The organism is Vibrio sp. ABH4_348, from assembly GCF_056159765.1.
On sequence record NZ_JBSWVW010000003.1, the window covers coordinates 1 to 57,671 of the forward strand.

Annotated in this window: 53 protein-coding genes, 1 tRNA gene, 2 rRNA genes and 1 riboswitch; of the genes, 18 read left to right on the top strand and 38 right to left on the bottom strand. The window is 45.2% G+C overall.

Annotated features, from left to right (window positions below; genetic code table 11):
• Window positions 1–421: 421 nt before the first annotated feature.
• Complete coding sequence (locus ACXAFJ_RS19540) at window positions 422–871, top strand: RNA recognition motif domain-containing protein (protein ID WP_475325809.1); 450 nt, start codon at window positions 422–424, stop codon at window positions 869–871.
• On the opposite strand, the gene murI is transcribed toward ACXAFJ_RS19540, so the two are convergent.
• Complete coding sequence (gene murI, locus ACXAFJ_RS19545) at window positions 852–1,658, bottom strand: glutamate racemase (protein WP_475325995.1); 807 nt, start codon at window positions 1,656–1,658, stop codon at window positions 852–854. The genes ACXAFJ_RS19540 and murI overlap by 20 nt on opposite strands.
• A 253-nt stretch (window positions 1,659–1,911) precedes the next feature.
• Here murI and trmA point away from each other — a divergent pair, with 253 nt between their 5' ends.
• Window positions 1,912–3,018 carry a tRNA (uridine(54)-C5)-methyltransferase TrmA gene (trmA, locus tag ACXAFJ_RS19550; RefSeq protein ID WP_475325811.1) on the top strand — a complete coding sequence of 369 codons (1,107 nt, stop codon included), beginning with the start codon at window positions 1,912–1,914 and terminating at the stop codon, window positions 3,016–3,018.
• Window positions 3,019–3,049: 31 nt separating this feature from the next.
• Here the strand turns inward: trmA and ACXAFJ_RS19555 are convergent, their stop codons facing one another.
• The gene (locus ACXAFJ_RS19555; protein ID WP_475325812.1) at window positions 3,050–3,439 is read right to left on the bottom strand and encodes a YijD family membrane protein; all 390 of its coding nucleotides are present in this window, start codon (window positions 3,437–3,439) and stop codon (window positions 3,050–3,052) included.
• A 53-nt stretch (window positions 3,440–3,492) separates the two neighbouring features.
• Window positions 3,493–4,110, bottom strand: a complete 618-nt coding sequence (fabR, locus tag ACXAFJ_RS19560) for an HTH-type transcriptional repressor FabR (RefSeq protein WP_475325813.1) — start codon at window positions 4,108–4,110, stop codon at window positions 3,493–3,495.
• A 236-nt stretch (window positions 4,111–4,346) separates the two neighbouring features.
• Here fabR and sthA point away from each other — a divergent pair, with 236 nt between their 5' ends.
• Window positions 4,347–5,747, top strand: coding sequence for a Si-specific NAD(P)(+) transhydrogenase (gene sthA / locus ACXAFJ_RS19565; RefSeq protein WP_475325815.1), 1,401 nt, complete (start codon window positions 4,347–4,349; stop codon window positions 5,745–5,747).
• 62 nt (window positions 5,748–5,809) lie between these two features.
• On the opposite strand, the gene ACXAFJ_RS19570 is transcribed toward sthA, so the two are convergent.
• Window positions 5,810–6,694 (bottom strand): DMT family transporter, encoded by an 885-nt coding sequence (locus ACXAFJ_RS19570; RefSeq protein ID WP_475325817.1) that lies wholly within the window; start codon window positions 6,692–6,694, stop codon window positions 5,810–5,812.
• 90 nt (window positions 6,695–6,784) lie between these two features.
• On the opposite strand from ACXAFJ_RS19570, the gene ACXAFJ_RS19575 reads away from it, so the two are divergent.
• Window positions 6,785–8,230 carry an aminotransferase-like domain-containing protein gene (locus tag ACXAFJ_RS19575; RefSeq protein WP_475325818.1) on the top strand — a complete coding sequence of 482 codons (1,446 nt, stop codon included), beginning with the start codon at window positions 6,785–6,787 and terminating at the stop codon, window positions 8,228–8,230.
• Here ACXAFJ_RS19575 and ACXAFJ_RS19580 read toward each other — a convergent pair.
• Together ACXAFJ_RS19580 and lexA are read right to left on the bottom strand one after the other, a co-directional pair.
• Window positions 8,219–9,031 carry a class I SAM-dependent methyltransferase gene (locus ACXAFJ_RS19580; protein WP_475325819.1) on the bottom strand — a complete coding sequence of 271 codons (813 nt, stop codon included), beginning with the start codon at window positions 9,029–9,031 and terminating at the stop codon, window positions 8,219–8,221. The two genes, ACXAFJ_RS19575 and ACXAFJ_RS19580, sit on opposite strands and share 12 nt — an antisense overlap.
• Before the next feature lie 97 nt (window positions 9,032–9,128).
• Window positions 9,129–9,749, bottom strand: a complete 621-nt coding sequence (gene lexA / locus ACXAFJ_RS19585) for a transcriptional repressor LexA (RefSeq protein ID WP_475325821.1) — start codon at window positions 9,747–9,749, stop codon at window positions 9,129–9,131.
• Between the two features lie 226 nt (window positions 9,750–9,975).
• On the opposite strand from lexA, the gene plsB reads away from it, so the two are divergent.
• Entirely contained in the window at window positions 9,976–12,426 is a 2,451-nt protein-coding gene (gene plsB / locus ACXAFJ_RS19590; RefSeq protein WP_475325996.1) for a glycerol-3-phosphate 1-O-acyltransferase PlsB, read from the top strand.
• A 62-nt stretch (window positions 12,427–12,488) separates the two neighbouring features.
• On the opposite strand, the gene ubiA is transcribed toward plsB, so the two are convergent.
• Both ubiA and ACXAFJ_RS19600 read right to left on the bottom strand, forming a co-directional pair.
• Entirely contained in the window at window positions 12,489–13,343 is an 855-nt protein-coding gene (gene ubiA / locus ACXAFJ_RS19595) for a 4-hydroxybenzoate octaprenyltransferase (protein WP_475325822.1), read from the bottom strand.
• Entirely contained in the window at window positions 13,343–13,888 is a 546-nt protein-coding gene (locus tag ACXAFJ_RS19600; RefSeq protein WP_475325824.1) for a chorismate lyase, read from the bottom strand. The genes ubiA and ACXAFJ_RS19600 overlap by 1 nt, the downstream gene beginning before the upstream one ends.
• A 258-nt stretch (window positions 13,889–14,146) precedes the next feature.
• On the opposite strand from ACXAFJ_RS19600, the gene ACXAFJ_RS19605 reads away from it, so the two are divergent.
• Complete coding sequence (locus ACXAFJ_RS19605; RefSeq protein WP_475325825.1) at window positions 14,147–14,560, top strand: flagellar basal body-associated protein FliL; 414 nt, start codon at window positions 14,147–14,149, stop codon at window positions 14,558–14,560.
• Window positions 14,561–14,599: 39 nt separating this feature from the next.
• On the opposite strand, the gene glpG is transcribed toward ACXAFJ_RS19605, so the two are convergent.
• The 6 genes from glpG to ftsY all read right to left on the bottom strand — a co-directional run bounded on the left by glpG (window position 14,600) and on the right by ftsY (window position 19,999).
• Window positions 14,600–15,424: a rhomboid family intramembrane serine protease GlpG gene (glpG, locus tag ACXAFJ_RS19610; protein WP_475325826.1), complete on the bottom strand. Its 825-nt coding sequence runs from the start codon at window positions 15,422–15,424 to the stop codon at window positions 14,600–14,602.
• A gap of 5 nt (window positions 15,425–15,429) precedes the next feature.
• Window positions 15,430–15,750 carry a thiosulfate sulfurtransferase GlpE gene (gene glpE, locus ACXAFJ_RS19615; protein WP_475325827.1) on the bottom strand — a complete coding sequence of 107 codons (321 nt, stop codon included), beginning with the start codon at window positions 15,748–15,750 and terminating at the stop codon, window positions 15,430–15,432.
• 387 nt (window positions 15,751–16,137) lie between these two features.
• A complete protein-coding gene (gene rpoH / locus ACXAFJ_RS19620) occupies window positions 16,138–16,998 on the bottom strand; it encodes an RNA polymerase sigma factor RpoH (RefSeq protein WP_475325829.1) in 861 nt (286 codons plus the stop codon).
• 159 nt (window positions 16,999–17,157) lie between these two features.
• On the bottom strand, window positions 17,158–18,144 hold the full coding sequence (gene ftsX / locus ACXAFJ_RS19625; RefSeq protein ID WP_475325831.1) for a permease-like cell division protein FtsX: 987 nt from the start codon (window positions 18,142–18,144) through the stop codon (window positions 17,158–17,160).
• Window positions 18,128–18,808: a cell division ATP-binding protein FtsE gene (gene ftsE / locus ACXAFJ_RS19630; RefSeq protein ID WP_475325832.1), complete on the bottom strand. Its 681-nt coding sequence runs from the start codon at window positions 18,806–18,808 to the stop codon at window positions 18,128–18,130. The genes ftsX and ftsE overlap by 17 nt, the downstream gene beginning before the upstream one ends.
• Before the next feature lie 18 nt (window positions 18,809–18,826).
• Entirely contained in the window at window positions 18,827–19,999 is a 1,173-nt protein-coding gene (gene ftsY, locus ACXAFJ_RS19635; protein ID WP_475325834.1) for a signal recognition particle-docking protein FtsY, read from the bottom strand.
• A gap of 182 nt (window positions 20,000–20,181) precedes the next feature.
• On the opposite strand from ftsY, the gene rsmD reads away from it, so the two are divergent.
• Both rsmD and ACXAFJ_RS19645 read left to right on the top strand, forming a co-directional pair.
• The gene (rsmD, locus tag ACXAFJ_RS19640) at window positions 20,182–20,778 is read left to right on the top strand and encodes a 16S rRNA (guanine(966)-N(2))-methyltransferase RsmD (RefSeq protein WP_475325835.1); all 597 of its coding nucleotides are present in this window, start codon (window positions 20,182–20,184) and stop codon (window positions 20,776–20,778) included.
• Window positions 20,779–20,780: 2 nt separating this feature from the next.
• Window positions 20,781–21,056 (top strand): DUF1145 domain-containing protein, encoded by a 276-nt coding sequence (locus ACXAFJ_RS19645; protein ID WP_475325837.1) that lies wholly within the window; start codon window positions 20,781–20,783, stop codon window positions 21,054–21,056.
• 82 nt (window positions 21,057–21,138) lie between these two features.
• Here the strand turns inward: ACXAFJ_RS19645 and ACXAFJ_RS19650 are convergent, their stop codons facing one another.
• From ACXAFJ_RS19650 to ACXAFJ_RS19665, 4 genes are all read right to left on the bottom strand, one after another.
• Complete coding sequence (locus tag ACXAFJ_RS19650; RefSeq protein WP_475325838.1) at window positions 21,139–21,723, bottom strand: YhgN family NAAT transporter; 585 nt, start codon at window positions 21,721–21,723, stop codon at window positions 21,139–21,141.
• Window positions 21,724–21,822: 99 nt separating this feature from the next.
• Window positions 21,823–22,059: a YecH family metal-binding protein gene (locus ACXAFJ_RS19655; RefSeq protein ID WP_475325839.1), complete on the bottom strand. Its 237-nt coding sequence runs from the start codon at window positions 22,057–22,059 to the stop codon at window positions 21,823–21,825.
• Between the two features lie 71 nt (window positions 22,060–22,130).
• Window positions 22,131–22,754, bottom strand: a complete 624-nt coding sequence (locus ACXAFJ_RS19660) for a lysoplasmalogenase (RefSeq protein ID WP_475325841.1) — start codon at window positions 22,752–22,754, stop codon at window positions 22,131–22,133.
• A 738-nt stretch (window positions 22,755–23,492) separates the two neighbouring features.
• Window positions 23,493–23,861, bottom strand: a complete 369-nt coding sequence (locus ACXAFJ_RS19665; protein WP_475325842.1) for a DUF4145 domain-containing protein — start codon at window positions 23,859–23,861, stop codon at window positions 23,493–23,495.
• Window positions 23,862–24,084: 223 nt separating this feature from the next.
• Here ACXAFJ_RS19665 and ACXAFJ_RS19670 point away from each other — a divergent pair, with 223 nt between their 5' ends.
• Window positions 24,085–24,414, top strand: coding sequence for a DUF2500 domain-containing protein (locus ACXAFJ_RS19670; protein WP_475325844.1), 330 nt, complete (start codon window positions 24,085–24,087; stop codon window positions 24,412–24,414).
• A gap of 320 nt (window positions 24,415–24,734) precedes the next feature.
• Here ACXAFJ_RS19670 and arsJ read toward each other — a convergent pair whose 3' ends face one another.
• From arsJ to rhtB, 6 genes are all read right to left on the bottom strand, one after another.
• Complete coding sequence (gene arsJ / locus ACXAFJ_RS19675) at window positions 24,735–25,961, bottom strand: organoarsenical effux MFS transporter ArsJ (protein WP_475325845.1); 1,227 nt, start codon at window positions 25,959–25,961, stop codon at window positions 24,735–24,737.
• A gap of 18 nt (window positions 25,962–25,979) precedes the next feature.
• Entirely contained in the window at window positions 25,980–26,486 is a 507-nt protein-coding gene (locus ACXAFJ_RS19680) for a phosphatase domain-containing putative toxin (RefSeq protein WP_475325846.1), read from the bottom strand.
• Window positions 26,487–26,488: 2 nt separating this feature from the next.
• On the bottom strand, window positions 26,489–27,490 hold the full coding sequence (locus tag ACXAFJ_RS19685; protein WP_475325848.1) for an ArsJ-associated glyceraldehyde-3-phosphate dehydrogenase: 1,002 nt from the start codon (window positions 27,488–27,490) through the stop codon (window positions 26,489–26,491).
• An 11-nt stretch (window positions 27,491–27,501) separates the two neighbouring features.
• A complete protein-coding gene (locus ACXAFJ_RS19690; RefSeq protein WP_475325849.1) occupies window positions 27,502–27,843 on the bottom strand; it encodes a metalloregulator ArsR/SmtB family transcription factor in 342 nt (113 codons plus the stop codon).
• Window positions 27,844–27,973: 130 nt separating this feature from the next.
• Window positions 27,974–29,200 (bottom strand): EAL and HDOD domain-containing protein, encoded by a 1,227-nt coding sequence (locus ACXAFJ_RS19695; protein ID WP_475325850.1) that lies wholly within the window; start codon window positions 29,198–29,200, stop codon window positions 27,974–27,976.
• 25 nt (window positions 29,201–29,225) lie between these two features.
• Entirely contained in the window at window positions 29,226–29,849 is a 624-nt protein-coding gene (rhtB, locus tag ACXAFJ_RS19700; protein ID WP_475325852.1) for a homoserine/homoserine lactone efflux protein, read from the bottom strand.
• 156 nt (window positions 29,850–30,005) lie between these two features.
• On the opposite strand from rhtB, the gene ACXAFJ_RS19705 reads away from it, so the two are divergent.
• Window positions 30,006–31,016, top strand: a complete 1,011-nt coding sequence (locus ACXAFJ_RS19705; RefSeq protein WP_475325853.1) for an alpha/beta fold hydrolase — start codon at window positions 30,006–30,008, stop codon at window positions 31,014–31,016.
• 134 nt (window positions 31,017–31,150) lie between these two features.
• Window positions 31,151–32,002 (top strand): Cof-type HAD-IIB family hydrolase, encoded by an 852-nt coding sequence (locus ACXAFJ_RS19710; RefSeq protein WP_475325854.1) that lies wholly within the window; start codon window positions 31,151–31,153, stop codon window positions 32,000–32,002.
• 27 nt (window positions 32,003–32,029) lie between these two features.
• Here ACXAFJ_RS19710 and ACXAFJ_RS19715 read toward each other — a convergent pair whose 3' ends face one another.
• The gene (locus ACXAFJ_RS19715; protein ID WP_475325856.1) at window positions 32,030–32,482 is read right to left on the bottom strand and encodes an EVE domain-containing protein; all 453 of its coding nucleotides are present in this window, start codon (window positions 32,480–32,482) and stop codon (window positions 32,030–32,032) included.
• Between the two features lie 43 nt (window positions 32,483–32,525).
• Here ACXAFJ_RS19715 and ACXAFJ_RS19720 point away from each other — a divergent pair, with 43 nt between their 5' ends.
• Together ACXAFJ_RS19720 and ACXAFJ_RS19725 are read left to right on the top strand one after the other, a co-directional pair.
• Complete coding sequence (locus ACXAFJ_RS19720) at window positions 32,526–34,070, top strand: COG3650 family protein (RefSeq protein WP_475325857.1); 1,545 nt, start codon at window positions 32,526–32,528, stop codon at window positions 34,068–34,070.
• Window positions 34,071–34,652 (top strand): tRNA-uridine aminocarboxypropyltransferase, encoded by a 582-nt coding sequence (locus tag ACXAFJ_RS19725; RefSeq protein ID WP_475325858.1) that lies wholly within the window; start codon window positions 34,071–34,073, stop codon window positions 34,650–34,652.
• Between the two features lie 31 nt (window positions 34,653–34,683).
• Here ACXAFJ_RS19725 and yigB read toward each other — a convergent pair whose 3' ends face one another.
• Genes yigB through lptM form a run of 6 tightly spaced genes read right to left on the bottom strand, consistent with a single transcriptional unit; the run spans window position 34,684 to window position 39,266 of the window.
• Window positions 34,684–35,400: a 5-amino-6-(5-phospho-D-ribitylamino)uracil phosphatase YigB gene (gene yigB, locus ACXAFJ_RS19730; RefSeq protein WP_475325860.1), complete on the bottom strand. Its 717-nt coding sequence runs from the start codon at window positions 35,398–35,400 to the stop codon at window positions 34,684–34,686.
• Complete coding sequence (xerC, locus tag ACXAFJ_RS19735; protein ID WP_475325861.1) at window positions 35,397–36,356, bottom strand: tyrosine recombinase XerC; 960 nt, start codon at window positions 36,354–36,356, stop codon at window positions 35,397–35,399. Before xerC ends, yigB begins: the two co-directional genes overlap by 4 nt.
• Window positions 36,328–37,029 carry a DUF484 family protein gene (locus ACXAFJ_RS19740; RefSeq protein WP_475325862.1) on the bottom strand — a complete coding sequence of 234 codons (702 nt, stop codon included), beginning with the start codon at window positions 37,027–37,029 and terminating at the stop codon, window positions 36,328–36,330. The genes xerC and ACXAFJ_RS19740 overlap by 29 nt, the downstream gene beginning before the upstream one ends.
• Before the next feature lie 10 nt (window positions 37,030–37,039).
• A complete protein-coding gene (dapF, locus tag ACXAFJ_RS19745; protein ID WP_475325864.1) occupies window positions 37,040–37,870 on the bottom strand; it encodes a diaminopimelate epimerase in 831 nt (276 codons plus the stop codon).
• A 10-nt stretch (window positions 37,871–37,880) separates the two neighbouring features.
• Complete coding sequence (gene lysA, locus ACXAFJ_RS19750) at window positions 37,881–39,134, bottom strand: diaminopimelate decarboxylase (RefSeq protein WP_475325865.1); 1,254 nt, start codon at window positions 39,132–39,134, stop codon at window positions 37,881–37,883.
• A gap of 12 nt (window positions 39,135–39,146) precedes the next feature.
• The gene (gene lptM, locus ACXAFJ_RS19755; protein WP_475325998.1) at window positions 39,147–39,266 is read right to left on the bottom strand and encodes an LPS translocon maturation chaperone LptM; all 120 of its coding nucleotides are present in this window, start codon (window positions 39,264–39,266) and stop codon (window positions 39,147–39,149) included.
• 74 nt (window positions 39,267–39,340) lie between these two features.
• Between lptM and cyaY the strand changes: the two genes are divergently transcribed.
• Window positions 39,341–39,658, top strand: a complete 318-nt coding sequence (gene cyaY / locus ACXAFJ_RS19760; RefSeq protein WP_475325866.1) for an iron donor protein CyaY — start codon at window positions 39,341–39,343, stop codon at window positions 39,656–39,658.
• 67 nt (window positions 39,659–39,725) lie between these two features.
• Here cyaY and ACXAFJ_RS19765 read toward each other — a convergent pair whose 3' ends face one another.
• Window positions 39,726–42,245 carry a class I adenylate cyclase gene (locus tag ACXAFJ_RS19765; protein WP_475325868.1) on the bottom strand — a complete coding sequence of 840 codons (2,520 nt, stop codon included), beginning with the start codon at window positions 42,243–42,245 and terminating at the stop codon, window positions 39,726–39,728.
• A 359-nt stretch (window positions 42,246–42,604) separates the two neighbouring features.
• Here ACXAFJ_RS19765 and hemC point away from each other — a divergent pair, with 359 nt between their 5' ends.
• From hemC to ACXAFJ_RS19785, 4 genes are read left to right on the top strand one after another with little or no spacing between them, the layout of a single operon-like run.
• Window positions 42,605–43,543 carry a hydroxymethylbilane synthase gene (gene hemC, locus ACXAFJ_RS19770; protein WP_475325869.1) on the top strand — a complete coding sequence of 313 codons (939 nt, stop codon included), beginning with the start codon at window positions 42,605–42,607 and terminating at the stop codon, window positions 43,541–43,543.
• A 3-nt stretch (window positions 43,544–43,546) separates the two neighbouring features.
• Entirely contained in the window at window positions 43,547–44,266 is a 720-nt protein-coding gene (locus tag ACXAFJ_RS19775; protein ID WP_475325871.1) for a uroporphyrinogen-III synthase, read from the top strand.
• Window positions 44,267–44,281: 15 nt separating this feature from the next.
• Window positions 44,282–45,544, top strand: a complete 1,263-nt coding sequence (locus tag ACXAFJ_RS19780; protein WP_475325872.1) for a uroporphyrinogen-III C-methyltransferase — start codon at window positions 44,282–44,284, stop codon at window positions 45,542–45,544.
• Window positions 45,541–46,704, top strand: coding sequence for a heme biosynthesis HemY N-terminal domain-containing protein (locus ACXAFJ_RS19785; RefSeq protein ID WP_475325873.1), 1,164 nt, complete (start codon window positions 45,541–45,543; stop codon window positions 46,702–46,704). The genes ACXAFJ_RS19780 and ACXAFJ_RS19785 overlap by 4 nt, the downstream gene beginning before the upstream one ends.
• Window positions 46,705–46,779: 75 nt before the next feature.
• Here the strand turns inward: ACXAFJ_RS19785 and cobN are convergent, their stop codons facing one another.
• From cobN to ACXAFJ_RS19815, 6 genes are all read right to left on the bottom strand, one after another.
• Complete coding sequence (gene cobN, locus ACXAFJ_RS19790; protein WP_475325875.1) at window positions 46,780–50,634, bottom strand: cobaltochelatase subunit CobN; 3,855 nt, start codon at window positions 50,632–50,634, stop codon at window positions 46,780–46,782.
• A gap of 28 nt (window positions 50,635–50,662) precedes the next feature.
• On the bottom strand, window positions 50,663–51,751 hold the full coding sequence (gene cobW, locus ACXAFJ_RS19795) for a cobalamin biosynthesis protein CobW (protein WP_475325876.1): 1,089 nt from the start codon (window positions 51,749–51,751) through the stop codon (window positions 50,663–50,665).
• Window positions 51,752–51,802: 51 nt separating this feature from the next.
• On the bottom strand, window positions 51,803–53,500 hold the full coding sequence (locus ACXAFJ_RS19800; protein ID WP_475325878.1) for an ATP-binding protein: 1,698 nt from the start codon (window positions 53,498–53,500) through the stop codon (window positions 51,803–51,805).
• A 193-nt stretch (window positions 53,501–53,693) separates the two neighbouring features.
• A riboswitch (cobalamin riboswitch) is annotated at window positions 53,694–53,883 on the bottom strand.
• A 399-nt stretch (window positions 53,884–54,282) separates the two neighbouring features.
• Window positions 54,283–54,359: transfer RNA gene (locus ACXAFJ_RS19805), tRNA-Asp, on the bottom strand.
• A gap of 69 nt (window positions 54,360–54,428) precedes the next feature.
• Window positions 54,429–54,544 (bottom strand): 5S ribosomal RNA (gene rrf / locus ACXAFJ_RS19810).
• A 126-nt stretch (window positions 54,545–54,670) separates the two neighbouring features.
• Window positions 54,671–57,556 (bottom strand): 23S ribosomal RNA (locus ACXAFJ_RS19815).
• Between the last annotated feature and the right edge of the window lie 115 nt (window positions 57,557–57,671).

A 57,671-nucleotide genomic window follows, 5' to 3' on the forward strand; every position in this document is an offset into this window, starting at 1 on the left:
GTGCCCACACAGATTGATAGGTTTATATTGTTAAAGAGCGTTCCTCTATAAAAGAGAGGCTTCTCAGCCTGTTTGCTTGTCCGGTTACCCTTCGAAGCGGAGGTGCATTCTAGCGAGTTAATCTTCAGTGTCAAACACTTTTTGAAACTCTTTTTTGAACCTCTTTCCGACTCGTTTGATTCGTTGCTCTCCCGTGTCGGTGGATGCGCATTATAGGGAGCAAAGATTCACGCGCAAGTGTTTTTTTCAATTTTATTTCTGATTGGTTACAATTAAAACGATCAGTGTTATTGGACTTACTCGTCAACATTTGAGTCCAGTCACATCAATTGGTTGGAAAAACATCAACCATAAACGTACTATCTGTCTACTTATAATGATAAGACTTTGAATTAATTCCAATTGAGCGATTGAATATTTTATGGCTATTAATAGAGCACCGCTTGTAACCGTATTATTTGGGTTAGTTGGCGCCTTTGCGTTAACTCAATTTCGAATTGAACCTTCAGTAGCATTTTTGTCTGGTGTCATTGGCTGCTACTTCCTACTCACTTATATTACCAAACCAAAAAACACATCTTCTCGCCAAAGCAAAGCTTCTGCTGAAAAACCAACAACGACTTTATATGTGGGTAATCTACCTTACCGTGCACATGAAAATGATGTACGCGATCATTTCGGTCAGCACGGCGAAGTCGTTGCGGTTCGTCTAATGAAAGACAAGAGAACGGGCAAAAGACGTGGGTTTGGGTTTGTCGTGATGGCACAAGCTGACGCAAATAAAACGATTTCTGCTTTAAACGATACTGATTTTATGTCACGTACACTTAAAGTAAGAGAAGCAAACGAAGCTAGGAAACCGGAACAGTAATAACATTCGCATCACTCAAGTCAAGCTTTCTGAGTGATGCGTTTAGTCCCTGCCCATTAATACTCTTAGTACAAAAGACTAGATTGCCATCGAAAGCATCGTCTTCCTGTTTTAAACTCCCTACATCTAATAGTGCTGTTACTCTTCTCGCTATAGCTTTTCCTGAATCCACCAGCACAATACTGTCACCTAACACTTTGCTGATCTCTTCTCTAATTAGAGGGAAGTGCGTGCAAGCCAATACCAACACATCTATCTGAGCGGCCATTGGCATAAGAATCTCGGCGAGTTGCTCTCGGTCAACGTCATGGCCACGAAGTTTTGATTCCGCAATTTGAACTAATTCAGTGCTACCTAACTTGTATACCGGAATAGAAGGAGCAAACTCTTTGACCAAAGCCTCAGTGTATTCGCGGTTGACAGTAGCCTGTGTCGCTATGATTCCAATACCTTTGCGGGCTATTTTAGCCGCGGGCTTTATCGCTGGCACAACGCCAACTACCGGTATCGAGAGTTTATCTCGTAAAGCAGGCAAAGCTATTGTACTCGCCGTGTTACAAGCAACGACTATGATATCAATCTGATGGGATTTGCAAACTTGGTCAATTAACGCCGTTGTACGAACAATCAATGTATCGTCGTCTAACTCGCCATATGGGTACGCGTCGTTGTCAAATAAATAGACAAATCGAGCATTTGGTAACAAAGCACGGATGTCTTGGTAAACGGAAAGGCCGCCGACGCCTGAATCAAATACCAAAATTGAGGGCTGCTTTTCCAAAACAATTTCCTTCAATACTATTCTCGTCGACGATTCTAGCTGTTTGTTTGTAAGTTACAATCATGCACCCTCAATCTCTGAGAGGTTGTACACCGAAACGACATCCTAACAAGGACGGTAATTTCATTGTCAATCACTCGTCAATAAACCTTGAACTCACACAGTCCCATCAACTTGAGTTCTTTCGCTATTGCTGGACATCAGTCTAAGATTGAATAGAATCTGCGCTCCAACTGACTTACACACAAATAGGTGATACATGGCTTCGCTTGACCTGAACCCTCTTCGCTATCAAGAACAGCTTGATGAAAAAACCGTTCGTATGAAAGAAGCTTTTCAGCCTTACGGTGTACCAGAGTTGGAGGTATTCCCTTCTCCTGAAACACACTACAGAATGAGAGCGGAATTTCGTGTTTGGCACGAAGGTGATGACCTTTACTACATCATGTTTAATCAAGAAACTCGAGAGAAGTATCGTGTAGATCAGTTTCCAGCGGCGAGCATCCTGATTAATGACATGATGGAAAAGCTTGTTGCATCCATTCGCAATGTAGATGTGCTGCGTCGCAAACTTTTTCAAGTGGATTTCTTATCAACATTAAGCGGCGAGATTTTGGTTTCTTTACTTTATCACCGTCCGCTGGATGACGATTGGAAACAAGCCGCTCAAGCGCTGAAGGCTGAATTTGTCGAACAAGGTTATAAGATAAATTTAATAGGGCGAGCTCGTAAAATGAAGATCGTTCTAGACCAAGATTATGTGATTGAAAAACTCAACGTTCACGGACAAGAATTGATTTATCAGCAGGTCGAGAATAGCTTTACTCAACCTAATGGAAAAGTCGCTGAGAAGATGTTGGAGTGGGCTGTAGATTGCACACGCGACAGTCAAGGTGATTTATTAGAACTCTATTGTGGTAATGGCAACTTCTCACTGGCCCTAGCTCAAAACTTCAATCGTGTTCTAGCAACTGAACTTGCAAAGCCTTCTGTGGAATCTGCACAATTCAATATAGCCGCGAACAAAATCGATAACGTCACCATTATCAGAATGTCTGCTGAAGAGTTTACCGAGGCGATGGAAGGCAAAAGAGAGTTCCGCCGTTTAAAACAAGCTAACGTTGACCTTCAATCCTACCAGTGCAATACCATTTTTGTTGACCCACCACGTGCGGGAATGGATATCGACACCTGTAAAATGGTGCAAAAATACGATCGTATCCTTTATATCTCATGCAACCCTGAGACTTTAAAAGAGAACTTAGACCTACTTGGCGAAACACACAATGTGACTCGTTTTGCGCTGTTTGATCAGTTCCCATACACCCACCACATTGAAGCTGGTGTGTTACTGGAAAGAAAATAAATCAAAAAAACCGCCAATTGGCGGTTTTTTACTATTCAGAAGTCTGTGTCGACGCAGGCCGTCCTAAGTACCCTAACTTTTTGCCAATCCACAGCAAAAGAATTAGCAACATTATTATAGAGAAGAAGCTAGAACCTGAGTCTGGATACTGCGCTTTTATAGTCGCTGAATGCCCGAATGCCCCAACGAAGAAACACGCGAGTCCGACTAAAGGAATATCCTCAGAGACTGGGCTGCGCAAGTACTCCTGATAAAGCGCTTGTACTGACAACACCAAGGCTATAAAAGGAAAAATAGAAAAACTTACTGCATCCATTGTCATCCAAGAAAGCAGCGCATCTGCCGACATGCCAGCTATCAAGGCCAAAACGAGAGTTTTGCGTTCAGAGGTCACATCAGTGGTTGTGTTGTCTTCGCTCATAGCTCAATCCTGATTTTTGATTAAACACTGCACCCATACAACAGATGCATTTTTTACAATTCTTTTGGTGCTCTATTTTGATGATACCAGTGCGCGCCTTTCGATAACATACGAAGCTGCTTTATCAACCGCTCTGACAGCATCTCTCTTTCGTCTTTGTCTAAGTCCAAAGCTTCTGCCCCAGAGGTAAATACTAAGGTCACCGATGCCTCTGCTTGAATCTGGGCATCTTCTCGATTCACACCTGTTATGACCAAATATTCCGTCAACTCCGCGGAGAAGTGCTGAATCTCTCGAGCCACCGCCGTTCTAAATTCGGCAGATGCACCTGAACGTTCTCGAAGTAATAAACGAAACACGTTCGGGCTGTTATCAATAAACTCCATGAAGGTTTCAACTGACGTTCGAATAACACTGCCTTCTTTTACGATTCGTTGTCTCGCCTGGCGCATTAGTTGGCGAAGCAACAAGCCACCTTCATCAACCATAGTTAAACCTAGTTGATTCATATCGTCAAAGTGGTGGTAAAAAGAAGTGGGCGCAATACCAGCCTCTCTAGAAACTTCACGCAAACTTAAATTAGAAAAGCTTCTCTCGGCACTCAACTGGCGAAAAGCTGCGTCGATAAGTGAACGGCGTGTTTTTTCTTTTTGTTGTGCTCTTACACCCATGATTATTCGGTTCAACAGCTAAATTTAGTCCAACTATACATGGTTTCAAGGATGTCGATAAGACAACAAACTTCCATCTTTTAGTATTGTTCGCAAACTATTATGGAATTGATTCTTCCGAATAAACTGCGTGATCTCATCGACTCTCTAGTGCTGCCATCATGGAACTGGTCCGATATTGGGTTAAAATATCGATAAAGCAATGTTAAAGCATAATAACAAAAGGAAATTTCTGTATGCCCAAGAGTAACCACTTTGATGTCATCGTTATCGGTAGTGGCCCCGGAGGAGAAGGCGCTGCAATGGGGTTGGCCAAAGCAGGGCTCAATGTTGCCATTGTTGAAAAAGAAACCAGTGTTGGTGGAGGATGTACCCACTGGGGAACCATACCTTCTAAAGCCTTGAGACATGCGGTCAGTCGCATCATAGAATTCAACAGCAACCCTCTTTTTTGCCACAACAACTCAAGCTTACATTCCACTTTCTTTGATATTCTTGGCCACGCAAAATCTGTTATCGACAAACAAACTCGATTAAGACAAGGTTTTTACGACCGCAATGCGTGTGAGCTAATCTTTGGTACTGCCGAGTTTAAAGACGCGAATACGATTCAAATTACTCGTCCAGATGGCACACAGGATATCTATTCTGCTGACAAATTTATCATTGCGACTGGATCTCGCCCATACCACCCAACTAACGTCGACTTTGAACACGACCGTATTTACGACAGTGACTCAATCCTCAACCTTAAACACGATCCAAAACACATCATCATCTACGGTGCGGGTGTTATTGGCTGTGAGTATGCTTCTATTTTCCGTGGTTTAGGTGTCAAAACAGATTTGATCAACACTCGTGATCGCCTGCTAGCATTTCTCGACAATGAAGTGTCTGATGCACTTAGTTACCACTTCTGGAATAACGGCGTTGTGATTCGCAATGACGAAACCTACGAAAAAATCGAAGGTACGGAAGATGGCGTAATTGTTCATTTGGAATCGGGCAAGAAAATGCGTGCAGATTGCATTCTCTATGCCAATGGCCGTACGGGTAATACAGACAAACTGAACCTTGAGTCAGCGGGTCTAGAGGCTGACTCGCGTGGACAGTTGAAGGTAAACAGTAACTACCAAACCGATGTTGAACACATATATGCGGTTGGCGATGTAATCGGCTATCCAAGCTTGGCAAGCGCCGCTTATGACCAAGGTCGCTTTGTGGCGCAAGCCATTACTAAAGGTCAGGCGACGAACCAACTCATCGTTGATATCCCAACTGGTATCTACACCATTCCGGAAATCAGTTCCGTTGGCAAAACTGAACAGGAGCTAACGGCTGCAAAAGTACCGTATGAGGTTGGTCGTTCATCATTCAAACACCTAGCTCGAGCACAAATTGCGGGAAAAGATGTGGGCAGTTTGAAGATTCTGTTTCATCGCGAAACCAAAGAAATTCTCGGTATCCATTGTTTTGGTGAGCGCGCCGCCGAAATCATCCACATTGGGCAAGCCATTATGGAACAGAAAGGTGAAGCCAATACTATTGAGTACTTTGTCAAAACCACATTCAACTACCCAACCATGGCTGAAGCCTATCGTGTTGCTGCACTGAATGGACTCAATCGATTGTTCTAACCTGAAACTATCATCGCAAAGGGAGCCATCTGGCTCCCTTTTTATTGTGTTTCAGAGGCTACCTAATTTTGAGAGAGCTTGCCTTGTCTCGGCTCCTTAACCACCAAATAAACAGCAAACGCGGCGGTAACAAACCCCATGATGCCAGCCCACCCCAATCGCTCGTCAAATGCAATCCACGATTGCACGGCAGCTACGGGTGGTACCAAATAGAAAACACTAGCGACTTTTGATGCCGCGCCTTTCTCTACCATGTAAAGCAACAATAAAATAGCGACACAAGATAAAACCAACACCATCCATGCCATAACAGCGGCAAGTTGCCAGTTCCAATTAACCGTTCGCTCCTCAAAAGCCAATGCAACTAGTGAGTAAAACACCCCAGCAGCAATGTACTGAACAGTCGCGGCACCCAGAAGTTCTTGCCCTGCGCAGTAGCGCTTCTGATACAAAGTACCTAAGGTAATACCCAGTAAAGCAACAATACACAAGGCAATGGCACCAAATTTATTCGCGTCGGGCTGCCATTCAATATCACCTAGTAGCACCAAGCTGATTCCAACCCAGCCTAAAAATATACCGAGCCACTGACTTAATCGGAATTTCTCGTTCGCCACACTGACCATTATAAAGGCAGTCAAAATCGGCTGAGTGCCGACTAGCAGCGACGAAAGACCTGCTGGCATCCCCCACTCTATTGCTTGCCAAACTCCACACAAATACAGACCGTGAATCAACAGACCAGATACGGCATGATGAGTAAAAGCCTTTCCTCTGGGTAATTGTCTCTTGAACACGCTAAGCAGTCCTAAAAATAGCAAGACTGTAAACATCATACGAATGGCTAACAAAGTGGCGGGTTCCGCGTATGCCAGTCCAAATTTTGCTCCTACAAATCCTGTCGCCCATAAAATGACAAACAAAAAAGGCGCGACTTTTATAAACATACGTATTTCCCAGTTACCCATTGAGGTTTTAATCTATTAGGTTACAGTTGCTTGTAGTAGACACAGATTTACTTAGTTTTTTGGTTACAGATGAAATCCACTCGCTATCGATTTGTTGAAGAACACATAAAAAAACACATTCAGGACTTGCGGTTGAGTCCCGGGCAGTCGCTACCTTCGATTCGAGCGCTAAGTATTCAGTTAAACGTAGCCAAAAATTCGGTGATCAGAGCCTATCAAGAACTCGAAGCTCAAGGCATGGTTGAATCGGTACCTCGTTCTGGATTTGTAATCGCCAACAACCTAGACCTAGAAGCCCAGAAGGTGCCCCTAGCTGCTTCGCCTCAGGTTGTTAATGCTGACAGCATTACCAAAGACATCTTGCATCATCCCACTCTCAACATGCCAATGGCAGCAGGTTCGGCACATCCTTACGTTGATACACCAGAAATCCGGTCTTTATACGCTGAAATCGGTAGACAAAGTCGTCTTCAAGCCAACTCTCCAAGCCATTACCAGCTTCCGCCTGGCTCAAAAGAGTTAAGACAGCAATTAAGTTTAATTGCCAAGCAAAGGAAGGTAGATATTGGAGCTGATGACATCATTGTCACTATGGGCGCTCAACCTGCCATCACTATGGCGTTACGGGCAATTACTTCTCCCGGTGATATTATTGCCGTGGAGTCGCCTTGTTACTTTGGTGTCTTATTAATGGCAGAGTCCCTTGAGCTCAAAGTCGTAGAAATACCTAGTGATCCCATAACCGGTATTCAAATAGAGCTGGTAAGACAAGCATTGGCTAAATGGGATTTAAAAGCTCTAATCGTAACGCCAAACTTCAATAACCCATCCGGCTCTCAAATGCCTTTGTCGAATAGAATTCAGCTACTAGATACTACCCAAAACCTACCCATTATTGAGGATGATATTTTTTCAGAACTGTCTTACTCGACACCGCTAGACAGCTTAAAAAATCTCGATACATCAGATCGAGTCATCTACGTTTCGTCACTATCAAAATCATTGGACTCGCGGCTGCGTATCGGTTGGCTAGCAGCTGGCAAAATTCACAGCCAAATTGAGCGTCAGCTACTTCTGGAAAATATGGGCAGTCCAAACCTAATCCAGCAATCTTTGATCGAATTTTTAAAGACGGGGAAATACCAGCTGCATATGAAAAAAATGCGTAGGCGCTATAGCAAGAATATGCAGTACTTTATCCAAAGTTTGAAAACAACACTCGACGCGAACCCGACACTGGCTGGAAAGTACCAACTATTTAAACCCAATGGCAGTTTTTTGTGCTGGCTTCAAATCAACGGAGAGATCGACACCTATCCAATTTACAAATCAGCTCTGCAAAACGGAATAAGTTTATTACCAGGAACGTTATTTGGCACACGGCATCAGTTTAAAAACTGTATACGTTTCAATGTTGCTTTGATTGAAAAGGAAACGATTTGGAGCGAAAAAATAAAGCTGCTTGTTGATATCATTGAGGACCAATATCGAAAACAAGCATGCTTACCAGCGTAACTGAACTAAAACAGGGGAAATACGATACTTAACTCGACCCATTTTTCGAACCCAACGCTGCCACAATTTCCAACGGTCGCAATTGCGGTCTAATGGAGAGAATACCTTGCTCCAGCTAGCCCAGGGTAAATAGTGCAAGACGGATTGGATTGGGTCTCGAAAACCGTGCGCATAGTTGCTATTACCCATTTTTCGGCCAAATGAACTGGACGCTAGATCTCCCGCAACGACTAAACACGTGCTTGCGTTTACAAAATGTCTTCCCAAACCCTGAATCACTGATGCAACCTGCGCTTCCGTGCAAGATAGCAAAGCTTGCTCACAAACGACCATCACAGGTGCCCCATCGGGAATTTCAAGTTGCTCAAGCCAAGTTAAATCGATAACTGAACCTTGCAACAATTTGTATCGCTCACTTTTGTGAAATAGCTTTTCTCGCCATAGCAGGTTTTCATTGGTATCAAGTTCAACCCAGTGACAGCGGCCATTATCAACTCGATAGAATCGCGTATCCAATCCTGCGCCCAAGTTAACAATCCAACCATCGGGATAACGTTGAAGAAATTTGCTGACTTGTTCATCACAGAGTTTGGTCATAGTTACATGTAGTAACTGCTTTTGATGAACATCGCCGGATAAGCACTCGGGAGCAAGTTGACATCGAGAACACGCGCTTGCGGCAATGGGATCGTACACAAGATGATCGTCGTTGAGACTCTCACGACTTCTCAACCATAAGGGCTGCAATAAATCAGCTGGAATGTCATAACGCGTTTTATTGCGTTGGCGGGTTTGAGACATGATCATCTTCCTCAACAATAGAAGAAGATGATAATCAATCTCAATTTATGATTCAATATTAATGAGAATTAATATCAACAAATAACTGTCGTTGCTATTACATCCAGTCGGTGTTTCGAATAATACCGACTGCAAGTCCTTCAATAGTGAGGTGCTGACAAGTTAGATCAACTTGGATTGGTGAAAATTCTTCATTTTCCGCGTGCAACAATACGGTCGAGCCTTTTCTTTCTAAGCGCTTAACTGTCACGTCATCATCGACGCGCGCCACCACAACTTGGCCATCCCGAACATCTTGAGTTTTGTGCACTGCCAACAAGTCACCGTCTAAAATACCAATGTCTTTCATACTTTCGCCGTTAACTCTAAGTAGAAAGTCTGCACTCGGTTTGAACATAGTAGGGTCGACTTGGTAGTGAGACTCAACATGCTCTTGAGCCAAAATGGGTTCACCAGCAGCTACCTGGCCAATTAACGGTAAACTTTGTTCATCGTTTGCAGCATCTTCAAGCAAAATACGAATACCGCGAGATGCACCCGGAATGATTTCAATTGCTTGCTTACGAGCTAGAGCTTTCAGGTGCTCTTCCGCCGCGTTGGCCGATCTAAACCCTAACTCACGCGCAATTTCCGCTCGAGTTGGTGGCATACCGGTTTCATCGATTTTACTTTTAATTAGATCGAACACTTGTTGTTGGCGAGGCGTCAACGGCTTCATTAGATTCACCTGTCTTTTTATACAGTTAACTGTGAGTATATCCAGTATGAGAATAAAAGCAACATATCAATGCTAAAGTGAACAAGGACTTGAGAAATCACAGTCTTTGCGGTGTGTTAATTATTTCAATAAAAGGTATGACCAGTTTCTGGTATTCTATGGCTCGCACTGTTCCCAATAGATCTCAGTGCGGTTTGAAATTGAATTGCGTGAGGCCAATCTGTTTATGAACGCGGGCAAAACTAACCAAGTATCTTTGCTTTCACTCCCCCTATCCATACTGGTTAAAGGAAAAACCATTCCTTCCAACCCAATAACGGATCACAAAATTGATACTAATAAGCCTATTTTTTATGCGCTACCTTATCGCTCAACCGTTGATCTCATCGCACTTCAGCAGCAAACCAAACGTATAGGTTTACCCGACCCCCTAACTAACGTGAATATTAACGGCGAATTATTCGACCGATTTATCTTCACCTCAAGTCGAGAGACGGTAATCAGTAGCGATGTTAACGCGCCCAAGGAATCGGTTGAGCAATTTTCCAAGCTACTCACGTTACATGAAGAAGATCGCGAACTCGATATCCTTATAGTCCCTATTACCGTCATGTGGGGCAGAAAGCCGGGCAAAGAAGGGAAAGATACGGCGTATTTACAAACACTCAACGGCCCGCAAAAATTCAAAGCCGTTATGCTAGCAGGACGAGATTGCCTCGTTAGAGTCAGTCCCGTTGTTTCTTTGCGACATATGGCTGACAAACACGGCACCGATTCTTCTATTGCCAAAAAGATAGCCCGAGTATCTCGTATCCACTTCTCAAGACAGAAATTGGCAGCGTCAGGTCCTAACCTCCCAGAGCGCCAAGCTTTGTTTAATCGATTGATTGAATCTCCTGTACTCAAAAAAACGTTGCAGGAAGAAGCTCAGTCGAAAAACGTCTCCATTGATGTTGTGAAAAAAGAAGCACTAGACATCATGGATGAAATTGCAGCTGATTTTTCTTACTCCCTAGTAAAGAAAGGCGATCGTGTTTTAGGTTGGTTATGGAATCGTATCTACCAAGGCATTCATGTAAACAACGCACAGTCAGTAAGGCAGCTTGCTCAAGATGGACATGAGATTGTGTATGTGCCGTGCCACCGCAGCCATATGGATTATTTGTTACTGTCGTACGTTCTCTATCACGAGGGCATGGTGCCTCCTCATATCGCCGCTGGTATTAACTTAAACTTTTTTCCAGCTGGACCAATATTCCGCAAAGGTGGTGCCTTCTTTTTGCGTCGCAGTTTTAAAGGTAATCGACTTTATTCCACCATTTTTAGAGAGTATCTGGCCGAACTTTTCACCAAAGGGTATTCAGTTGAATACTTTAGCGAAGGTGGACGCTCTCGCACTGGTCGCTTACTGCCGGCCAAAACCGGTATGTTAGCCATGACCATCCAGGCGATGTTACGAGGGCTAGATCGCCCCGTAACACTGGTACCGGTTTACATCGGCTATGAGCATGTGATGGAAGTGGCAACCTACGCGAAAGAATTAAAAGGCAAACGAAAAGAGAAAGAAAACGCGGGACTAGTTCTTCGAACGATTCGCAAGCTGCGCAACTTCGGCCAAGGCTACGTCAATTTTGGCGAGCCAATCACACTCAATCACTATTTAAATGACCGCGTTCCCAACTGGACCAATGACATTGATAGTATGGGAATGACGCGTCCGAACTGGTTAAACCCTGTGGTAAATCAGCTTGCTGATGACATGATGACAAAAATCAATGACGCAGCTGCCGCCAATGCCCTGACGCTATGTGCCACCGCATTGCTCGCATCTCGCCAACGCGCCCTCAGCCGCGACAGCTTAGAAAAGCAGCTGAACTGTTACTTGTCGCTATTGAAATCGGTGAACTATTCAGGCACCTACACAGTACCTGAGCTCTCAATTAATGAGCTAATTGATCATGCTATTGCTCTAGATAAATTTGTTGTTGAAACCGATTCTATGGGTGAAATCATTTCACTCGATCGCGGGCAGTCTATTTTGATGACCTACTATCGAAATAACATCATCCACTTGCTAGCGATACCGTCTTTGATCGCGCAATTCATGATTCGTAAGCAAACCGCGTCTTTGGAGAGTATTCAGCAGTTTGTCCGTCTCGTGTTCCCATTGCTTAAACAAGAACTTTTTATTGGCGTAACACTCGAAGAACTAGATGCCAAAGTTGAAGAATATGTCCACGCGTTGATTGCTCAAGAACTTCTCACCCAAAAGGCGCAAACTGTGAGTATTAATCAGAGTAACACCTACACATTGATGTTGCTCGGTCGAACCATACTGGAAACACTGCAGCGTTATGCCATTACCCTTGGGTTAATGGTCAACGAACAAAATATCGACAAAGGCCAACTCGAATCAGCCAGCCAAGCTATTGCACAACGCCTTGGGCAACTTCATGGAATTAATGCACCAGAGTTCTTCGACAAAGGTGTCTTTTCTACCCTTTACAACTCATTAAAATCACTTGGCTACTTCGATGAAGATGGCGTTGTGGTGATGGACAAAAGCCAAAAATTTTCACAACAACTCAACGCGCTATTACAGCCAGAAGTGAAAATGACCATTCAAGAAAGTATTTATCAAACTCAGTTTGAAAGCAGCCCAGACCAGACTATTTAGGTTACTACTACCCAGACAAAAACAACGCCTAAAATAGGCGCTGTTTTTCATTCAACTGAGGGTTAGCTGAGGAGATATGACAGAAGTAATCCAACAGTCACTATCATTCCCGCGTAATTATTGTTTAAAAATGCTTGTAAACAAAGGCTGCGTTCTCGATGTCTGATTAAGTGCTGTTGGTAGGCGAAAAGTGCCGCCATTCCAAGTACAGACCAAAAGAAGTAGCTCGACAATGCCAACCAATACCCCAACCCAATAAACAAAGTCAAGGTTACCAATTGCAATGCTCCAATAATCAGTTTATCGAACCTGCCAAATAATATTGCAGTAGATTTGATGCCAACCTTTAGGTCATCGTCTCTATCAACCATGGCATATTGAGTGTCATACGCAATGGTCCAAAGAATGTTAATGACAAAGAGCCACCAAGCAATCCAAGGAACTTGCCCCGATTGCGCCGCAAAGGCCATCGGAATCGCCCAACTAAACGCAAGTCCCAATACCAATTGAGGTAGGTTGGTAAAACGTTTCATAAATGGATAAATAAAAGCCAGCGCCACACCAGCAAAAGACAGTTGAATAGTTAGCGTGTTCATCGTTAAAACCAATGCAAATGCACTGAGCGCAAGAACAACAAATAAAGTGATGGCTTCTTTGCTGGTTACTTTTCCTGCGGGTAACGGTCTTAGTTTCGTGCGCTCGACATGGCCATCAACGTGTCTGTCAGCAAAATCATTAATCACACAACCTGCTGAGCGCATTAAAAATACTCCCAACACAAACACCAGCAGAACTTGCCAATCGGGAATCCCCTCAGCGGCAACAACTAGAGCCCAAAGGGTCGGCCATAGAAGCAACAGCGTCCCAATCGGTCGCTCTAAACGCATCAGCTGTGAATAGGCAATAAGTTTGTCCATCACAATACCTCTGACTGATTGAGGTAACACGGCGCATTAGGTAAGAATAACTCGGAAACTAAAATTGGCTTTTGATTAATCCATAACCTTGAGCGACGAGCCATAAGTACTCGGCCATTCATTTCTATTTGCCCGATTTGCAATTCATCTCGGGTGACCTGGTGCTCGCCAAATACGGTTACCCCGATAGGCACCTCACCCTGTTCGACCAAATCCAAGGTATGATGGTGTCGAGATTGCTCAGGGATAATGGTGTGCCCAACCACCCAATCTTCACCATCACCTTTTAACACCACCTGCCGCGACCAGCCTGTATTCTGGTCCAACAACGCGATCTCTTCATCGGTCATTTGCTCTTGGGTAATAGGCGTATTTTGCAAAAGTTCCACTGTGAGTTCATCACAATTGTTTTTAAGTACCTGAGACAAAGAACCAGTTTCAAGCAACCAATTATTCATGGTTGGGTTCACTAATTCGATATCATTAGGACTTTGCCAGCGCACTTCACGAAGCGCAGACAAATACAGCAAATGTACTTGATTCATACTAGTATTCTTAAGGGGCACGTTGATAGGGCGAATCAGTCTTAATATGGCTTAGTTGCACACAGTTCAAAGAAAAATTGGTGCGAACAAAAATTAGACGCTGATTCCTGATTCACATCAGTACTACCCTACTGCGACCGTTTTCGGTTAAACTTGATTTTTCAATCGTTTAACACAAATTAATGCTTTTGTTGTGCACATTGTAACAAGACAGAAGCGATTCGAATATCGTCGTACATAGAAAGAAAAGAAATAACTATGTTAAAAACTTATGTCAAGTCGGTTTGGATGGCATTGATATTGTTATCAACGTCGATGGCTTTTGCTCAAGATAAAGAGGCAGAACCTCAACTTGCTTACTTTACTCTCGAACCCGACCTCACGACTAACTTCTACACCAAAGGCAAAGACCTAGGGTATATTCAAGTGCGTATCGATATTATGGTATCGAGTGCGACTGACCTACCGATCATCGAGCTACACCAGCCCCTCATTCGGGATGCAGTGATTGAGCTAATGGGAAAACAGTCTGAAGATACGATTAAAACCTTGGCGGGAAGAGAGGACTTGAGAAAGTCTTTGGTCGAGCAGTTAAATCAAATTCTCTTGCCCGAGACAGGGAGAACTATTATTGCTGATTTACTCTTCACTAAGTATTTGTACCAACAATAAAAGTTACCCAATAGTCTAACCAAAAATGTGTTTATCGTCTTAACGACGTATAGCGTCAAACGCGCCCAGCAATAAACCAGCGATCAGCCCGCCCACATGGGCTGAATTCGCGACAGGAAGAAATGGTTGAACAAATCCAACTATCAACCAAATCAACATAAAACCGAACACCGGGTTAGCTAACGCTAGACCTTTTTCTGGCTTTTTGACGCCCATTATCCAAACGTATCCAACCAAACCATAAACCACACCTGATAGTCCGCCAAACGATGCATCATTGAACCAAAATTGAGCACCGCCAGAGATCACAGCAGAGATAATCGCGACACTGAGTAGTTTGAAAGTGCCGAGCTTGTTCTCAACATCGCCACCTAGCTGCCACCACCAAATCAAGTTGAAAGCAATATGTGCGACAGAGAAGTGCATAATGGCATGAGTAATAAAGCGCCAAATCTCCTGGTATTGCCAAGCGCCCATTGGAAAGTGCAATAGCTCAAACACTTGATTTTGATAACCCATGCTTTGCAGTACAAAAACTAACACACAAGTAAATAAGGTTAATGCAGTGAAAGGACCAAGTTGCGAAAGAAAGCGAGCCTTGAGGTCGCCCGATGGGTACTGAAAAGTGGGACTATGGCTAGGTTCTACTTGCCAAGACGCCGCGTGATACTTGTCTTGGTCAGGATCAGTCATGAATTCGCTGAATTCTTGTTTGACGCGCGGTAAAAGGTCATCGTCCTGTACCCATAATACATACCCCCCCGACGCTTCTTGCGTTAACTTTACGTCGATATGTTGTGTACGCATGTAATCAATAAAGGCTTGCACCATTCTCGGGTTATCGACTTGGGTAAAGGCAATCATAACAATTAGCTAGCTTCTGTTGGTAACTCTTGTCTCTGCCAGACTTCAAAGCCACCATCTACACTGTAGACGGTTTCATAGCCTTGATTCACCAGGTATTGGGCAGCACCTTGGCTACTAATGCCGTGATAGCACATCACTAGCACTGGCGTATCAAAGTCAACATCTTGCATAAATTGGACAGCCGTATCGTTAGTTAGGTGAAACGCTTCTTTGGCATGTGATACTGCAAATGATTGAGGGTCACGAATATCGACCAAACGCGCATCTTGGCTTTGCATAAGCTCTAAAGCGCTTTTTACATCGATATGTTTAAACTGTTCCATAAAGGGTCCTTTCGCTTCCAATGACTGTTTATTGTAGTGTCTGGATTGTAACCTATCCAAAAGCAAACAAGTACGGACAGCCATTGTGGCCTTCTTTGCCTGATCAAATTTGCACCACCTGTGCATAACGCTGTGGATTAGGTTGATAAAGTGTCTTGATGCAAAAAGATCCACAATATCTAGTATTGATCTTGTTTTTTCTGTGGGTAGTTAGCTTTTTATCCAAATTAGAATACTGGTCAGAATCCCAGTATTTAGCAGTGTTCAGCTCGCCCTGTTACATTTTTTGTCACAGACTTATGCACAGGTAATTGAATCACAAGCATAAAAAAACCATGATCTTTAGATCATGGTTTCTCAAAAATGCTTAAAGGAATGATCGCGGTATTAGCCGAACTCACCAACCGCAACTTTTAGCTTTTTCATCGCATTTTTTTCCAGCTGACGAATACGCTCGGCTGATACCCCATATTCCTCTGCTAAATCTTGAAGCGTTGTCTTGTTGTCATCCAACCAGCGAGAGCGAACAATGTGTTGGCTGCGGTCGTCTAGCGTAGACAATGCCAGGCTTAGGCGATTATGGGTGTGAGCTTCCCAGTTTTGCGCTTCAACGGTTTCAGCTAAATCTGAGGCCTTATCTTCTAGGTACAGCATAGGAGCTGTGTAAGCGGTACCTGTGTCGTCATCGTCCATTGGCATATCAAAGGCAGAATCTTGCGCGGCAAGACGCGATTCCATCTCGCGGACTTCTGACGGCTCTACACCAAGTTCACGTGCAACTGTTTCCACTTCACCGTTGTTGAACCAACCTAAGCGCTTTTTAGATTTGCGAAGGTTAAAGAACAGCTTGCGCTGCGCTTTAGTTGTCGCAATTTTTACGATGCGCCAATTGCGCAACACATATTCGTGAATTTCAGCTTTGATCCAGTGAACGGCAAAAGACACCAATCGAACACCAACTTCTGGGTTGAAGCGTTTTACCGCTTTCATTAGTCCGATATTGCCTTCTTGAACTAGATCAGCCATTGGCAATCCATAACCTGAGTAACCACGAGCGATATGAACTACAAAACGCAGGTGTGACAAAATCAGCCCTTTCGCTGCATCAATTTCTGCATTGTAGTGTAGACGCTCTGCCAGCTCCCGCTCTTCATCGGCGGTCAGCATTGGATAGCTGTTTACCGTACGAATGTAGCTATCTAAGCTATCTTGAGTGACAACGGCCATTGGATACGCGTTACTTGTCATTCCATTCCTCATCAAGTTTGACATGGACACTGAATAAAAATACCAGCCTAGATTGCTTAAGATTCAGGCTGAGACCGATCATTATGCATAATCGAAAAGACTATACAAGAGAAAAAGTATACGCCATCGTGTACTTTCTTTAACTATGACCTTTACTATTTATACTGGTTCAATTTCTTTTAGATGACGATGTGCAGAGATTTTCGCTGCCACACATCCTAGAAAGGTGCCGACCACAACCAATAACAGCGACTCATCCCAGTTTAGACCAATTAGTCGAAACTGGCTGTCATAAAGTGCTGCCAAAAGTTCCACTCTATCATTGAGCACAACGGTCACAACGGCAGTCATCGACCAAGCGGTTATTGAACCTAACAAACCGAACCACATACCCGTGTACAAATACGGTCTCAGTATAAAACCGTCTGTTGCCCCAATAAGTTTCATGGTTTGTATTTCTTCTTTGTTGGCCAACACGTTAAATCGCAATGTGCTACCGACAATTAAGAAGACGGATCCCAACATCAAAATACTCAACGCAATCACAATCGCCGCTACCAGTGATTTAATGGCGTCAAGTCGTGATAACCAATCTTCATCTAAGCGAACATCGGTAATGACATCAAACGATCGCATCTTTTCGACGATGATTTCGGTCGATTCGGCTTTGTCGTCGCTAGGGGTCACGATTAGAACGGCGGGCAATGATGCGTTATCAAGTAATGATATGGCATTTTCAAAACCTGAATACTCACTTAAATCAGCCAAGCCTTGTTGTGAAGAGATGTAATCCACACTCAAAACGACGGGTAGAGACTCAAGTGAATCTTTTATGATGATGATTCGCGCTTCTGTTGTGTCTTCTTGAACAAAACCACTAATGTGAGCTGGGCTAGTCACATCGCTTGATGCAATGGCAATGTTTTTACCTAATAAATAGAGGCAAGTTGGTAAGGTGAGCGCCATCGCGATAACCGACAATGTCATCAAGTTACCTAAAGGCCGCAGCCAAAGTTCACTCAAGGCCAGCTTGGCTTGCTTAAAATGCACCTTGATAAAGCCATCGGTGGCCAAACGTTTGGCGCTACGGCTTTGCTTGTTTGCCGCTGCCTTTTTTTTCGGTTGTGCCTTAGACCGCTTGACCATACTGCTCCACCTCGCTGAGATAACCTTGGTTCAGTTCCAAATGACGATACTGAGGACGAGAGTTCACCAAACCAATATCGTGCGTTGCCAGCAATATCGTTACACCTGCGCGGTTAAACTCTTCAAACAACTTAATCACACGACCAGACAAATCCGGGTCTAGGTTACCTGTCGGTTCATCCGCTAAAACTAAGGTGGGACGGTTCACCACCGCTCGAGCAATACCGACTCGTTGCTGTTCACCACCAGACAGTTGCGATGGCAAACACTTGGCTTTATCTAATAAACCGGTTTTATCAAGCGCGGCTGAGACACGACGTTTAATATCATTTTCTGATACTGATTCAATTCGCATAGGCAGCGCGACATTTTCAAAAACACTGCGATCCATCAACAGGCGATGATCTTGAAATACGATTCCAATATTACGTCTTAAAAATGGGATATCACGATTCGGGATGCGCGTAATATCATGCCCATTAAAACTAATTTTACCGTCAGATGGTCGTTCGATAGCACAAATGAGTTTGAGCAGGGTACTTTTCCCTGCTCCAGAATGCCCACCCAGAAACGCCATTTCTCCGCGTCTCAAATGGAAATCCACTTTTTGCAATGCCTGACGACCACCTCGGTAAGCCTTGCTTACCTGTTGGAATCGAATCACTCAGCGTCTCCCTATTAACTAGTCGTCACGACTAAATAGCGCTTCAATAAACTGTTCCGTTTCAAATGGACGCAGATCATCGATGCCTTCTCCTACCCCAATGTAACGGATAGGAATTTGGAATTGGTCAGCAAGCGCAAAAATCACACCGCCTTTTGCCGTTCCATCCAGTTTGGTTAGTGTAATACCCGTCAATGGTGCAACGTCACTAAACAGCTTGGCTTGGCTGATCGCGTTTTGCCCTGTACCGGCATCTAGAGTAAGCATAATTTCATGTGGTGCTGAATCATCAATTTTCTTCATTACACGCACAATTTTGCGAAGCTCTTCCATTAAGTTCGCTTTGTTCTGCAGACGGCCGGCGGTGTCAGCAATCACCACATCAACGCCGCGCGCTTTCGCCGCTTCGATTGCATCATAGATAACCGAAGCACTATCAGCGCCAGTATGTTGAGCGATCACAGGCACTTGATTGCGCTCACCCCAAACTTGTAGCTGTTCGACAGCAGCGGCACGGAAGGTATCACCCGCAGCCAACATCACTTTTTTACCTTCAGCTTGGAATTGTTTGGCTAACTTACCTATGGTGGTGGTTTTACCCACGCCATTCACACCTACCATCAAAATAACGTAAGGGGTTTTACTTTCGTCAATTTGCAGAGGTTGCTCAACGGTAGATAAGATCTCTGCCATTTCTTGTTTGAGTAAGCCATATAGCGCTTCGCCATCTTTCAGATCTTGGCGAGATGCTTTTTCAGTCAAGTTATCAATGATCTTAACTGTGGTGTCCATGCCGACATCGGCAATCAACAATTGCTCTTCTAACTCTTCGAACAATTCATCATCGATTTTCTTTCCTTGGAATAAACCAAAGAAACCTGAACCAATATTCGCTTTAGTTCGAGATAAACTGCGTTTTAAACGAGTGAAAAAGCCTTCACTGGGCTTGGTTTGCTCTTCTACTCGCGGCGCGCTAACCACTGACTCTTCAGAAGCTTGCGGTGGATCGTTTTCTATTTCTTTTTCCGTTTCAGTAACTTCACTGACGCTGTCTTCTTGCGATTGTTGTTCTGGTTCAACTTGCTCTTCGGTAGACGCTAGCGCTTGTTCGCTCTTGTTGTCAGGAGATTGGTTTTCTTCTTCACCAAACCCCAACCAAGACAACAGTCCGCGCTTTTTCTTTTCTGTCATTGAATTTACTATCCTAAATAATGGCTCTTTGACGAGCTATTTGTATGTTTTGGCTCGATGAGGCTGCTTTTCTAATGGGCGGGATGTAAACCACGTCATTTGACGTTAAACTTCGCCATTGCCTCACCGCCTGAATTTGGGCGATAGAGTATCGTATCACTTTATAAACGGTCAAAAAATCTATGCCTAGAAGACGTCAGTCTAAGACTTCACAAAAATCACCTTCTGTCGGACAAATTCGTATTATTGGCGGATTGTGGCGAGGACGAAAACTCCCCGTTCATGATGCTGAGGGGTTAAGGCCAACCAGTGATAGAGTCAAAGAAACCTTGTTCAACTGGCTCGCGGCATATGTACCCCAAGCAAGGTGTTTGGACCTATTTGCGGGCGCAGGTGGTTTAGGTTTTGAAGCGGCATCACGACAAGCTGAATTAGTGACTATGATTGAGCTCAACCCAAAAGCCGCAGCGCAACTGAGACAAAATGCGGCTTCTCTGAAAACCAATAGTATCGAGATTGTTGAAGCAGATGCACTCGCTGTATTAAAGGAAAAACCAGCCTTACCCTATGACGTAATTTTTATCGATCCGCCTTTTCGCAAAGGGCTGCTTGATGAAGTCCTTAATTTGTTGGAATCAAACCATTGGCTCAGTGATCAAGCGGCGATTTATCTCGAATGTGAAAAAGAGTTAGAGCTGCCCACTTTGCCTGACGCATGGAATCTGCATCGCGAAAAAACTGCTGGTCAGGTCTGCTATCGCTTATTTCTAAAGGAATAATCATGAAGCTCTTACTTGGTGTTGCGAAGGCAGCGGTCGCGTTTGTGTGGTTAGTGCTGCTATTTAACCTCATTAGTCCATTCCAAGGGCAAATCTCAACTGCGTTGTATTTGATGACAGCGTTTCTTTTCGTCATGCATGGTATTCAACTGCAAGTGTTCGTGAAAGCCTTTGGCAATCAAGTACAGTTAAGTCGACAGGAAAAAATCGCTATTTTTGCCTTCGGCGTGTTTGCGTTGCTTGAGCTCAAACAAAAGTACTTGAGTCAGAATAAGTAAATAAAGGCGAATAGACCTTCATAGGCATACAAAAACGGCCTCTAAACTGCACGTTTAGAGGCCGTTCATCAATCGTTCTCAGTTACCCAATGTAACTTTTGACTCCATCCAAGAACATTTGGGTCGAAATCATAACCAACAGCAATCCCATCAAACGCTCTGTTGCTTTGAGTCCTCTTTCCCCCAAAACTCGGTGGAAGAAGTTGTAGAACATCAATACAAAAAACGTGGCTCCCCAGGCAATAGCAACGGCTATAGACAGATCCGTCAGTTTATCTGGGTGCTGGCTCGATAATAGCAACAGCGCCGCAATCACAGAAGGACCCGCAATCATCGGGATAGCCATTGGAACAATAAATGGTTCTTCTCCAGCCGCAAGCCCTGTAATGCTGCCCGCGCTGGGGAAAATCATCTTAATAGCGATGATAAACAAGATGATGCCACCTGAGATACTTAGCGTTTCTGGCTGTACCTGTAAGAAGGTTAAAATGCTCTGACCCGCAAACAGGAACAACAATAAGATCGCTAACGCAAACAATAGCTCGCGGATCAGTATCTTACGACGACGCTTTGGATCGATATGCTTCAATATAGAAAGCACAATAGGTAGGTTTCCTAGCGGATCCATGATTAGGAATAACATGGTCGCAGCGGACAAAATCTCCATACTGGTAAAGCCTTGTAACAATAACGGCGCAAGTATAGCAACGCCGTTAAGACTATGCTCGACTAATTGAAGACTAGATTGAGATGAGAGTCTGCAGACCTAGTGACTGCACACCTTGCGTCGGTTGAGGGTTAACTTGCCATCGTGAATCAGCACTTTTTGCTTCTCAACAAAGAAAACCAATAAATCGTCGATCGAAAAGCCACTGCGCTTGCAAGTGCGGTAAAGCGTATGTTCGCCAAAATGTGCAATCGCTTGAGATTTTAGTTCATGCTCAGTCAGCTCTGTTTCACTGAGCAGCTGTAATACCTGATGAGCGTGGATTTGCTCTGACATATCAATTCTCCTCGAACTTGTTCTGTTCTCAGATTACTGCACGGCATCAGAAAAACTTTGATTTGTTGCAATTAAATCGCAACCGACGCGGTTATCAACGCGTGAGCCAGCAAATAGCTACCAGAAATCAGGTAGCGCCCTAGCCAAACTGGATGTTTGTAATCATGAATCGCGAGTAGAACCGCTGAGAAGCATAGTGTAATACTGCCTAAAAAGCCCAATAGACTCTGATTAGAAGTATGAAGCAGCAATACTTCACCCGATGCCCACATCAACTGAATTAACGTTGCACCCATTAACAAAACGGGTAAGACCACACGGTCCAGCTTGGGCAATAACAAAAAGAAAAGTACGGTGCCAGCGCCAAACAACATAGCTGGAAGCCACCAGATCATTTCACCGTCAATTCGCATCCAAAACGCATAGCCATAGATAACCTGAACTGCGAGAAAAGCTCCAAAACAGGCGCTGCGATAACGACGAAATAGAAAAAAAGCATCGGCAATAATAGAAACGCATAGCCCGAGTGCTACCCAACTAGCCGGTGATGAAGTCGACAACGGTTGCTCGAGTAGCATGATCAGCAACATGCTCAAACTAAATGTTTTGAACACAACAGCGAGTACTTTGTTGTTATTTTCTACGGCTGAAACACTAATGTAGCCCGACAAAGCCACCGATAACCAGCTCCACATTACTATTGCCTCAATTAAGACCAGCGAACAGTTTAGGCAGCAGGTAAGCATTGTCCAGAACAGGGACAGAAAAGTTGGATCTCTGTAGGGCAATTAGAGAGCGATGAAAAACTCAGCAACAAGCGTTCAACATCGGGATAACAAAAACATTGTTTTTGAGCTGATAACAAAAAAATTAAACCAAAACCTCGCCAAAGAGTATCAAAAAAAGAAAAAACAGAAAAAACCACATTTAAACCTGACAAAAATTTAAAAAAAACCACTTACTATCATATGGATAAATTAATTATTTTAATTTTAGAGAACCTAAATAAAAAACAACTTGAACAGACAATAAATACCAATAAAAAAATGTCAATCCTTCGATAACTATGACTTTGAAAAGGAAAACCAATGGCATTTGTCCCAATCATTATGTGTAGAAACCAAAACTAAACAAACCCAGATAAGATAAATTCCAAAACAAAATTAAAGCAATTAAACAAAATAACTCATTGTTTAAATTAAAAATTAAAGAAAGTTAAAAACAAAAAAGACATCGAAAAGCAAGAAAATTTCAAATGAAAACTACAAAATATGAAAGTTATGGACTATTATCTTAACAGACAAACAAAAAGGGGGAGTTATGTCGTTATCACAAGTGAAAGGAGTCGTGATGATCTTAGTCGTTTTTGCCCTGATGACCCTACCATTGCTCTTATCGAGTTAAGGGCGACCTGTTAGTTTGAGTATGTGAATTTACTTAAGTTGATCGACAAAAGTGTCCCAGTAGGTGTAGTACACAGCAAGTGCACCGAAAGTCATCAGCATCATTAGAAAAACTGCAGCTCGCCACACAAAACGAGAACTGCGCGGGGTCAACTCACGTTCACACTGATCGCAGACCGACATAAACTGATTGAGATTATCCAGTTGAAAGTCGTCTTCATGCACCGTCTTATTACGGATAGTCGCAATATATCTCAGCTTACTAATTACATCATGAGGAAGCCTTTCTTCACTACTGGTGATCAATTGGTGCAGTCCTTTTCCTTCCGCGTGATAGCTTTCTCTCAATAACCTTTCAATTCGTCGACTTCGTTGAATGACGCGTTCAATATCAGACATATGCCCTCCTTGGGTACCTGTTAATATTAGACGTTACCAAGCCAAAATAGTGCCAACTAATCGTCAAACTATCGTCATTTTTGTCATCAGCTTTGTTACATGCGCTTAAGATTTGCTATCTATTGACCTCGATAATTTGACCAAACTACGGTTCTGAGCTCGACCCGCTACCAAATCTATCCATTATCGATACAATCTTGCCGACGATTGGGGGAGATTTACCATGCCATTGACTTTAATTGCCGCCATAGCGCTATTTGCTGTGTTGGCGGGCTGGCTATATGTTCAATTTTATCGCAAACACATCAAGGGTGAAAATGCACCTGAGCTGACTGCTGAGGTTACCGTGCTGGACAAACAAGCGATTGATGTCCCAGATGCACAGCCTGGACAAGAAGACCAAGAATATTGGATTTACGTTCAGAAAGGCAAAGTAGGACCAAAGCGCGAGTTTCAGGTAGGTGTGCACTATTTCCACGCACTTAATCCGGGCGACAAAGGCACTATGACCTATCGCGGTGATAAGTTTCTGCACTTCGCAGTCAAGCGCTGATAAGCCAGCTGATAAAACAAAGGGAGCCATTGGCTCCCTTTGTTATTAATATACCCAAGTGACCTCAAGATGCGAGGTTCAGCGAGAATTAACTAGGCTTCAGACAAGGCATTGATTTGCAGATCTAGTCGCTCTACATCAAGAATCAATAACGCAGTATGAAGCCTAGTTAAACTCGCCCTTGGGAGCTCATATTCTGTCTCATTTCTTCGTCATAGAACTTGGAAAGGACTCGTCATTCCGCTGCGTTCTCTTCCTTGAACTGAACCAGAATATGTAGCTCTGAATTCTGCATCTTGAAGTTACTTGGGTATAGTGACTTACACAGCAGATGATTCGATCTTGCGTTGTGTTGGCAACCCCACTGATATCAACGACGTTAATACTAAAAACGCCACCGAAACCCAGAGACACACGGCCATACCGTAGGCCTGAAACAGCCAGCCTGACAATATGGTACCAATCAAACGACCCATAGCATTTGCCATGTAGTAAAAACCAACATCAAGTGATACACCATCGCCCTTGGCATAACTAACAATCAAATATGAGTGCAAAGATGAATTGATAGCAAAGACGGCGCCAAACACCAATAAGCCAATAATAATTGAGTATTCCGGGTACCACTGATGGTGAATGGATAATGCAACTAAAGCAGTGACGCCACATAGAACGACTGCCCATTTCAAAGCTTCGCGACCACCCGGAGCATAATCTTGTCCTTGTTTGGTGAGCTTAGGAGCCAATCCTTGAACAAGGCCATAAGCAATAATCCAAAGCGCTAAGAATCCACCCACATAACTGTGGCCCCAGCCGAATACAGAGCCCAGATAAATGGGCAAAGCAACCACAAACCACACATCTCGCGCGCCAAACAAAAATAGACGAGCCAACGACAAAATGTTTACCGAACGTGACTTCGAGAAAATTTCGTTGAATTTGGGTTTGGTTTTGCTTTTCCCCATCTCTTGTTTGAGCCAAATAAGGCTGGAGATAAAAACAAGTACCAATACGGATGCCATGGCGATCATCGCCTGCTGAAAACCAATCCACGCCAGCAACACTCCACCCAAAAAGAATCCAAATCCTTTCAGCGCATTTTTAGACCCAGTAAGTGCCGCTACCCATTTGTAAAGCGCCTGATTTTCTCCAGAAGGCACAAGGGTCTTAATGGCACTTTTTGCACTCATTTTGTTAAGGTCTTTGGCTATCCCTGAAATAGCTTGAGCAGCCATCACCCAAGGTATGGTTAGCCATGCACTTGGCATCGCTAACATAAGCAGAGCAAAGATCTGGAGTGCTAACCCGACATTCATGGTTCGGTTTAGCCCCAATCTTGCGCCTAACCAACCTCCGACTAAGTTAGTGACAACACCAAAAAACTCGTAGAACAAAAACAGTGAGGCAATGGCCAAAGTGCTGTAGCCAAGATCATAAAAGTACAAGACCACCAGCATGCGCAGCGCACCGTCTGTGACGGTGAAATTCCAGTAGTTGAAAGTAACAAGGCCGTACTGGCGAACCTCTGGGCTAAAACGACTAAACATCACAGACTCTCTATCTCTTTAGATTGCAGCGAGCTCTACACTCATATATTGCTGCAAAAAAGACACTTGCGGCGCTTTAGTAAATGCCCCGGGACGAAGTGCTTGAACCTGCTGAACAATGTCTTCGGCTTTCCAGCCAAGGTCAGCCAGTAACAAACCTGCAATCAATCCAGTTCGGCCCGAGCCACCCATGCAATGAATCGCGACCTTATGTCCGTTTTGCAATGCAGCTTGAAGTGATTGGCTTGCAGCCGGCCATAATGCTTCAAACGTGTCAGTTGGCCCCTCATCATCTTCAATAGCAAGATGAAACCATGCTAGCTTGAGTTTTTCACACTCTGCCGGAATACCTGCCACACCTTTATCTTCCATTTCTTGCTGAGTTTGAGCGGTGACCACAGCCGTCACCCCTTGCTCGCGCAGTTGCTCAAGAGCTTCAGCGGTCGAACAGCCTTTAGCCCCAGGGCTAGGCATCAAAATTAACGCGCCAGAATCTAATGGCAATTCATAAATAGGATGACTCATCTCTATGCCTCTCCAACATTTTTCACAAGTTCAGCGGTGCGTGTTGCGTAACCCATTTCGTTGTCGTACCACGCGTAAATCTTCACCATGCGATCGTTGACCACCATAGTGGATTGCGCGTCAACAACCGTTGAGCGTTGGTCACCTTTATAGTCAATTGAAACAAGAGGTTTGGTTTCGAAACCTAATATGCCTTTGAGTTCGCCTTCAGCCGCAGACTGCAGTAGTTGATTCACCTCTCCCGCAGTGGTATCGCGTTTGACATCAAAGATCACGTCTGTCAAAGATGCATTGGCTAGAGGAACGCGAACCGCATGACCATTAATCTTATCTTTCAGTTCAGGGAAGATTTCAACAATGGCCGTCGCCGAACCAGTGGTAGTTGGAATCAAACTCATACCACACGCGCGAGCGCGACGAAGATCTTTATGTGGGGCATCTAGAATAGTTTGGGTGTTAGTTAAATCATGAATAGTCGTGAATGAAGCACGCTCTATTCCCAATTTTTCGTGAATAACTTTGACAACAGGTGCTAAGCAGTTTGTCGTACACGATGCTGCTGTGACGATTCGGTGCTGTTCAGGGTCAAAAATCTCATCGTTGACACCCACCACAATATTGGCAACACCAGGTTCCTTAACTGGAGCCGATACCACGACGCGCTTAACACCCTGATCTAAATACTGATTCAATAATTCCGTTTTACGGTGCACACCTGTCGCTTCAATCACCACGTCACATTGAGACCAGTCGGTATCCGCAATGGCTTTGTTTTGCGTCGTAGTGATATGTTGGCCGTTTATCACTATGTCTTTGCCTTCCGCTTCCACGCTGTGGTGCCAACGGCCTTGAACTGAATCAAATTCAAGCAAGTGTGCCAATGTTGCCGTATCCCCGGCGACATCATTAATCTGAACAAACTCAATTTCTGGCCAGTCAAACGAGGCTCTAAGTGCTAATCGGCCAATACGACCAAACCCGTTAATACCTACTTTAATTGTCATAAATACCTCTACTATTGGCAGCAAACTGGACGGTCGCTCATCTGAGCTAACCGCAATACATCTTGTTGATAGCTATCGGTTAAACACTCAGATTTCCCGAGGTCTTCGATAACTTTACGACTCCACCCTGGCAGGGTTTGTGCAATTCGGTAAAACACCCATTGCCCCTGCCTCACATCGGTTAACAAACCGTTTGACCTTAACACCGCTAGATGACGAGAAATTTTCGGTTGGCTTTCTTCTAGTGCTTGAGTGAGCTCACCAACGGATAAACACGTTTCGCGATGAATCATTAAAATGATTCTTACTCGGGTTTCATCGGCTAACAGACGGAAAAACTGGTGGGGTAACATAAGCATACTCATATATGGATATGCATATATAACTATCTTAGTTTGCTGAGGACAACAAGATTGCTTGGTGAATTGTCATAAAAAATTCACCAAAGAGGTCGATTTAAAAATAAAGGTTTCGAGTCAGAGATTACTGAATTTTGCTCAGTTCATGAGTCCAATCTTGAGCTTGACTAAGTCTTTCCGTTACCCGTTCGATTGGCAGTGAAAGTTGCTGGCATACATGCTCAATACCTTGCCAGTCAGCGCGTTCGTAGTATTCATTTACCAACAACAACAAACCATAAGGCCCTTGCCTTGCCACCAAAGCTTGTTTAACCGACTGGCTCAAAGGAAGGTCTGTTAACAACTGGTCCAAGCTGGCATCCATCATGGCATCCATCAATGACAATAATCCAATCAGAAAAGCGGGCTCTTGATGATCGGAGAAAGGATGATCATCAGACATTAGTTGACAGAACTGCGCTCTTTGCAGCGACAGGTGATACAACTCTTTAGGTTTGTTGACTGACACAAATGACGCCACGGTCAGCGAAACAAATATGCGCAGTTTACTGTGCCCCAAATAGATTAACGCCTGCTTAAATGACGTGATTTCCACTTCGGTGCGGTTAGACATGGTATTGACGTATTTCAACAATCGATAAGAGATAGTCGCATCCCTTGCAATGATGTTTTCGACACGTTGATAATCCACTTCGACTTGGCAAACACTTTGGAACAGCTCCATCGCTAAAACGTGCTCTGGACTTAAGTACTTTTGGGTAACCAATTTGGGCTTGGCAAAGAAATAGCCTTGATAAAAGTGAAAACCCGCTTCGCGAGCCGCGATAAACTCTTGCTCCGTTTCCACTCTTTCCGCCAAGTACTTTCTCTTACTACCCAAATTCACACGGTGTTGAACAAAGCGGCACGCAGCGGCGAGTCCTACCTGTGAAACATCGATCTTCACGATATGGACATAGGGTAAAAATCGTTCCCATTGATTGGAGTAAACAAAGTCATCCAACGCGATCAAATACCCTTCCCTCGATAGGCTCTTAACCGCATCAAAAAGTTCATTGGTAGGCTCGCAGGTTTCCAGAATCTCAACCACGATTTCATCTCTTGGCAAGCTGAGTGGTAGTCGGTTGATTAAGCTCTTATACGGGAAATTAATGAAACACCGCGAGCTGCTATTACTCGGGTTGGTACCAATTGCCAAAAAGTTTTCAGCAATCAATCGGTAAGTGGCGCGGTTGGGTTCAACATGAGCAGGATAAGCATTCTCTTCGCCATCGCGAAACAACAATTCATAACCAATCGTCTGACGACGTGTATTTAAAATTGGTTGTCTTGCCACATAAGTCTTTTGCAACTGCTACCACCTTCAGGACTAATTGTTAACTCGATGACTTAGCTGAGGCTAATAATGCACCACAACCGATGAACAATGAACCAAATAACTTATTAATTTTCCTCATTATATTGTCTGATCGCAAAAATTGTCTCATTTGTGATGCGAGCAATGTATAACCGATCATGACTAGGCTATCGACAACAACCGTCGTGATCGCTAATACCCAAAGTTGAAGCACCTGATTTCCATTGGGATCAATGAATTGCGGAAAAAGAGCCACCAAAAAAACGATAGATTTAGGATTAGTCAGATTGACAACGATAGAGCGAGTAAAAAGCTGTAATACAGTACGGTAATTTTCATCCATCGCATTTGTGCTAGGGGGCGCTTCTCGCCACTTGCTAATACCAAGATACAAAAGATACGCCACGCCAAGCCATTTGATCAGCTCAAATAGCCATGCCGAACTGGCTACAAGTGCTCCTATCCCAATACCAACAAGGGCGATGTGGATAGATAGCCCCACTTGTAATCCAGCAACAGAAGTAAGAGAACGCCTAACACCATAACTCAATCCATTGCTGATGGAGTTAACGGTTCCAGAACCAGGAGCGATACTAAACACAATTGCTGTCGCCAAATAAGCTAACCAAACTTGCCATTCCATTTCTTACCTCCTTTTGAGTCTCCTTGAGCTCATAAAAGCTTTTTAACACGATTTTGATAGGGGCTTGTTAAATCCAATTGAAACCAATCGGAAACATGCAACTTCAGTGAGTTTGCGTATAATCATTGTTGTATCAGTGAACTAACGAGAGCCGCCATGTCATTAGCAACAAATTCTGTCGCCGATTACGCTTTTTCATCGGAAGCAGATTTTGATTTTGCAATGAAAAGCCACATTGCCCAAACTTGGAAACACAGGCAAGAGTCTATTCTGACCACTCGAGCTGGTCACCAAATTCACTGGATGAAGCTTACCCATTCGAGCCATACTAAATTAATCGTATTGGTCAATGGACGCATCGAATCCTATTTGAAATACCAAGAACTGATCTACGACTTGTATGCCTTAGGCTACGATGTGGTTTCGTTTGACCACAGAGGTCAAGGGCTGTCTGAACGTCTAACTGACGATCCCCATTTAGGACACATCCATCGTTTCGACGACTACGTAAAAGACATGCACCTTGTCCTGTCTCAGATTGAGATCGAACAATATCAAGACCGCCATATTTTGGCTCACTCAATGGGCGGAACTATTGCCACGCGATACTTACAATCGTACTCAGATTACCGCTTCGACAGCTTAATTCTAAGTGCCCCTATGTTTGGTATCGCAATGCCCTGGTATCTCTCTCTGGTTGCCAAACCACTAGCCTGGCTATTGAATAGCCTGCAACCCTCACCCAGCTATGCGCCAGGTCATGGTCCCTACTACGCAAAGCCTTTTTCGATCAATCCGTTAACTCGTAGTGAAACCCGTTATCGCTGGTTTAGAAATCTTTATCAAAGCAAACCTGAACTGCAGCTCGGTGGTCCGAGTGCCGGCTGGGTCTATCAAGCTCTAAGTGCTACACAAGATTGCTTTGATCAAATGGAATCTTTGTCCACGCCAGTTTTACTGCTGCAAGCCGAGCAGGATATGATCGTCAGCAATAGAGCACAGACTCATTTCTTTCACAACCTTGTCAACGAGAATAACAGCAAACTAATGCGGCTTAAAGGGGCGTATCACGAGATTCTGTTTGAAGGCGATATGATTCGTGACAAGTGCTTAGCTACTATGGCCGATTGGTGTGAAACGGTAGAAAACCGGAAAAACAAGGAATAAGTTTTACCCTCTTTATCACGATGAAGTATAGGTACACTGTGTGTTCACAATATGCGTACAGTGACCTAAAAACGGGCTAACTTAAGCATAAATCTCTAGCCGAATTTTAAATTAGTTACTTCAATAGGATGTGTATGTTTCAAACAGCTAAGCGTTCAGCGACAACAACCGATAAACCAGTAACTATCGTTGCCTCTGATCTGGATGGCACCTTGTTAGCTCCCAATCATCAACTCACAGAATTCGCCAAACAAACTCTCAAGTCCCTCCATGAACAAGGTTTTCATTTTGTCTTTGCAACGGGGCGACATCACATCGACGTGGCTGGAATCAGACAAGCGGTAGGCATTCCAGCGTATATGATCACCTCTAACGGTGCTCGAGTTCACGACGAAAACAATCAACTCTTGTACAGTAACAACGTTCCCAGTGAGTTGGTTCAACCGATTATTGACGTTGTCGGTGATGACCCCAACTTGTTCACGCATCTGTACCGCCACGATAACTGGCTGCTCAATCGTGAAGACGATTATTTGCGTAACTTCCACGATGACTCAGGTTTCACCTACAAAGTCTTTGACGTCAGCAACGCGCCAACTGACGGCATCGCAAAAGTCTTTTTCACACATCCTGAACAAGATCACGACTATCTCGTCGAAGTCGAAACCAAATTAAATCAACGCTTCGCGGATCAACTCAATGTGTCGTTTTCTACGCCGTGGTGTCTGGAAGTAATGGCCAAAGGCGTCAACAAAGGCGAAGCCCTTAACGCCGTGGCTAAGTCACTGGGCCACGAGTTAGTTAACTGTATCGCCTTTGGTGATGGTATGAATGATGTAGAAATGTTGTCGGTCGCGGGACAAGGCTTGGTCATGGGTACGTCTCACCCTAAAGTCATGGCGGCCTTACCGAACAATCCAGTGATTGGTAGTAATGCTGACGATGCGGTAGCGCATTATCTGCAGCAACATTTCATCAAAAGGTAAGTCGCAAGTTACCCTGCTATTGCGCGACTATTCCATAGCCAGAATCGTCGCGTACTCTTCTTTAGTAACTGGCATTATCGACAAACGATTCCCTCGCCTGACCAAGGGCATATTTTCAAGCTCTGGCCGAGCTTTCATTTCTGCCAAACTAATAATTTGCGATAGTTTTTGGCAAAACTCGATATCAACCATGAACCACTTAGGCTGCTCTGGATCTGACTTCGGATCAAAATAATGGCTGTTAGCATCAAAGGCAAAGTGGTCGGGGTACGCTTCTTTCACTACGGTTGCAATGCCAGCTACCCCCACTTGTTTGCAGGACGAGTGATAGATAAGCACTTGATCACCTTGCTTAATCCGATCTCTCAACATATTTCTTGCCTGATAATTGCGTACTCCCTCCCAACACGAAACTTTATTCTGCCTAAGTGTGTCGATTGAGAATTCGTCAGGTTCAGTTTTAAAAAGCCAATATGCCATAATAGCGCCGCTGTTTGCTCTCCAGTTGTAAGGAAGATATATCATGATGATGTGGAAAAACCCAGTATTCTGGCTAGCTTTACTGAGTGTACAGGCTTGCAGTAGTCCAGAATCTACTCAGCAACTACCGCCAGTCTCGACCGTTGAAAAGGTCGCGCCTCCAAAAGAAGTCAAACTGGAGCCCAACAAGGCCATCGCTCCGCAAACTTTTATGATGTCGGGGCAGCTGGTATTGTCTGGTGAGCAACTCGCATTGATCCCCTGCAACAGCGAGCAACAACTTTGGGTTAACTTATCCGATTCAATTCGCAGCGAATTGTTGTCACTCGTTAAAAGTTCTAATCAACCAGTTTACGGCGAACTCGTCGGCTATCTCGCCACCACACCAACTCAAGGTGGTGGTGCTGACTTTCTGGCAACCTTTAATGCCACACAACTCAATCGCTTGGACAAATCTTCGTCTTGCTCAGTAAAACAAGGAACAATGATTGTTGGTAAAGAAAACGCGTGGCTCGCTGAATTCAATCAAACAGGGCTCTCCATCAAGCTGGCTGATCAGCCCGAAGTGTCGTTACCCATTAAAGCTACAACAATCCAAGACAATGTACGAGAGTACCGCGTGCAAGGTGGCACATTGCGATTGGAGCAAGCTATATGTAAACCAAGCCAAACGGACACCGTGTTAGGTTGGCGCGCTCATCTGGATTTAACCAAAGAATCAGGGCTCAGTGGTGAACAACTACAAGGCTGCGCAGCCCTATCTAACATTGATGCGACGCTCAACTGGACTGGTCACTACGCTGCAAAGTCGACTGACAACCAAGCTTTCTCCATATCCTTGACCTTGAATCAGGACCATTCAGCCAAGACTATCTATCGCTATCAAGGGAACCAAGCAGACATCACTGAACGCGGTTATTGGCAACAGATTTCCCCTAATCAGATTCAAGTGGTCATGACCCATCATCAGCAACAAAGACTGGTCACCGAGCGTCTATTTAAAGGTGATGGGTTCACCTTGCATGCACCTCAAGAAAGAGTTGGTAATGTGGTTTACCCCATCGCTAACGGCGGCATCACGTTGTTTAGAACTCAGCAAAGCAGTCCACCCCCTAAAACTGCCTCAGAGCCAACAAGCAGAACACTCAAACCTATTAGATTAGCGGCGAGCTCGAAAGAAGATAATCGGGTTCGACAGTCTTTGCTCGACTACTTTACGATGCACAGAACCAGCCCCAAAAATACCAAGTATCAATGGCTCACTTACGATTTAAATGGAGATGGTCAACAAGAGTTACTGGCCAAAATCAATTGGTGTCAGGGCTCAGGATGTACTTTGTTAGTTTTTGAAAACTATCAAGGTAAGTGGCGTTTCAACAGTCGACTCGTTGAGGTAGATGGGCCTATTTACGTCAATGAAACGGTCAGCTTTGGTTGGCATTCGCTACACACTAGCCCAACTCGCTTTTCTTATGATGGCATCAGCTATCGAAAAAGTAATGCCAACGCTAGCGACGCCGAGACAAACGCTCAATCCGTGGTACTCTTTGCCGACCAAACATCGCCTCATCAAGGTTTCGCGTTGTAAATGAGCTGCCTTAAATGTGGTCTGACACACCAATGTGTGTGTTCAGACCTCCCAGACCTTAGTCACGTTAAAACTCACTTTTCACTAATCACTCATCCCAATGAGCTCAACCGAGAGACCAACACTGGTAAGTGGTTAGCTCAGAGTCTGCCTAACTGCCAAGTATTTTCCTGGCAACGAAAAGAACCGAACCAAGAGTTTTTAGAGCGCTGCGAGCGGTACCCTCCATGGCTTTTGTTCCCAGCCCCACAAGCCGAGTCGATAGAAAACGTGGTATCGCGTGAGACAAACACACCGCATCACTTTGTTATTGTTGATGCAACGTGGCAGGAGGCGAAAAAAATGCTCAATCGCTCTGACTGGCTACCTGAGATGCCCAAAGTCGCGTTTTCAAAGAGCGTTTCATCAAGTTTTACTCTGCGTCGCAACCAGCAAGAAGGAAATTTGTGTACGTTAGAAGTCGCCGCTCAAGTATTGGCAGTGCAAAAACAACAAGTGGAAGGGCAACAATTACTGACCTTTCTCAACCATTTTCACAAGGTGTACCAAGCAGATAAAAGCGGCCACAAATACAACGACTAGCGTTTTATAGCACTACTTAAGAGGAAAATTGCTAGAACAGAGTGAGCAACTCTTCGATTTTTTCAATTTCGACATGCGGTAACAGCTTTGCTTTGTGGGCAGCTCTTATATGACCAGATTGATCATTGAACCAACAGGCTTGAAAACCATGATTGACCGCGCCGCCCACATCCGTTCTTAGGTGGTCTCCCACGTGTAAAATATGCTGACGTTCTATTGCTAAGTGCGAGGCGGCCTTATCAAATAAATCAGAATAAGGTTTTGCGCGGCCATCAGGCCCCGCTTTAAGAATCAGGTCAAAGTACTTGGCTAATCCTACCCTTTCCGGATCGACATTGCCGTTAGTCATCGCCAGTAGAGGGATATGCTGTTTCAGTGTCGCTAAGGTTGTATGGCTCAGTGCTGGTACCTCAAAGTCGCTGCGCCAGAGTAAAACACGCTGCACACCTTGCTTTGCAATCACCTCTGCTTCGCCAGATTTAACCCCCAGAGATATTAAGCCCATTTCCAATTGCTTTTGCCTAAGTTCGGTAACGTCGTGCGCCAAAGCTGGGAAGTCATTTACTACTTGTCGACGCACTGCCAACCACCAACTTTGATCGGTAGCCTGTGCTTGTGGCACTTCAGAGTGCAGCCAAGACAACAACTGACGTTCAACATTCAATATCACCGGACGGTTGTCGTAAAGGGTGTCGTCCAAGTCAAATGTCATGGCATATATAGGTTTAAGCGTTCGGTAAAACTTCATTCTTTCGGGTCTTTATCTTTAGACGATGGCTTATCTCGGTGCTTTTTGGCTCGAGGGTGTGCTTGATCATAAACGTCTGCCAGATGTTGAAAATCCAAATGGGTATAGATCTGGGTGGTCGAGATATTTTCGTGCCCCAACAGCTCTTGGACAGCTCTTAAATTCTGGCTGGACTCTAGTACGTGTGTGGCGAAAGAATGTCTCAATTTGTGCGGGCTAATATGACTGGCGACCGCCTGTTTTTGCCCCCACTCGGCCATGCGTTTTTGCACGCTGCGGTGAGAAATCCGAAGACCAAGCTTAGAAACAAACAGTGCCGTTTCATCGGGGTTAGCCAAGTCTTTCCTGACTTTAAGCCACTTCTCCACCCATTCTTTGGCTAAACCAGAGTAAGGCACTTTGCGCTCTTTATCGCCTTTACCAAGCACACGAATTTCGCCACGCAATCCACTCAGATGGTTGATATCAATGCTCACTAATTCAGCTAAACGCAAGCCTGCCCCATACAGCAGTTCCATCATAGCTCGGTCACGCACAGCTAGAGGATCGTCTTCATTGACCTCTAGCAGCTGACCGACTTCGTCGACATCCAAATTTTTGGGTAAAGGCCGTTTTTTACGCGGTGCAGAGACCCCTTTGGCCGGATTGGCATCCATTTCACCACGCAGAATCAGGAAATCGAAAAAGCTTCTTAGCGATGATAACCGAGTGGCAATACTGCTTTCTTTCATGCCATCGCGCATACCTTGACCAGCAATTTGTCTTACCCAAGCGGCATCGACTTGCTGCCACGACTTCACTCCCATTTTGATTAAATGGTGCGCCATGGTTTCCAGTTGCTGCTTGTAATTGCGTTGTGTGTGAACACTGAGCCCTTTTTCGCTTCTCAAGTATTCGTAGAAACGCTGTAAAGGCTCAGTGAATGCCCTAGGCAAGGCTGGGGTTTCGTTGCTCATTACTGATTTGCCAAGGCAGGGTCGTGACTAAGTGTGAGAAAACCAGAGTCAGGTGCTGTAAGAAAAGCGTGTCCATATTCGGTTGAAAGTGGCTTGCATCATTACTCGAAAAGGCCAAAAGTCCCACTACATGTTTGTGGCGAATGGGCAGAATAACAAACGAACCTAAATCTGGTGTTCCAGTTTCACTTCCAAAATAGGTTATCTGATCTTGTTTGCGCAGACGCCCTAAATAGGCAGAGCGATTTTGCAGCATGGTTTCTGCAAAATTCTGATAACAGCCTTTATCGATTTGATAATCGCGGCTGTCGGCATTCGACAAGCGCACATAAGCCTTTAAGCCCAAACCAGTCGCTCTTCGTTCTATTTTGGTAATCGCAGAGAACAAGTCATCACTGGCCAAGATCTCTTCCTGTAACGACATAAATTCGTGGAAGGTTCGGTCGTTATTGGCCGCGTGAGACATTAAAGTAGTAATTTCTTCCTCAAGCGCTTCGATGCGTTCTCGCTGGCGTTTAAGTTGAATTTCCACCAGCGATACCGCCCCAGCCTGTTGATGCGGAATATTGACTACATCTAGCAGTTCTGTTCGGCGCTGAAAAAAATCTGGGTGATCTCGCAGGTATTCCGCAACCACTTCGGCGGTTAGCTCATCTGCTTCTACAAATGACATACAAAACAACCTAGCACGTTATTTGACCATCGAAGACGTGTGTTGCCGGACCGGTCATGTAAAGTGGCTGCCCTTCGCCTTTCCAGCGAATTTTCAAAGCGCCACCCGGCAGATTCACTGTAACCGACTCAGAAAGTAAGTCTTGAACTATTCCCACAGCGACAGCACCACACGCACCACTTCCACAAGCTTGCGTTTCTCCGGCACCGCGTTCGTAGACTCGAAGGTTGACTTCTTCTCGAGTCAAGACCTGCATAAAGCCTGCATTCACGCGCTCAGGAAAACGCTCATGGGATTCAAGAAGCGGTCCCAATGTATCAACGTCAGCCGTTTCCACATCATCAACAACGGTGACAACATGCGGGTTACCCATACTGACTGCACCACAGAATAACGTTTGATCATCAGCTCGGAGAATGTAGGTTTTTTCGGTTTGCTTAGCTTTAAAAGGAATCTTATGTGGAGCAAACTCAGGAACACCCATGTTTACTGTCACTTGGTCATCCTCTTCGATATTGAGGACCATTTTTCCTTTTTTAGTGCTAACACGAATACTGAAACGGTTAGTTAGCCCTTTCATACGAACGAATCGTGCAAAGCAACGTGCGCCATTGCCACACTGCTCCACTTCACTGCCATCTGCATTAAAAATGCGGTAGTGAAAATCGGTTTCCGGGTCGTACGGTGCTTCAACAATCAGCAATTGATCGAAGCCAACGCCTGTGTGGCGATCCGACAAACGTCGGATCAGCTCAGGCGAGAAAAAAACGTTTTGGGTAATACAATCGACGACCATGAAGTCATTACCCAAACCGTGCATTTTAGAAAAGTGAAAGTGCATACTTGTGTAATTACTCCGGCAATACGCTTTCAAGTGCCCACAAACTACTGAGCTCTTCACGTTGGCGAACCACATGACTCCTATCGCCATCAACCATGATTTCAGCGACACGAGGGCGCGTATTATAGTTCGACGCCATCACAAAGGCGTAAGCACCTGATGAACGAACTGCTAGCAAATCGCCTTGCTCAAGGTTCAATGTGCGATCTTTACCTAGGAAGTCAGACGTTTCACAGATTGGGCCTACCAAATCATACTCCGTACCTTCACCCTCACGAGGTGTAACTGGCACAATGTCTTGCCATGCTTGGTACAGGGCTGGGCGAATCAAATCGTTCATCGCAGCATCGATAATGGCAAAGTTTTTATGCTCAGTATGCTTCAAGAATTCAACACGTGTCAGTAACACACCTGCATTTGCAGAAATAGCACGGCCAGGCTCAAAAATAAGCTCCAAGTCATCGCGGTTGTCCAAACGAGCCAACAATGCTTTAGCATAATCAGACGGCGCTGGCGGCATTTCATCGCGATAGCTCACACCCAAACCACCACCAACATCTAAGTGTTTAATCTCGATACCAGCGTCTTTGAGCTGATCAATCAGTGCCAACAAACGGTCGATGGCATCGATAAATGGTTCGATATCAGTCAGCTGAGAACCAATGTGACAATCGATCCCTTCGACGCGAAGGTTAGGTAGACTTTTCGCAAATGCATACACTTCTGGCGCTTTTTCAAAAGCAATACCGAACTTGTTATCACGTAGACCGGTTGAAATGTAAGGGTGAGTATTGGCATCAACGTCTGGGTTAATACGCAAAGAAATAGGCGCTATCTTACCCATTTCACCAGCTACTTGGTTAATGCGCTCTAACTCAGAATCAGATTCAACGTTAAAGCACTTAATGCCTAACTCGAGCGCACGAGCGATCTCACTTGCCTGTTTACCGACACCGGAAAATACGACTTTTGCCGGATCGCCACCAGCAGCAATTACACGCTCTAGCTCACCGACTGAAACAATATCAAAACCAGAACCCAAACGGGCCAACACATTCAACACACCAATGTTGGAATTGGCTTTTACCGCATAACAAACAAGATGTGGGTGATCGCCCACCGAGTTGTCGAATGCATGCCAATGGCGCTCTAACGTTTTACGCGAATAAACGTATAGCGGAGTACCGTATTGTTCAGCCAAGGTAGTAAGTGAAACATCTTCGGCCCACAATTGGCCATCATCCTGATAATTAAAAAAATCCAACGTCTTGTCCTTTTACTGTTCAGTTTGCTCGTTTTGCGGTTCATCTTGCGGCATGTATAACGCACCACTTTGTCCACACCCAGCAAGAGCAAGGACAACCAAAGTACAAAACGTCAAAAAAGTCTTTTTCATTACGAATTCGTGATTATTCATCTATTGCCCCCTATAATCGCACCACAATCAAGAAAAGCAATAGGATGAGCGCGATGAACGAGACTGAATTTCATGAATTAGCCGATACACAAATGACCACAATTGAAGAAATGATTGATGACTCGGGCGCAGACATTGATTACGAGGTTTCTGGTAATGTAATGACTCTTGATTTCGAAGACCGCAGCCAAATCATTATTAACCGACAAGAACCAATGCGTGAAATTTGGCTAGCCTCTCGTTCTGGAGGTTTTCATTTTCAATACTCAGATAAGCAAGAGTGGATTTGTTCAAAAACCGGCATAGAGCTCATCACAATGGTGAAACAAGAATGTGAAAAACACGCCAGTGAAGAGATTGAATGGGTGTAAAACCATATTAGATAAAAATAGCGCCATGGCCGGGCGCTATTTTTTTATCTAAACTCGTGTCGAGCCTTTATGCGCTGATGACACGTTGCGTTTTTTGCTGATTACTACCGTCATTGCGATAAGGGACGACAAAAGCTTCACCTTGCGCAGGGTGGACAATTTGATAGTACTGAGGAAGGTTGAAGTTAATGAAATCGCCAGCCATGGCTGAATCTTCGCGAACAGAAGTGTAATAACTATTTACGTTGGCAATCATCTGGTCTTTATCGCCGCTGTATTGGTGATACACCTCGACGTTGTTAGATTCATCCAATACGAAAATATTGAATCCTTTCTCGGTATCTTCGAAGAAAAACTGAATTAACCCTTCACTTGCAAAGCCATCCACTGCTTCAGGCATTTCATAGTCCGATTCCTTGTCTAAGACAAGAAGAGGCGAGCCTTTCACTTTGTTGGTCGAAATACAGCGATAGAAGTCTACGGAATTTTCGAGTTTTTGCACCGATACACCACGTCGTTCGAAAAACAAGCCATGCATCTGCTCGGCAATTTTTATTGCTTTAAAGCGACGACGCTTTTCTTGGTCAACCGGTTTAAGACGCAAATCAATACACTCAGCAAGTAGCTGATACACCAAATTACGCATCACACCACGTAAATTTTTGCTGTAACAAAAAACATCCACGGATTCAGGTGGCAAAGCATCTTGGTGCATTTTACCCAATACGGTTTTGAGCGCGTCTAACATCGCCATTTCACCACTGAAATGTAACGTGCGCACTTCATGCCAAGAGTTGCGATACACCAAATCAACGCTGCCAACCAAACACTGGTTTTTACCACCAAAACTAAAGATATCGGCATCTTGCATATTGGCCTTCAGTTCCTTGTTACTCAACTCTGAAGTCGGATCATTTTCAAAGTTGATAAACATGGCCAACTGGCTGATTTCACAAGGACTGGCAAGCGCTTGCATGGTCGGACGACGTTTCCGTAGCGAAAAGGTATTACGCAAATCACTGACCATTTGATAGAACTTGTCGATATCAATATCGGCTTTCTTAGCCACAGAATGCAGATGTGTGGACTCGGTGATCAAACCATTAAAAAACGACCATGCCACCAGCTTACTCAAGTATTCATTGTGCTCTAAGTAAGGTCGCCCCATGATTTCGCTGGCCACAGGAGGCTGCTTGTACAGATACCAGCCATTGCGGTTAGCTCGATTTTCAGTGACTTCAATGAAAGTTAAGTTTGATTCATGTAAGTCAGGAGAAATCTGCGGGTTAAGCAAGGTGACCTTGCCCGGAAGCACTTCAAATGCGGCGTAGAGCTTTCTGGCTAGAATAGAAATATCTTGCGGGCTGATTGCCGACGTGATGCCATTGCGACGCGCAAATTGAATCAGGTTTCGGTAGCTTTGCATTAAGGCATCGAGCAATGAATGGTGCATGACTTTCACTTGCTCGACTTTCCAGTTGCGTCGCTCATCAAGCTCGGCAACTACATTCTTATCCCACTGCCAGAGTTCGACTAACTGTGTCAAAGTTTCACGACGCCATTCAATAGAGCCTGAACCCGCCTCTCTGGAAAGCTTCTCATGGGTCTTCAAGTAAAAACAGCGACGAACTAGATCTAAACGCGTGGTATCACCTACTCTGGTTAAGTAGCGAGTTACCTTCTCAAGCATCAGGTAATACGCATCCATCCCATACAGATCTGGTTCGTGAGCAAAGAAGCGGCGCTTTGAATCTAAACTCAAAAGCTGAGTATTCGGATATTCCCAAGAATAGGCTTCAAGAAGGATGGCTTTAAGCACGGATTTATAAGGCGAGTCGATACTCTTGTATAGCTGCCATAAATTGGCGCCGAAGTATTCTTCCGCAGGGATGCGATCTAACTTGCCGAAGTCTATCCAGTCACAGCAATCAATATCACCACGATTACACAAATCTTTTACGTAATCGTCGTAACACTCTTCCATCTCTGGCGGCACGATATGCCAAAGTAATCGTTGCCCTGCGATACGAACCGCAGAACGATAAAATTCGTCCAGCAACAACAAGTGCTGCGAGGAGCCACAGTTTTCGCCTGTCATTTCGTCTGAACACTGAGTGCGAAAACGGCGCTGATCCATCAAAAAGAAATTAGCTTCAACACCTTGTGTGAGCGCCCACTCTGTAATGCGGGTGCACTTTTCGGTCAATGCATCTCTGGCAATATCACTCATGCTGCTATCAACACAGACCCAAATATCCAAATCACTCGACGAGCTTTGCCCTATCGAGGAAGTGCTCCCCATGGTGTATAAACCAAGAATTTGAGGTGATTGTGGGCTGTCCCAGCGAGCTTCGGCTAATGACTTGAGTTGCTGATACGCATTTTCACAAGGTTCAAAACTGCGAATACCAAAAGGTACGGCAAAATCGGTGTAACCAGGAAGAGATGGGTGATGGAAATGAATCAAGGCAGGGATTAGCGAAAATACACGCTGGCTTTGTACATCCATTAGCGACAACGCACGTTCCATGCGCTGATTATTGAGTGTGTCTAACCGTTGTATCAAAGTGTGTGTATAAGCCTGCAAGGTAAGGTCCTTGAATCTCTGCCGCGACTGACGCCTATAAATGGTCGCTAGCACCAACAAAACGTGATCAATCTATCATTTTTATTCTTCTTGGTAAAGAATTGTACGATCCGTATCAAATCGCCTTGCCGATTTTTATCTTTTTATGGCTGGCTCATAGTGTGGTACTAACTGCGTATGAATTAATAATAGACCATTTTCTAAACGAGAGGTAAATCACACTATTTCGTCTTTGACCTATAAGTTTTGTCTGTTTTTAGGTGCAAAACAATCTCTAGGTAAACCTTTTGAATTCACAATGGTAGGATTAATGTCATTACAAAATCAATTGATATCCCTACCCTAGTTAGAGAAGCCTTATGACGTCTACTTCACCTATTCGCATTGCCACTCGGAAAAGCCCATTGGCGCTTTGGCAAGCCAACTTTGTAAAATCAGAATTAGAGAAAGCCCACCCAGGGTTGGAAGTCGAATTGGTTACCATGGTCACCAAAGGCGACATTATTCTGGACTCGCCTCTAGCAAAAGTTGGCGGCAAAGGTCTTTTTGTTAAAGAGCTAGAGGTCGCGATGTTGGAAGGTCGTGCCGATTTAGCGGTGCATTCCATGAAAGACGTACCGGTTGAATTCCCTGATGGCCTTGGGTTAGTCACAATTTGTGAACGTGAAGACCCAAGAGATGCGTTTGTTTCTAATCGCTACGACTCGGTAGAAGATTTACCACAAGGCGCGGTAGTGGGCACCTGTAGCTTACGTCGTCAATGCCAGTTAAAATCACGCCGCCCAGATATCGTCATTAAAGACCTACGCGGAAATGTGGGAACACGTCTGGGTAAACTGGATAACGGAGAGTTTGATGCGATTATCCTAGCGGCAGCAGGACTAAAGCGCTTGGAACTTGAAGCGCGCATCAGCAGCTATTTATCTGCAGAAGAATCGCTGCCTGCGGTAGGTCAAGGTGCAGTCGGTATTGAGTGCCGCACCGACGATACTCGATTACTTGACCTGCTCGCACCATTACATCACAAAGAAACCGCCGATCGCGTCTTTTGCGAACGGGCTATGAACAATACCCTCGAAGGCGGTTGCCAAGTTCCTATTGCAAGCTACTCAGAAATCGATGGCGACAATATTTGGCTACGGGCCTTGGTTGGCGAACCGGATGGCAGTGAAATTATTTCTGGTGAGATACGCGGCAGTCGCGATCAAGCCGAGCAACTGGGCGTCAGTCTTGCCAATCAACTATTAGAGCGCGGCGCAAAAGACATATTAACGCGTCTCTACAGCGAGCATGAATAACTGATGACGGTTTTAGTCACGCGTCCTTCTCCTTATGGAGAAGACCTGTGCCAATTACTCAATCAAAACGGAATATCAGCGGTTCACCAACCGCTGATAGAATTTCTTCCTAACCCAAGCCCAGATACATTCCAAAACCAAGTCAATCAGTCACAAATGGTGATTTTTGTTAGCCAGCAAGCCGTCTGGTTTACACACCAGCTCAATATTGAATGGCCAAAGAACATTCAATATCTAGCGATTGGCGAAAGTACCGCTAAACTGTTTAAAAGATTAACGAATTTTAGTATTTACTACCCAGACGATGCGGTAAGTGAGTCTTTACTCGGCCTAGACCAACTGCAATCAATTACGGGCATGAACGTTTTAATTGTCAGAGGCAGCAGTGGTAGAGAGCTTATTTATCAAGAGTTAACGAAGCGCGGTGCTTTTGTGACTTATCATGACGCTTACCAGAGGCGCTGTATAAAATTCGATCAAGATCAACGAGTTGAGCGATGGCAAAGAGATAAGATAAACACCCTAGTCATTACCAGCGGCGAACAACTCGACCTCTTTTACCAAATGTGCGCAAAACGCCATCTCAGTTGGCTATTAGACCAAACGTTGATTGTACCGAGTCAACGCATACAGCAACGAGCTATACAGTTAGGCTTTCAACAATGTATTGTGAGTGATGGCGCAACCAATACTCATATCTTATCTGCTTTGCAGACCCGTTAAGTAGGACGATAACGAATGACCAAAAAAGACGAAAATAAGCAAGAAGAGTTTAATAACGTTCAACCCGAACAGGATGCTCAGTCAGACGATATCGCCGCTCAGAAGACTGAACAAGAAAACGTCACACCAGCGGAGCCAAAACCAGACCAAAACGCAGACAATAAAGCAAATGACTCCCGCGATAATTCAGTCGATACCACTGTAGCGGACACAATAGCCATACTTAATAAACGCAGTAAGCGGGCTATGGCTTTAAGCACCATTGCTATCGCAATTTCTGCCTTGATGACCAGTGCGATTTGGTTCAACCAACAATCTGCGCAGCAAACACTGCAAACCCAACTCTCAACCACTGAACAAAAGCTCGTCAGCGCACAACACGCTTTAGAGCTAGCGTTACAAGAATCAGAACGCCAAACTGCTCAGCAAGTCAATCAGCTGGTGAATGGAACAAAAACGGAGCTCGAGCAGCAAAAAGCATCACTCGCGAGCCTGCAACAAGCGTTGTCCGAAGTAAAAGGTCGACGCCCTAATGATTGGTTACTGGCTGAATCTGATTACTTGATGAAACTAGCAGGAAGAAAACTGTTTTTAGAACGCGATGCGGTCAGCGCAACCGAACTGTTATTGAGTGCCGACCAACGAATCGCGGCACTTAATGATCCAAGCTTGGTACCACTACGCAAAGCCCTCGCGCAAGATATCACTCAACTAAAAGGGATCCCGCTGATCGACAGAGAGGGATTGGTGATCCGCTTGATCGCCTTACAGAGACAAGTTGACGACTTGCCGCTTGCTAACGCCATCTTACCTGAGAGCCAAGTTGTGGTTGAACGTGAAGTCTCTGAAGACATCAATGATTGGCAAGCCAATTTGATGACATCACTAAAAGACTTCTCCGAGAACTTCATAACTTTCCGCACTCGTGATGGCAACGTCATCCCATTACTCTCTCCAGAGCAACATTTTTACCTAAGAGAAAACATCAAAGCTAAGATAGAGACAGCAATTAAAGGCGTCTACGATGAGAATCAAACAATCTATCAAACTTCATTGAAGACAGCTGGTGAATGGTCTGCGGCCTTCTTTAACACTAATGCCAATGAAACAAATCAGTTTGTTGACGCAATCAATACGCTATCTGAAGCAAAAATTGCGGTCGTTTACCCTGAAAAGTTTGCTTCTCAGCCCGTTCTAGCCGATGTCATTAATGAACGCTTGCGCCGCGAAGTTACCTCATTAATCGACAACCAAAAACAGGTGGAGGATAGCCAATGATACGCACTGTCTTCCTTTTTGTTGTATTGGGGCTTGGCTTGTACACCGGCTCTCAATACGCAGGGCAACAAGGTTACGTACTCATCTCGGTTGCTAATACCACCATAGAAATGAGCGTCACCACCTTTGTGATTTTTACTATCGCGTTACTTGCCGCTTTGTTTGGCTTGGAATATCTGATCAAAAAGACACTCAACGCGACGTCCACGACCTGGAACTGGTTTAACTTGCGCAGATTACGTAAAGCTCGTCATGCAACCAACCAGGGAATGATTAAACTGCTTGAAGGTGATTTTACCGAAGCAGAGCGCTTGGTGAAAAAATCCGCGAAGAATCATGACTTACCTCTGCTGTCTTATCTGGTGGCGTCAGAGGCTGCGTTGGGCAACGGCGATAGAGCCAAACGGGATATGTATTTGCAATTGGCAAGTGAGCAAGAAGATGCGCAGCTCGCGGTTCAACTAACCCAAGCCAAACAGCACGTGCAAACCAAAGATTATGAACTCGCCTTTGCTATTCTGTCGGATCTGAAAAGCGAGTACCCCAACAATCGCATCGTCATTAAACTGCTTAAAGAAGTGTATTTAGCACTTGAACTCTGGCAGCCTCTAATCGAGCTTCTTCCTCAGCTGAAAAAGCTGAAGATAATTGACAATGAATTGTTTGGCTCTCTTGAAGTTCAAGCTTATCAAGGATTTTTATCACAGTTGGGTTCTGATGAGTTATCAACTGGGTGGAAACAGCTTCCCCGTAAGCTAAAAACCAATCCAGCGATTGTCGAGGCGTATGGAGAGAAGCTCATTGAGTCGGGACATGATGTGGACGCCTTTAGGTTAGTGAAAGACTCATTGAAAAAGCACCCTTCCACTTCACTGTTTGCTTTATTACCAAAATTGGCACGCCAAGATCCCCATCCGGTACAACAGTATCTGCATAAAGCCATTGGTAACGATGTGAATAATGCCGAGGCATACAGTGCATTGGGTCAAATCGATATCCATCTGGGAAACTGGCAACAAGCGCAAACGCATTTTGAACACGCGCTGTCGCTTCGGGCAAACATTCGCGACTACAAACTACTTGCTGATGCGCTAGAGCAACAGAATATGACCAAAGCCGCACAAGAAGTTTCTAGAAAGGCGCTAACACTGGTCCAATAAAGACCGCGGAGAGCGCTATTCCAAAATAAAAACCAGCTCGACGAGCTGGTTTTTCAGTTTCATGCTAGACCGAAGTTAAGCTTGACCAAATTGCTCTTGCGAGGCATCGATCTCTAACAATAAGTCTTGCAACTTATCAGCGTAGTCTTGAGGTTCTTGCCACAAACCGCGCTGCGTCGCTTCCAATAATCGCTCCGCCATTTCCTCGATAACCGCTGGATTGTGTTGTTGTAAAAACTCGCGATTTTCCACATCAAATAGCAAAGCGTCTGCCACATCACGATATTGATAGTCATCAATCAAGTTGGTCGTCGCATCATAGGCAAAGAGGTAGTCGACACTGGCCGCCATTTCAAAGGCACCTTTGTAACCGTGCTCGCGCATCGCTTTTATCCATTTGGGATTGAGTACACGAGAACGCACTACCCGATTTAACTCTTCTTTTAGCGTCCGTACTCGAGGTTGAGCGGGATTCGAGAGATCATTGTGATAAATGCTAGGCGCTTGACCGGATAGCGAGGTCACCGCATTCGCCATACCACCCTGAAACTGATAGTAGTCATCGGAATCGAGCAGGTCATGCTCGCGGTTATCTTGGTTATGAACCACCCCTTCCAATTGCGACAAACGATTGGCAAAGTCGTCTCGAGCATTAACCCCATCTTTGGAATGCTGGTCCTGACCGTAGGCATAGCCACCCCAGTTTAAATAGGCTTCCGCTAAATCGTCGCGATTTTCCCAACAGCGTTCATCTATCAACCCTTGCAAACCGGCGCCGTAAGCCCCCGGTTTACTACCAAAAACGCGGTAACTTGCTTCGCGCTGCGCCGATTCTGCCGATTTACCTTCTTGTTCCAACTCTTGTTGGCGATGGCGAATATTGGCTTGAATAGTGTTCATTCCACCCGGCTCATTAAACTCAAACAATGCCTGAATCGCGGCATCATAGAGGTGCATCACATTGGGGAAGGCATCGCGGAAAAAGCCAGAAACACGCAAGGTAACATCGACTCTCGGGCGACCCAGCAACATGCAAGGTACGATCTCAAAATCAATCACTCTGTGTGAACCCGGAGCCCAAATCGGCTTAATTCCCATTAACGCAAAAGCTTGGGCAATGTCATCCCCGCCAGTACGCATCGTTGCCGTTCCCCACACGGACAAACCTAGCTGCCGAGGGAAGTCTCCATGTTCTTGCAGATGACGTTCAATCAAAGCTTGTGCAGAACGCTCGCCTATAGCCCATGCGGCAGGAGAAGGAATAGAACGATTATCTACGGAGAAAAAGTTGCGTCCGGTTGGTAGAGTATCTAAACGTCCCCTCGTTGGGGCGCCACTCGGCCCCGGCTCAATGAATCGTCCTGACAGACCTTTCATCAGCGAATCAATTTCCTGATTTACCGACTGCTTTAATGCTTGATGTAAAACCGATTTGGCATAGTGAATCTGCGCGGATGTTTGCGGGAACTCACTAGAGAATCGAGAAAAGTCTTCGTCAGATAACACAAAACGCTCTACCCAATTGAGCGCCAGAATCTCGAGTCGCTCTCGCGTATCCGCGGTATTGCGCCACGGACGTTCACATAGGTTGGACAGAAGCTCAGGACGAACACCTCGCCAAGTTTCAACCTCAACCTGCAGAGGGTCGAACTCATTATCACCATGGCGCATACTTAAGTCTGCTACCAAATTATGCAGTATTCCCCGCTCTTGTGGTTGATTCCCTCGGGGCAATCGCAATAACGCCACTAAGGTATCCGCCAGTTTTTGCGATTCGGGCAGCTCTCCTAAAATATGTAACCCATGGCGAATCTGTGCTTCTTTGATATCACAGAGATAAGCATCGAGGTCATTAAGCAGTTCATCATCGCAACCGTCACTACTTACACCAAGCTCTTGGATAAAGTTGGACGTTTCCAACTTAGTTAAGATTTTCTCTCTTAGCCAAGCTTCCCGCCGTGTATCCATACCTAGCGCTTGGTAGTACTCATCAACCAAGGATTCTACTTCAGCCAACTCTCCATAGATTTCAGCGCGAGTCATGGGTGGCATCAAGTGGTCTATGATGGTGGCTTGAGTTCGGCGCTTCGCCTGCGCACCTTCACCTGGGTCATTAACGATAAAAGGATAAAAGTTCGGCAGCGGCCCCAATGCAATATCTGGCCAACATTGATTTGACAGCGCAGAGCCTTTGCCTGGCAACCACTCCAAATTGCCGTGTTTTCCAACGTGGATGATGGCATCAATTTGATATTCAAAACGCAGCCAAAAGTAGAACGCCAAGTAGCTGTGAGGCGGTATTAAATCCGGGTCGTGATAATTGGCGAGTAGATCTAGGTGATAGCCTCGAGCAGGTTGAATCCCGACAAAGGTTTCCCCGAGACGCACCCCTGCGATCATAATTCGTCCTTGGCGACACTTAGGATCTTGTTCAGGTTCTCCCCAGCGCTCTAACACTGCCTGCTGACAATCTTCTGGGATCTGCGAAAAATAGTGACGATAGCGCTCGATATCGATACTTTGCCAACAAGGTAAATAATGCAAACTGTTCGAGTTGTTGGTCACCGTTTCCAGCAGGGTGTTAATCAACTCAGTGCCATCTTCGGGAATATTGTCGATAGGATAGCCTTGACGATGCATCGCTTTGAGAATGTTCACGGTTGAATTGGGCGTATCCAAACCCACGCCATTGCCAATACGACCATCTTTGGTTGGGTAGTTTGCTAAAACCAATCCCAAACGTTTTTCTGGGTTGGGTTTGCTTGCCAATGCCACATAACGGCTAGCGAGTTCCGCAACAAACTGAGCGCGGTCTTTTTGTTCGGCGTAGCGAACCACAGAGATTTGGCAACGCTCACTCCAAAAGCCTTCTGTTTTAAAGCTCACCGCACGAGTAACAATTCGCCCATCCATTTCAGGTAGCACGACTTGCATGGCTACATCTCTTGGCCGCAAACCTTGTGAATATTGCAACCAATCTTCTTCGGTCGTGCTGGCTAAGACTAGCTGCAATACCGGTATATCTTTGTTAAACGGCGACTGAAACTCAGTAGGTTGTGAAGATAAATCAGGACTTGAAACAGTGTTCGATGCAAAACCTGTCGCATTAAGAATGAGCTTGGCTTGGGTTTGCTCAATAAAGCTGTTTACCAAAACCAACGACTCTGAATCTTTCAGGGAAGCGATTGAGATGGGTAGGACATTTAAGCCCTGTTGTTCAAGGGTCTCTAACAGCCCATCGAACATAACCATATTGGCGCTTTGCATATGGCTGCGATAAAAGATCAATACAGCGTCGGCTTCCTTCGACCTGCCGGTATTGCTCTTCCAACGATGCTGCCAATCTTGATAAGTCGCTTGAGAGTGCTTTAAGGTTGAGCCCGGCATATAAAGCATGCAATTCGGCAGCTTTTCTGGCTCAAACCATGGGTAATCCAATCCAAGAAATTCACTGGCAAGGTAGCGGAACAACTGCAAATTGTTCAGAGCTCCACCTTGCCTTAAGTAACGCCAGACACGTTCTGCTTGTTCTATCGTGGTGGAAGAAGAGTCAAATAGTTGCTGATCTCGGCTGTCACATCCAGAAACCATAATTAAGGTTCGACTGGGATCTCTTGCTTGCCACTCAATTAATTGCTCAAAACCATATTGCCAATAGGATTGACCACCTAATAAGGACACCACCGCTACCTTGGCGTTTTCCAAGGTCTTATCAATATACAAATCCAACGCAGCTGGCTTCATCAGCTGAATGAGATTGGCCAATCGAATTGAGGGAAATGAGTCCGGAAGTTGTTCGGCTGCATTGGACAGCGCGGCTAAGGCGCTGTCGGCAGCAGAAAGCACAACTATCTCTCCTGGAGACTGGTCTAGATCGATAATACCTTCATCATCGGTAAAACCGCCGGGCTTCGAAGCAAGCAAGTGCACGTTATTAGGCTCTCTTAATCAAGTTGCTTTAAGATTCAAGTGCTAGCTCAGCTTGTTTCAACTCAGCGGTTATGTCACTTTCCTTAATCCCTTTGCCAATAAATACCAAATTCGTTGCGCGAGTTTCATCAGCTTGCCACAAACGATCAAAATGTGTATCTAACCGCTTACCAACCGCCTGAATAACTTGACGCATTGGCTTACCCGGTAAAGCAGCAAAGCCTTTGGCACGGAAGATATTGTGTTTGTTGAGTAGGTCTTTAAGGATGGCTTGTAGCTTATCGCCATCGACCTCTGCTAACTTCACAACGAAGGAATCAAAATGGTCATGTGCGTGGTCATGATCGTGACCGTGTGCATGATGGTGATCATGATGATTGTGGACGGCATCGATGTTGTCTTCTGCCGCCGATTCAATACCCATGATCTTGGTTAGTTCAGCTTCGCCATTGTGGACATAAAGTGTTTTGACTTCTGATGGTACTTTCGCTTCAACCACACTTTTCACCGTATCTCGTGATGCTTCGTCTAACAGATCGTTTTTGCTCACAATCACAAGGTCAGCGGCACTGAGTTGGTCTTCTAGTAATTCTTTAAGACTTGGGTCGTGGTCTAAACTTTCGTCAGCAAGACGCTGAGCTTGTACTTTATCTTCATCGTCTGCGTATCGGCCTTGAGCAACAGCGGGACCATCAATAAGCGTAATTACCGCATCAACTGTGCAGAACTGTTTGATTTCGGGCCAATTAAAGGCCTGAACCAACGGCTTAGGAAGAGCCAACCCTGACGTCTCGATCAAGATATGGTCGATGTCATCGCGACGTTCAACCAACTGCTTCATAACCGGCAGAAACTCTTCTTCGACCGTGCAACAAATACACCCATTGGCAAGCTCGTAAATACCGTTTTCACTATCCACAACTTGGCTGGCTTCCTCTTCACATTCCAACGGACAGCTGCGAAGTAGATCGGCATCAATATCCAATTCACCAAATTCATTAACGATGACAGCAATTCGCTTGCCGTGCGCTTGTTTTAGCACATTAGACAACAAAGTGGTTTTGCCACTGCCGAGAAAACCAGTGACAACTGTGGCCGGAATTTTGTTAAGTTGCATTTTGTACCTTCTGAAGTGTTTGTCGAAAACTTGGGTTTTCGCAATGTAAGTTTAAACCGCTAGCGCGACGTATTCTGCGCCAAGACTTTGTGCTATCTGACGAGCTTTTCCTCGCTTTACACTGGCTTGTTCAACGTCTAAAACCACAGTGTCCCCTAATAATTTATTGGACATCATAGGTTGGCTGACACGTCCATCAGTAATAATTAAATTACGGAAGTAAAGATCTGGAAATTTGCGCGCTTGTTGCGTTTGGAATTTTTGTAAGGAGACGATGGCATCATTGAGTGGCGTGCCACCACTGGCTTCAATCGTATTTAAAAACGTCTCTATCGATTTGGGTGCACGTTTAGTACTGAAGAGTTGTCTAGCGGCTTTGTCTCCAAACCCAAATATCGAGAATAACTCTCGCTTTAGATAGGCTTTATTGGCCAGTTCCAAAACAACGCCTTTAGCCTTAGCGAAGCCTTGCTGATGCAAAATCGATGCTGAGGTATCCATTAACACTAAATTAATTACGCGCTGGCCCTTTCTGCGGTTTTTAAAACTCAATTTGTTTATCGGCCAATTGCCAGCGTTCGCGATGAGGGACTTAAACCAATCCACTTTTTGGCTGACACCGTGAGTTTGACGCAAACCTTTAGCCTCGCCCAAGCATTTACTATTGGCAGATATTTCTGATGGTGTCGAAAAGGTTTGCGGTGCCGTGATCTTGGTAAAGGGTAAATCCACTTTCGTCTTCAGTGCATTCTGACTCTTGGAAGGAGCATCCATTGCTCCCCATTCACCTGAGCTTTTTTTAGATGACTCATCTTGATTGTCAGACTGCGGACGACTAAATGGCTTATTAGGCGGTGGCGGAGTATCACTCTCTTGGCGTCGGTGATTGAGTACCAATTCTTCAACGGCCAACACGTCCTGATCGTTTACCTCTTCACGTCCATCTAATGCCGCATGGGCTATGGCCGCTTGCAGCCAAACGATATCCGCTCGCAATCCGTCGACATTGGCGCTCATAGCGCGTTCCGCAATAAGGATGCGAACCGAATTATTGGCCTTTACATGGGGTAATTTTGCCTTGGCTTTTTCTAATAACGAAGCAAGCTGGACCTGAGATTGGTGAAAGCGCTCAACAAACACAGCTCTATCTTTGTCGAACTCTTCTCTTAGAGTAACAATCTCGACCCTTTGCTCTAAAGAATACTGATTATCTAGCTGAACAGACAAACCAAATCTATCGGTGAGCTGTGGCCTAAGTTCACCTTCATCAGGGTTCATTGTACCAAGCAGAATAAAATTGGCTGGATGACTATGACTTATGCCGTCTCGCTCAACCACATTGACACCCGTTGTTGCGACGTCGAGTAATTGATCAACTAGGTTATCAGGAAGTAAGTTAACTTCATCAACATACAACACACCTTGATGCGCCTTTGCAATTAAGCCCGGTCTAAAGCGAACCTCTTTTTCATTCAGGACCTTTGCAAGATCTAGCGTTCCGACCAACATTTCATCTGTCGCCGCTAACGGCAGAGTAACAAAAGGCGCTTGTGAATTGGATTGTGTCGTTTGAGGAAGAATATCCGCCAAGCCACGAGCTAATGTTGATTTGGCTGAACCTCTCGGCCCACTAACCAAAACACCTCCGACTAATGGATTAACGGCAGCCAGCATCAACGCGAGCTTAAACGTGTCTTGTCCACATACTGCGCTAAAAGGATAGTGGTATTGTGAATCTTCAGGTTGCATTAATCCGTGACCTTTAAAGGAAATCTCTACAAGAGTTTACTTACAGATGCAGTCACTCGCTAGCCTAAGCTAGACAACCTAAATGGTGTGTTTGTTTCGTTAACGCCAATTCCCTTTGAGTAGAGAATCCGAGTAAACAATCTGGCTCATTGAAGTGCCAACCAAGTCATGCACCTTGCACCCTCCGTACAATGTAATCATCTTGATCTAGGCCGGTATTCGGGCTCGAAGAGGGCAATAACCAATACAACCTACGCCTTCCCGATACAAGTATCAGTGGCAAAGTAGGTAACTCTTATAACCGATGCGGGGGCAGCGATGGCATTAACCATACTTCCCGTTTAACTCAACGTTTAGTCGGCACCTAAATCAAACATGATGGTAGCAACATTCAACTCACAAATGAATAGAGTAGGTTCTCTTGTTACAAATCCTTGTTCCCGTATTGCCGTTTAAACAGAAGGGCTGATAAATAGCGTATGGGCCAACATCCGGGTTTAGGTGAAATCAGTCGTAATGCAAAAGCAAAAGGGGGCAGGGGGTAAAATTAGGTTCTTATAAATGCTCAGTGGTTGAAAGGTCTAGACCGTGTCTAAGACCAATTGAAATGCTTTCACAAAGAGGTAATTTGGTTTGCTCTGAAACGACAAAACCCAGTCCGAAGACTGGGTTTCTTAATAAGTGGCGGGGCTTGCGGGCAAGCGGGACTCATTTGTTCGTAGAGCAAACTTGCTCAATACAAACAAAAAGACCCCAGCATTTCTGCTGAGGTCTGGAATAAGTGGCGGAGCGGACGGGACTCGAACCCGCGACCCCCGGCGTGACAGGCCGGTATTCTAACCAACTGAACTACCGCTCCGCACTGGTTAGACTCTTGAGTCTAAGTTTTTGCCTTTAGATTTTTCTAAAATCTAAAAACGAAAATAAAGCCTGGCGATGTCCTACTCTCACATGGGGAAGCCCCACACTACCATCGGCGCTAATGCGTTTCACTTCTGAGTTCGGCAAGGAATCAGGTGGGTCCACATCGCTATGGTCGCCAAGCAAATTCTTTTTACTTTCAGCTTTTTCTAAAAACTGAAAATAAATAATCTGGAAAGCTGTTTAAAAGTCTGTATTTACACATTCAACGTTCTTGCTTTGAGTCCATCAAAACCCTTTGGGTGTTGTATGGTTAAGCCTCACGGGCAATTAGTACAGGTTAGCTCAACGCCTCACAACGCTTACACACCCTGCCTATCAACGTCGTAGTCTACGACAACCCTTTAGGACGCTTAAAGCGCCAGGGAGAACTCATCTCAGGGCTCGCTTCCCGCTTAGATGCTTTCAGCGGTTATCGATTCCGAACTTAGCTACCGGGCAATGCGATTGGCATCACAACCCGAACACCAGAGGTTCGTCCACTCCGGTCCTCTCGTACTAGGAGCAGCCCCCTTCAATTCTCCAACGCCCACGGCAGATAGGGACCGAACTGTCTCACGACGTTCTAAACCCAGCTCGCGTACCACTTTAAATGGCGAACAGCCATACCCTTGGGACCGACTTCAGCCCCAGGATGTGATGAGCCGACATCGAGGTGCCAAACACCGCCGTCGATATGAACTCTTGGGCGGTATCAGCCTGTTATCCCCGGAGTACCTTTTATCCGTTGAGCGATGGCCCTTCCATTCAGAGCCACCGGATCACTATGACCTGCTTTCGCACCTGCTCGAGCCGTCACTCTCGCAGTTAAGCGGGCTTATGCCATTGCACTAACCTCACGATGTCCAACCGTGATTAGCCCACCTTCGTGCTCCTCCGTTACTCTTTGGGAGGAGACCGCCCCAGTCAAACTACCCACCAGGCACTGTCCTCAACCCCGATAAGGGGCCTAAGTTAGAACATCAACACTACAAGGGTGGTATTTCAAGGACGGCTCCACGCTATCTGGCGACAACGTTTCAAAGCCTCCCACCTATCCTACACATGTAGGGTCAATGTTCAGTGCCAAGCTGTAGTAAAGGTTCACGGGGTCTTTCCGTCTAGCCGCGGGTACACTGCATCTTCACAGCGATTTCAATTTCACTGAGTCTCGGGTGGAGACAGCGTGGCCATCATTACGCCATTCGTGCAGGTCGGAACTTACCCGACAAGGAATTTCGCTACCTTAGGACCGTTATAGTTACGGCCGCCGTTTACCGGGGCTTCGATCAAGAGCTTCGCGCAAGCGCTAACCCCATCAATTAACCTTCCGGCACCGGGCAGGCGTCACACCGTATACGTCATCTTACGATTTTGCACAGTGCTGTGTTTTTAATAAACAGTTGCAGCCACCTGGTATCTGCGACTCTCGTCAGCTCCATCCGCAAGGGACTTCACCATCAAGAGCGTACCTTCTCCCGAAGTTACGGTACCATTTTGCCTAGTTCCTTCACCCGAGTTCTCTCAAGCGCCTTGGTATTCTCTACCCGACCACCTGTGTCGGTTTGGGGTACGATTCCTTACAATCTGAAGCTTAGAGGCTTTTCCTGGAAGCATGGCATCAATGACTTCATCACTGTAGTGACTCGACATCGTGTCTCAGCCTTAGAGAGGTCCGGATTTACCTAAACCTCAAGCCTACGCACTTGAACCTGGACAACCGTCGCCAGGCCCACCTAGCCTTCTCCGTCCCCCCATCGCAATTGTAAGAAGTACGGGAATATTAACCCGTTTCCCATCGACTACGCCTTTCGGCCTCGCCTTAGGGGTCGACTTACCCTGCCCCGATTAACGTTGGACAGGAACCCTTGGTCTTCCGGCGAGGAGGTTTTTCACCCCCTTTATCGTTACTCATGTCAGCATTCGCACTTCTGATACCTCCAGCAGCCTTTACAGACCACCTTCAACGGCTTACAGAACGCTCCCCTACCCCGCAATCAAAGATTGCAGCCGCAGCTTCGGTTTATAGCTTAGCCCCGTTACATCTTCCGCGCAGGCCGACTCGACTAGTGAGCTATTACGCTTTCTTTAAATGATGGCTGCTTCTAAGCCAACATCCTAGCTGTCTAAGCCTTCCCACATCGTTTCCCACTTAGCTATAATTTGGGACCTTAGCTGGCGGTCTGGGTTGTTTCCCTCTCCACAACGGACGTTAGCACCCGCTGTGTGTCTCCCGGATAGTACTTACTGGTATTCGGAGTTTGCAAAGGGTTGGTAAGTCGGGATGACCCCCTAGCCTTAACAGTGCTCTACCCCCAGTAGTATTCGTCCGAGGCGCTACCTAAATAGCTTTCGGGGAGAACCAGCTATCTCCAGGTTTGATTGGCCTTTCACCCCTAGCCACAAGTCATCCGCTAATTTTTCAACATTAGTCGGTTCGGTCCTCCAGTTGATGTTACTCAACCTTCAACCTGCCCATGGCTAGATCACCTGGTTTCGGGTCTATATCCAGCAACTGAGCGCCCAGTTAAGACTCGATTTCTCTACGGCTCCCCTAGTCGGTTAACCTTGCTACTGAATATAAGTCGCTGACCCATTATACAAAAGGTACGCAGTCACCCCGAAGGGCTCCTACTGCTTGTACGTACACGGTTTCAGGTTCTATTTCACTCCCCTCACAGGGGTTCTTTTCGCCTTTCCCTCACGGTACTGGTTCACTATCGGTCAGTCAGGAGTATTTAGCCTTGGAGGATGGTCCCCCCATGTTCAGACAGGATATCACGTGTCCCGCCCTACTCGATTTCACTGATGATGAGATGTCGGTTACGGGGCTATCACCCTTTATTGCGGCACTTTCCAGAGCCTTCACCTGTCTCATTAAAAGCTTAAGGGCTAATCCAATTTCGCTCGCCGCTACTTTCGGAATCTCGGTTGATTTCTTTTCCTCGAGGTACTTAGATGTTTCAGTTCCCCCGGTTCGCTCTGTTAACCTATGTATTCAGTTAACAGTAATACCTTATGGTATTGGGTTTCCCCATTCGGAAATCGTAGACTCAGGTGGCTGTTACTGCCTAATCTACGCTTATCGCAAGTTACTACGTCCTTCATCGCCTCTGACTGCCAAGGCATCCACCGTGTACGCTTAGTCACTTAACCATACAACCCCAAAGGGTCTTACTTCGCAAAAAGTAAGGTTAAACAACCAAAGTTGTCTCTCAGTTATTTACATGAGTGAGAGACTGATTTTGCCGGACTCAAATTCCAAGAACAC

Excerpts from the sequence above, each read along its gene's own strand:
- ACXAFJ_RS19540 (WP_475325809.1), top strand. The coding sequence starts at position 422 with ATGGCTATTAATAGAGCACCGCTTGTAACCGTATTATTTGGGTTAGTT.
- trmA (WP_475325811.1), top strand. The coding sequence starts at position 1,912 with ATGGCTTCGCTTGACCTGAACCCTCTTCGCTATCAAGAACAGCTTGAT.
- ACXAFJ_RS19555 (WP_475325812.1), bottom strand. The coding sequence starts at position 3,439 with ATGAGCGAAGACAACACAACCACTGATGTGACCTCTGAACGCAAAACT.
- fabR (WP_475325813.1), bottom strand. The coding sequence starts at position 4,110 with ATGGGTGTAAGAGCACAACAAAAAGAAAAAACACGCCGTTCACTTATC.
- sthA (WP_475325815.1), top strand. The coding sequence starts at position 4,347 with ATGCCCAAGAGTAACCACTTTGATGTCATCGTTATCGGTAGTGGCCCC.
- ACXAFJ_RS19570 (WP_475325817.1), bottom strand. The coding sequence starts at position 6,694 with ATGTTTATAAAAGTCGCGCCTTTTTTGTTTGTCATTTTATGGGCGACA.
- ACXAFJ_RS19575 (WP_475325818.1), top strand. The coding sequence starts at position 6,785 with ATGAAATCCACTCGCTATCGATTTGTTGAAGAACACATAAAAAAACAC.
- ACXAFJ_RS19580 (WP_475325819.1), bottom strand. The coding sequence starts at position 9,031 with ATGTCTCAAACCCGCCAACGCAATAAAACGCGTTATGACATTCCAGCT.
- lexA (WP_475325821.1), bottom strand. The coding sequence starts at position 9,749 with ATGAAGCCGTTGACGCCTCGCCAACAACAAGTGTTCGATCTAATTAAA.
- plsB (WP_475325996.1), top strand. The coding sequence starts at position 9,976 with ATGAACGCGGGCAAAACTAACCAAGTATCTTTGCTTTCACTCCCCCTA.
- ubiA (WP_475325822.1), bottom strand. The coding sequence starts at position 13,343 with ATGGACAAACTTATTGCCTATTCACAGCTGATGCGTTTAGAGCGACCG.
- ACXAFJ_RS19600 (WP_475325824.1), bottom strand. The coding sequence starts at position 13,888 with ATGAATCAAGTACATTTGCTGTATTTGTCTGCGCTTCGTGAAGTGCGC.
- ACXAFJ_RS19605 (WP_475325825.1), top strand. The coding sequence starts at position 14,147 with ATGTTAAAAACTTATGTCAAGTCGGTTTGGATGGCATTGATATTGTTA.
- glpG (WP_475325826.1), bottom strand. The coding sequence starts at position 15,424 with ATGATTGCCTTTACCCAAGTCGATAACCCGAGAATGGTGCAAGCCTTT.
- glpE (WP_475325827.1), bottom strand. The coding sequence starts at position 15,750 with ATGGAACAGTTTAAACATATCGATGTAAAAAGCGCTTTAGAGCTTATG.
- rpoH (WP_475325829.1), bottom strand. The coding sequence starts at position 16,998 with ATGACAAGTAACGCGTATCCAATGGCCGTTGTCACTCAAGATAGCTTA.
- ftsX (WP_475325831.1), bottom strand. The coding sequence starts at position 18,144 with ATGGTCAAGCGGTCTAAGGCACAACCGAAAAAAAAGGCAGCGGCAAAC.
- ftsY (WP_475325834.1), bottom strand. The coding sequence starts at position 19,999 with ATGACAGAAAAGAAAAAGCGCGGACTGTTGTCTTGGTTGGGGTTTGGT.
- rsmD (WP_475325835.1), top strand. The coding sequence starts at position 20,182 with ATGCCTAGAAGACGTCAGTCTAAGACTTCACAAAAATCACCTTCTGTC.
- ACXAFJ_RS19645 (WP_475325837.1), top strand. The coding sequence starts at position 20,781 with ATGAAGCTCTTACTTGGTGTTGCGAAGGCAGCGGTCGCGTTTGTGTGG.
- ACXAFJ_RS19650 (WP_475325838.1), bottom strand. The coding sequence starts at position 21,723 with ATGGAGATTTTGTCCGCTGCGACCATGTTATTCCTAATCATGGATCCG.
- ACXAFJ_RS19655 (WP_475325839.1), bottom strand. The coding sequence starts at position 22,059 with ATGTCAGAGCAAATCCACGCTCATCAGGTATTACAGCTGCTCAGTGAA.
- ACXAFJ_RS19660 (WP_475325841.1), bottom strand. The coding sequence starts at position 22,754 with ATGTGGAGCTGGTTATCGGTGGCTTTGTCGGGCTACATTAGTGTTTCA.
- ACXAFJ_RS19665 (WP_475325842.1), bottom strand. The coding sequence starts at position 23,861 with ATGTCTGATATTGAACGCGTCATTCAACGAAGTCGACGAATTGAAAGG.
- ACXAFJ_RS19670 (WP_475325844.1), top strand. The coding sequence starts at position 24,085 with ATGCCATTGACTTTAATTGCCGCCATAGCGCTATTTGCTGTGTTGGCG.
- arsJ (WP_475325845.1), bottom strand. The coding sequence starts at position 25,961 with ATGTTTAGTCGTTTTAGCCCAGAGGTTCGCCAGTACGGCCTTGTTACT.
- ACXAFJ_RS19680 (WP_475325846.1), bottom strand. The coding sequence starts at position 26,486 with ATGAGTCATCCTATTTATGAATTGCCATTAGATTCTGGCGCGTTAATT.
- ACXAFJ_RS19685 (WP_475325848.1), bottom strand. The coding sequence starts at position 27,490 with ATGACAATTAAAGTAGGTATTAACGGGTTTGGTCGTATTGGCCGATTA.
- ACXAFJ_RS19690 (WP_475325849.1), bottom strand. The coding sequence starts at position 27,843 with ATGTTACCCCACCAGTTTTTCCGTCTGTTAGCCGATGAAACCCGAGTA.
- rhtB (WP_475325852.1), bottom strand. The coding sequence starts at position 29,849 with ATGGAATGGCAAGTTTGGTTAGCTTATTTGGCGACAGCAATTGTGTTT.
- ACXAFJ_RS19705 (WP_475325853.1), top strand. The coding sequence starts at position 30,006 with ATGTCATTAGCAACAAATTCTGTCGCCGATTACGCTTTTTCATCGGAA.
- ACXAFJ_RS19710 (WP_475325854.1), top strand. The coding sequence starts at position 31,151 with ATGTTTCAAACAGCTAAGCGTTCAGCGACAACAACCGATAAACCAGTA.
- ACXAFJ_RS19715 (WP_475325856.1), bottom strand. The coding sequence starts at position 32,482 with ATGGCATATTGGCTTTTTAAAACTGAACCTGACGAATTCTCAATCGAC.
- ACXAFJ_RS19720 (WP_475325857.1), top strand. The coding sequence starts at position 32,526 with ATGATGATGTGGAAAAACCCAGTATTCTGGCTAGCTTTACTGAGTGTA.
- ACXAFJ_RS19725 (WP_475325858.1), top strand. The coding sequence starts at position 34,071 with ATGAGCTGCCTTAAATGTGGTCTGACACACCAATGTGTGTGTTCAGAC.
- yigB (WP_475325860.1), bottom strand. The coding sequence starts at position 35,400 with ATGAAGTTTTACCGAACGCTTAAACCTATATATGCCATGACATTTGAC.
- xerC (WP_475325861.1), bottom strand. The coding sequence starts at position 36,356 with ATGAGCAACGAAACCCCAGCCTTGCCTAGGGCATTCACTGAGCCTTTA.
- ACXAFJ_RS19740 (WP_475325862.1), bottom strand. The coding sequence starts at position 37,029 with ATGTCATTTGTAGAAGCAGATGAGCTAACCGCCGAAGTGGTTGCGGAA.
- dapF (WP_475325864.1), bottom strand. The coding sequence starts at position 37,870 with ATGCACTTTCACTTTTCTAAAATGCACGGTTTGGGTAATGACTTCATG.
- lptM (WP_475325998.1), bottom strand. The coding sequence starts at position 39,266 with ATGAAAAAGACTTTTTTGACGTTTTGTACTTTGGTTGTCCTTGCTCTT.
- cyaY (WP_475325866.1), top strand. The coding sequence starts at position 39,341 with ATGAACGAGACTGAATTTCATGAATTAGCCGATACACAAATGACCACA.
- hemC (WP_475325869.1), top strand. The coding sequence starts at position 42,605 with ATGACGTCTACTTCACCTATTCGCATTGCCACTCGGAAAAGCCCATTG.
- ACXAFJ_RS19775 (WP_475325871.1), top strand. The coding sequence starts at position 43,547 with ATGACGGTTTTAGTCACGCGTCCTTCTCCTTATGGAGAAGACCTGTGC.
- ACXAFJ_RS19780 (WP_475325872.1), top strand. The coding sequence starts at position 44,282 with ATGACCAAAAAAGACGAAAATAAGCAAGAAGAGTTTAATAACGTTCAA.
- ACXAFJ_RS19785 (WP_475325873.1), top strand. The coding sequence starts at position 45,541 with ATGATACGCACTGTCTTCCTTTTTGTTGTATTGGGGCTTGGCTTGTAC.
- cobW (WP_475325876.1), bottom strand. The coding sequence starts at position 51,751 with ATGCAACTTAACAAAATTCCGGCCACAGTTGTCACTGGTTTTCTCGGC.
- ACXAFJ_RS19800 (WP_475325878.1), bottom strand. The coding sequence starts at position 53,500 with ATGCAACCTGAAGATTCACAATACCACTATCCTTTTAGCGCAGTATGT.